Origin of the sequence: Streptosporangium sp. NPDC050284 (genome assembly GCF_044459525.1) — a bacterium.
In the GTDB taxonomy this organism is placed as follows: domain Bacteria; phylum Actinomycetota; class Actinomycetes; order Streptosporangiales; family Streptosporangiaceae; genus Streptosporangium.
On the sequence record NZ_JBITIZ010000003.1, the window covers coordinates 626,427 to 675,707 of the forward strand.

A 49,281-nucleotide genomic window follows, 5' to 3' on the forward strand; every position below is an offset into this window, starting at 1 on the left:
ACAACGTCATCGCCGACTGGCCCGGCGGCGACCCGAACGACATCCTCATGGTCGGCGCCCACCTCGACAGCGTGACCGCCGGACCCGGCATCAACGACAACGGCTCCGGCAGCGCCGCCATCCTGGAGACCGCCCTTGAGGTCTCCCGCCAGTCGCTGGCACCCACCAAGCACCTCCGCTTCGCCTGGTGGGGCGCGGAAGAGCTGGGCCTGCGCGGCTCCCAGTACTACGTGAACAACCTCTCGGCCACCGAGCGCGCCAAGATCAAGGGCTACTACAACTTCGACATGGTCGGCTCGCCCAACGCCGGTTACTTCATCTACGACGGCGACAACTCCGACGGCGTCGGCTCGGGCCCCGGCCCGGCGGGTTCCGCGCAGCTGGAGGCGACGCTCCAGGCGTACTTCACCTCGATCGGCGTCGCCACCCGGGGCACCGACTTCGACGGCCGCTCCGACTACGGGCCCTTCATCGCCGTCGGCATCCCCGCGGGCGGCACCTTCACCGGCGCCGAGGGCACCAAGTCCAGCGCCCAGGCCACCCTCTGGGGCGGTACGGCGGGGCAGGCGTTCGACCCCTGCTACCACCGGGCGTGCGACACGACGTCCAACATCAGCGACACCGCGCTGAACCGCAACGCCGACGCCATCGCCTACGCGGTGTGGACGACCGCGACCGCCGTACCTCCGACGGTCGTCTGGCAGGACACCTTCGAGACCTCGACCGGCTGGACGACCAACCCCTCGGGGACCGACACCGCCACCTCGGGCCAGTGGGAGCGAGGCGTCCCGCAGGCCACCAACTCCAGCGGCGCCAAGCAGCTCGGCACCACCGTGAGCGGCACCAACGACCTGGTCACCGGGAGGCTCGCGGGCGCCGCGGCCGGCGACTACGACATCGACGGAGGCGTCACCAGCGTCCGCTCCCCGGCCGTCACCCTGCCGTCGACCGGGACGCTCAAGCTCGCCTTCTCCTGGTATCTCGCGCACGGTTCCAACTCCTCAAGCGCCGACTACCTGCGCGTGAAGGTCGTCGGCTCCACCACTACCCAGGTGTTCCAGCAGCTCGGCGCGGCCTCCAACCGCAACGGCGCCTGGGGCACGGCCGACGTCGACATCTCCGCCTTCGCGGGGCAGAGCGTCCGGATCCTGGTCGAGGCCGCCGACGCCTCGGGTGCCTCCCTGGTGGAGGCCGGGGTGGACGACGTCAAGGTGACCCGCCAGTGAGCGGGGCGGTGACCCTGCGGCAGTAGACGAGACCGGGTGCGGCCCGCGCCTTCCCCCTCCACGGGCCGTCCGGATCACCCCCGGACGGCCCGCCACGCGGGCCGCACCCCTCTCGGGTCTCCTGGACGGTCTCTCGTGCCCCTCGAACAAACCGACCTCGAACAAACCGACCTCGAACAAACCGACCTCGAACGAACCGACGACGGACGACCCGGCATCGAACGAACCGGCGTCCCACTGACGGGAAACCCCGCGTCCCCGGGCGAACCCCCGTCAGTCCTGATCGTCGAGCCGGGGTTTCTCGTGCGCGGTGCCCTTGAGCTCGTGAAAGCCCGGAGTCCCTGCCACGAGCAGCGTCCCGTCCCACAGACGGCCCGCATGCTCCCCTCGGGGAATCCGGGAGATCACGGGACCGAAGAACACAACGCGCCCGCCATGGGTGTCGGGGCCGGTGGCGGCGACCACCGGGGTGCCGACGTGCTCGCCGATCAGGCCGATGCCCTCCGCGTGTGAGGCACGCACCGCCTCGTCGTAGGCCGTCGACATCCCGGCCTCGGCCAGTTCCGGCGGCAGGCCGGCGGCGGCGAGGGAGTCGTGCAGGGCACCGGCCCAGTCCTGCCCGCGAGCGCGCCCGACGGTCCACATCGCGGTGTACAGCCTTCCGAGCGCCTCCTGCCCGTACTCCTGTCGTACGGCCGCGCAGACGCGCACGGGGACCCAGAGGTATCCCTCCGTGTCACCCTCGGGGTCCTCGTCGCGGCCCTCGTTGAGCACCGCCAGGCTCATCACGTGCCAGCGCACCTCGACCGGCCGCACCCTCTCCACCTCCACCAGCCATCGGGAGGTGATCCAGGTGTACGGGCAGGAGGGGTCGAACCAGAAGTCCGCGATCGTCTTGATCGTCATTTCCAGCCCTCCGATCGTCGTCCTCGGGCCATACCCGAATACTGTGCCACCTTCGCCGAACGGCGCTCCCGAGCCAACTCGACGCGCCCTCGCACCGTAAAAATATGAACCGGGTTTGCTTTTGAACCGAGTTCGTGTTTATGGTTGCCGCATGGCAGGACTGCGGGAGCGGAAGAAGGAACAGACCCAACGGCGAATCGCCGCGGTGGCGCTGCGGCTGTTCGCAGAGCGAGGGTTCGACGCGGTGACCGTCAACGAGATCGCCGAGGCCGCCGAGGTGGCGAAGGTGACGCTGTTCAAATACTTCCCGACCAAGGAGTCACTCGTCCTGCAGGGCGTGGGCCAGGAGGACCTGGCGGGGATCGTCGCCGCGCGGCCACCCGGGCGGTCGCCGCTGGAGGCGCTGCGGGAGCACTACCGCGGATTCGCCACCGGGCCGGCGGAGGCCGTGGACAGGGACACGCTGATCGTCCAGATGCGGGTGATCTTCGCCAGCCCCACGCTCAGCAGCGGCGTGAACGACCTGCTCCACAGTCAGCGTGAGGCGCTGGCGCGGGTGCTCGCCGAAGAACGCGACGAGCTGACGGCCGCCCTGATGGCCGCCCAGATCACCGCTTCCGTGCTGACACTTCAGGAGAGGTTCTTCCGCCACCTGGTCTCCGGCGCCTCGCTGGACGAGGCGGGCAGCCGCCTCTGCGGGGACGTCGAACTCGCCTTCGATCTGCTGGAACACGGTCTCGATCAACCGGGAGAGTAATGCGCGCAAAAGGAATCAACTACGACACCGGGTTCCTCCCCGGTGCGGACCTGACCCGCAAGGTCTTCGACCCGGAAACCGTCCGGCACGACATACACGTCATCGCCAACGAGCTGCACTGCGACGCCGTACGAATCTCCGGTGGTGATCCCGCGCGGCTGAGCGTCGCCGCCGAGCACGCCGCCGCGGCGGGACTTGAGATCTGGTTCGCCCCCTTCCCCGTCGATCTCCCGCCCGAGGAGATGCTCTCGACCTTCGCCGACTGCGCGGAGCGTGCCGAGACCGTACGACGCGGCGGGGCCGAGGTGGTGTTCGTGACCGGCTGCGAGATCAGCGCGTTCGGCCCCGGGTTCATCCCCGGCGCCACGTACCGCGACCGCATGCGGACGATGGACGAGGCCGACGTGGAGTGGTGGTCCTCGCTCGGCCCCGTCATGGAACGGCTCAGCGGCTTCCTGGCCGAGAGCGTGAAGGTTGTCAGGCCCCGCTTCGGCGGCCGGGTCACCTACGCGGCGGCCCCGTGGGAGTTCGTCGACTGGGAACCGTTCGACATCGTCGGCGCCGACGCCTACCGGGCCGCCTACAACGCGGAAACCTTCAGGGAGGAGCTGCGCGGGAAGTTCAAGCACGGCAAGCCGGTCGCGGTGACCGAGTTCGGCACCTGCGCCTGGCGGGGCGCGAGCGAACGCGGCGGCATGGCCTGGCTGCCGCCCGAGGGCGCCGTACGGGACGAGGGCGAGCAGGTGCGCTACTTCACCGAGCTGATGGACATCTTCGAGGAGGAGGGGGTGGACACCGCGCTCTGGTTCACCTTCGCGGGCTTCGGCCGCGTCGGAGACGCGGACATCGCCTCCTACGGCGCGGTCAGGATGCTCGACCGGGAGCGCTGGGCGCCGAAGGAGGTGTTCCACACGATGGCGGCCAGATACGCCCGCGGCCGGGCCGTCTGACAGGAGTCGCTTCGAAAGCCGAAGACCGGGGCCACGATCGACCCGCCTCTCCGCTAGCCTCGCGTAGGTTACGCACGCGCAGGCACGGAAGGTGCTCCAAGTGATCAGCTGGTTCGAAGCGGTGGTCCTCGGGCTGGTTCAGGGATTGACGGAGTTTCTGCCGATCTCCTCCAGTGCCCACATCAGGGTCGTGTCGGCGTTCTTCGGCTGGCCGGACCCGGGAGCCGCGTTCACCGCGGTCGTCCAGCTCGGCACCGAGGCCGCGGTGCTGATCTACTTCCGCAAGGAGATCTGGGAGATCATCGTCACCTGGACACGCTCCCTGTGGACGCCCGACCTGCGCGGCCACCACGCCGCCAGGATGGGCTGGTACGTCATCGTCGGCACCATCCCGATCGTGGTGCTCGGCCTGCTCTTCAAGGACTCCATCGAGGGGGCCTTCCGCGACCTGCGGCTGATCGGCACGACGCTGATCGTCTTCGGCCTGGTCCTGTGGTTCGCCGACCACACCGCCCGCAACAAGCTCACCCTGCAGTCGCACCTCAGCTTCCCCCACGCCCTGGTCTACGGCTTCGCCCAGTCGCTCGCCCTCATCCCCGGCGTGTCGCGTTCCGGCGGCACGATCAGCGCCGGACTGCTGCTCGGCTACCGCCGCGAGGAGGCCGCGAAGTACTCCTTCCTGCTCGCCATCCCCGCCGTACTGGGCGCGGGCCTGCTGGAGCTGTTCAAGATCGGTGATGGCGAGTCGCCCGATTGGGGTCCCACGATCCTGTCCACCGTGATCTCGTTCATCGTGGGCTATCTGGCGGTCTCGTGGTTCCTGAAGTACATCAGCACCCACCGCTTCACCGGCTTCGTGATCTACAGGATCGCCCTCGGGGTCGTCATCATCGCCCTGGTGAGCTTCGGGATCCTCGACCCCTCGGCCTAGAGGCCCCGAAGGCGGCCCCGCGAGATCGCCTTCGGGGTCCCCTTGGCCTGCGGCTCGCTAGCACTCGCTGTCGGCGACGACCCAGTGACCGGGACCTGTCTGCTTGAGGCCGTGCGTGACGAGGACGTTCCACAGACCCATCGCGTCGTTGGACCCGTTGGCGTAGGTGTAGCCGCCTGATTGGTAGGCACGCCCCGCGACGGTGTGGGCGTAGTTGCTCGCCCTCACGCAGGTCTGGGGCACCGTCGGGGTCGGGGTCGGCGTGACGGTCGGGGTGGGGGGCGGCGTACCGCCACCCGTCAGGCCGAAGAACTGCGCGTCGTGATAGGCCGAGCAGACGGTGTCCAGGAAGTACGCCGCCGCGCTGCCGCACTGGTCGGCGCCGCTGCCGGGATCGATCGGCAGGCCGTGCCCCATGCCCGGGATCTCGTACAGGCGCACCGCGTCACTCCCGTACACCTTCAGGGAGGTACCGCCGGTGAGACTCCGCGTGGAGGTGGGGCTCTGCGAGACACCCCGCACGTTCGTCCACTGGTCGCGCAGCTGGGCGGCGTTCGCCGGGACGACGGTGTAGTCGGAGGACCCCTGCCAGATCGCGACGCGCGGGTACGGCCCCGAGTACCCCGCGTGGGCGTTGCGCACCAGGTCACCCCACTGTTGCGGGGTCTTGCCGACCGGACCGTACTGGCAGGTGGATGCCTGGATCAGGCTGGCGGCGCATCGGTAGGCGAGCCCCGCCCCGATCGAGCCGCCCGCGAAGACGTCCGGGTACGTGGCGAGCATCACCGCCGACATCGCGCCCCCCGCCGACAGCCCACTGACGTAGACGCGCGCCGGATCGGTCCCGTAGTTGGAGACCGCGTAGGCGACCATCGCGCGAATCGAGGCGGCCTCGCCCTGGCCCCGGGTGGTGTCACCGGTCTCGAACCAGTTGAAGCAACTTGACGCGTTGTTCGCGCTGCCGGTCTGCGGCAGTACGAGGGTGAATCCCGACTGGTCCGCGTACTTGCGCCATCCCGAGTTGGCGAAGTAGCCGCTCGCGTTCTGCGTGCAGCCGTGCAGCAGCACCACCAACGGGCGTCCGGCGGTCGACCCGTCGGGACGGTAGCTGAACATGGTGAGATTTCCAGGGTTGCTCCCGAACGAGCCGACCTGGACGAGCGACGCGGCCCGCGCGGGAGCCGTCGTCGCGGTCGCCGCGCCGAGTGACACGAGCAGCCCGAGCGACAGGGTGAGAAGGATGCGGAGAAGTCCCGCTGGAAAGGATGCGGCCATGACATGCTCCTTCGTGGCCTTGTGACCTGTGTCACCGGCCCTCACCAGCGCACGTTAAAACCGCCGTAACCCATTTGACATGTTCCCGAGACACACTCTTCGTCTCCGTGTTATGGAGCACGGCCTGCGGGCGAGGGCTTCCTCTCACCGCATCTCACGACGTCCCCGGTCCCGGACCGCCGACCTCCCGGCTCCAGAACTCTCCGAACTCCGGGACTTATCCGAACCCCGGGACCCAGGGACTTCAGGGCTTCGGGACTTCGGGACTCCCCGGGTTCCGGGTTGCGGGTGATCGGAGCGTCTGATCCGGTGGCGGACTCGGGGAGACTGGACGGGTGCGTTCCGACTGGTCCGGCCTGCCCGTACGCCACGCCCTGCCCGAGTTGCTCGCGGCGCTGGACGGGCGGGGCGTCGCCGTGCTCACCGCTCCTCCGGGCACAGGGAAGACCACGCTCGTCCCGCTCGCGCTCGCCGGGCTCCTCGACGGCTCGGAGCCGAAGCGGGTGATCGTGGCCGAGCCGAGGCGGATGGCGGTGCGGGCGGCGGCGAAGCGGATGGCGTGGCTGCTGGAGTCCGAGGTGGGTGCGGAGGTCGGGTTCTCGATACGCGGCGAGCGCAGAGCCGGTCCGAGGACGGTCGTCGAGGTCGTCACCACCGGAGTCCTGTTGCAGCGACTCCAGCGCGACCCCGACCTCGAAGGCGTGGACACGGTCCTGCTCGACGAGTGCCACGAGCGCCACCTGGACGCCGACACCGCGCTGGCGTTCCTCCTCGACGTCCGCGCCACACTCCGCCCCGACCTGCGGATCGTCGCCACCTCCGCCACCGCCGACGCCGCCCCCTGGGCACGCCTCCTCGGATCTCCCGGCACTCTCCCGCTTCCCGACATCGACGGATTCTCCTCATCCGCCGCCCCAGGCGCCCCCGGCACTTCCGGCGATCCCGGCACTTCCGACGATCCCGGCACTTCCGACGCCTCCGGCGATCCCGGCGATCCCGGCGATCCCGGCGATCCCGCGCCGATCGTGCACGCCTCCGGAACCATGCACCCGGTCACGCCCGTCTGGGCACCGCCCACCGGGACCGTCGCACCGCCCCACGGCATGCGGGTGGACCCGGCGTTCCTCGCCCACGTCGCGGCCGTCGTACGGCGCGCTCTGGCAGAGCACGAGGGGGACGTGCTCTGCTTCCTGCCTGGCGTCGGCGAGATCGGCCGGGTGGCCGCGATGCTCCCCGGCATCGACGTCCTCCAGGTGCACGGCCAGGCCCCGGTCCGGGTCCAGGACGCGGTCCTGTCCCCGGGGGACGGCAGAAGGGTGGTGCTCGCCACCTCGGTCGCCGAGTCCAGCCTCACCGTGCCGGGCGTGCGGATCGTGGTCGACTCCGGCCTGGCGAGGGAGCCCCGCACCGACCACGCCCGCGGTCTCGGTTCGCTCACCACCGTCCGCGCCTCCAGAGCCTCGGCCACCCAGCGGGCGGGGCGGGCGGGCCGCGAGGCGCCCGGCGTGGTCTATCGGTGCTGGTCGCGGGCCGAGCACGACCGGCTGCCCGAGCACGCGCGACCCGAGATCGCGCTCGCCGACCTGACCGGCTTCGCCCTCCAGGTCGCCTGCTGGGGCGACCCCACGGCCATCGGCCTCGCCCTGCTCGACCCGCCACCACCCGCCGCGATGGACGCCGCCCGCCGCACCCTGTACGCCCTGGGCGCGCTGGACTCCCCCGCCACCCCGCGGACACCGGGCACCCCTCCTGCCGGCCGGGTGACCGACCGGGGACGGCGGATGGCCGGGGTCGGGGTCCACCCGCGCCTGGCACGCGCCCTGATCGACGCGGGGACGGACACGGGGGCGGACATCGACGCCGGTCCCCGGGCCGCCGAGGTGGTGGCGCTGCTGTCGGAGCAGTTGCCCCGGGACGCGGGCGACGACCTGGTGGCGATCTGGCGCTCCGCGCGCCAGGGCGGTGACGGCTTCTCCGCCCGGTGGCGTCAGGAGGCGAGGCGCCTGGCCCGAGCCGTACCCGCCACCGACCGGCACCGGGGGCGGAAACCCGCCGACGCCGGTGCCACCCGGCCGGGAAAAGGTGATGCCGCGGGAAAACCCGCGAGAAGCGGCGGCACCAGGGCGGCCCGCGCCGACAGCGCCACATCCCCAAGCGCCACATCCAAAGGCGCCACATCCACGGGCGCTACGTTCACGGGCGTTCCGACGGCCGGGGGCGACGACGCCGTGGCCGGGATCGTCGTGGCGCTCGCCTACCCGGAGCGGGTGGCGCGGCGGCGCGGCGGGTCGTACCTGATGGCCTCGGGAACGGCCGCCGAACTGCCGCGCGGGTCACGGCTGGGGACGGCGGAGTGGCTCGCGGTAGCGGTCGCGGACCGGCCCGCCGGAGCGGCGTCGGCGAGGATCAGGCAGGCGGTGGTGATCGACGAGGAGATCGCCAGGCTCGCCGCGGCCTCCCTGTACGGCTCCGGCGAGGAGATCACCTGGCATGTGCCGCCGGGAGAGCGGCGCGGAGACGTGTCGGCGCGCCGGGTGGAACGGCTGGGCGCGATCGAGCTGTCCAGCGGCGCGCTCCGCGGCGCGGACGTGCGGCCCGCCGTCCTGGAGGGCCTGCGCTCCGAGGGCCTGTCGATCCTGCGCTGGACCCCCGAGGCCGTGGCCCTGCGCGAACGGCTCGCCTTCTGCCGCCGTACGCTCGGCGACCCCTGGCCCGCGACGGACGACGACGCGCTGATCGAGGCGGCCGATCGTTGGCTGGAGCCCGAGCTGTCGCGGGCCCGCCGCCGGTCCGACCTGGAGCGCCTCGACGTGGTCTCCGCCCTGCACCGCCTGGTCCCGTGGAACGCCCGGCTGGCGGAGACGGCCCCCGAACGGGTCGAGGTGCCGAGCGGGTCGCGGATCAGGATCGACTACTCGGGCGAGCAGCCGGTGCTCGCGGCCAAGCTGCAGGAGTTGTTCGGCTGGACCGAGACCCCGCGCGTCGCGGGAGTCCCGCTCGTGATCCACCTGCTCTCCCCCGCGGGCCGCCCGGCCGCCGTCACCGCCGACCTCGCCTCGTTCTGGCGCGAGGGCTACCGCGCGGTCCGCGCCGAGCTTCGCGGGCGCTACCCCAGGCACCCCTGGCCCGACGATCCCCTGTCGGCCGTCGCCACCCGCCGTACCAACCCCCGACGCTGACCTCGGGAACCCGGATACACCGGGCGAAATAACGCCGACGAGCCGGACAAGTCATCTGATTGAGATGTGGGACGCTTCCCCTTACCCATTCGCCGGACCACACTCGGTGCATGTCGTGGGTGGGAAGTTCCGCAGTGGAGATCGCGGATGCCGTGCGACGGGGGAAGGTCACGGCACCCGTGGTGGTCGCCGAACACCTCGAAGCCATCGCCGAGCGTGACGGGCGCCTCGGGGCGTTCCGCGTGGTCCTCACCGAACGGGCGCTGGCCGAGGCACGGGTCCTGCAGGAGCGGGAGGACCTCGCCGGGCTGCCGCTCGCCGGGGTGCCGATCGCGGTCAAGGACAACGTCGCGGTCGGGGGTGAGACGTCACGCAACGGTTCCGCGGCGACACCCGACGTGGCCGCGGACGAGGATCACCCCGTGGTCGCCAGGCTCAGGGCGGCGGGCGCGGTGGTCGTCGGCATCACCAACGTGCCCGAGCTGTGCCTGGCCGGGGTCTCCGACAGCGTGTACGGCGTCACGCGCAACCCGTGGGACCCGGGGCGCACCCCCGGCGGCTCCTCGGGAGGGAGCGCGGCAGCCGTGGCCGCGGGGATGGTCCCGCTCGCCCACGGCGCCGACGGGCTGGGCTCGCTGCGCATCCCGGCCGCCTGCTGCGGCCTGGTCTCGATCAAGCCTGGTCAGGGGGTGGTCCCACCGCCCGAGCACGACTGGTACCGGATGTCGGAGAACGGGCCGATGGCCACGACCGTCGCCGACCTCGCCCTCGCCCTCGCCGTCATGGCGGGTGACATGTCGCTGGCGACGCCCGATGAGAGCGAGGCCCTCGGCGTGGGCCGCGCCATCGACGACTACCCGGGCGGGCTCACCCTGTCGGATCCGCCACGGCTGCGGATAGCGGTCGCGCCGATGCCGCTGCCGCCGGGTTTCTCGGTGGACGCCGAGTTCCAGCGGGCGGTGACCGAGACGGCGGAGGTCCTGGGCGCGGCGGGGCACACCGTGGTGGACCACACCGAGCGGATGTCCCTGCGGGTCGCCGCCGCCGCCGTGGCCACCTGGTTCGCGTGCGCCGCCGGCGACGTCGAAGGGCTCGACCCGCGCGGGCTGGAGCGGCGCACCCGGTCCCTGGCGAGGGTCGGCCGACTGCTCGCCAGGGTCGGGGCGGACGGGGCGACGGGCCGCGACCGCTGGCGCGCCTACGGGGCGGACCAGTGGTTCGGCAACGCCGACGTGCTCGTCACCCCGACACTCGCCGCCGTACCGCCGCCCGCCGAGCGCTGGGGCCGCCGAGGGCTCCTCGCCAACGCCCGCGTCAACCTGACGTACGCGCCCGCCACGGCGGCGTGGAACATGGCCGGTTGGCCCGCCATGAGCGTCCCGTACGGCAGGCACTCCACCGGCACGCCGATCGGTGTCCAGCTCGTCGCGGCCCCCGGCGGCGAGGCGCAGCTCCTCGCCCTGGCCGGGCAGCTTGAGACCGCCCGGCCGTGGACCCGCCACGCCCCGCTCACCTGACGGCCGCGCGGATTCAGACTCCGGTGGGGTGCCAGACCGTCTTGGTCTCCAGGAAGGCCGTGAGGCGCCTGGTGCCGGGATCGGCGGACCAGTCGGTCGCGGCGGGGCGGAAGACGCGCTTGAGGTTCTCCGCCGCCGCCTCCTCGCACGCGACCGCGAGGCTCTCGTCGGCGACCCCGGTGAGGTCGAGGGCGTTCACGTCCATGTGCGCGGCCAGCCAGGGGGCGATCTCGGCGACCGAGCCGGTGAGAATGTTCACCACCCCGCCGGGCAGGTCCGAGGTGGCCAGCACCTCGGCCAGGGTGATCGAGGGCAGCGGGGCACGTTCGCTCGCGATCACGACGCAGGTGTTGCCCGTGACGATCACCGGGGCGATCACCGAGACGAGCCCCAGCAGCGGCTCGTCGGGGGCGACCACCGCGACCACGCCGGTCGGCTCGGGCGAGGAGACGTTGAAGTAGGGCCCCGCGACCGGGTTGGATGACCCGGCTATCGCGGCGATCTTGTCGGACCATCCCGCGTACCAGACCAGCCGGTCGACGGCCGCGTCCACGACCTCCCCGGCCTTCTTCGTCCCGGTCTCCGCCAGCTCGGCGACGAACTGGGCCCGACGGCCCTCCAGCATCTCGGCGACGCGGTAGAGGATCTGCCCCCGGTTGTACGCCGTCGCGCCCGACCAACCGCCGAACGCCTTGCGCGCGGCCGTCACCGCGTCGCGGGCGTCCTTGCGCGAGGCCTTGGACGCGTTGGCGAGGAAGTCGCCCCTTGAGGAGGCCACGGCGTAGGACCTTCCGCTCTCGGAGCGCGGGAACGCCCCGCCGATGTACAGCTTGTACGTCTTGCGCACGGCGAGCCGTGCGGGCCCGCCCTCGCCCGCACGGGAGGAAACCGTGCGCTCTCCCGCGGCGTCACCCGCGCGCTCCTCCGCGGCGTCCCCCGCCCGCTTGCCCGCCCGTGCCCGGCTCGGCCTCTCCGCCTTACTCATTTCCCAGCCCTCTCCACGTGCTCTCCTGCTGTGCCAGCCGGGCCGGCACGAAGATCTGACCGCAGCGGCTCACACCGCACCGGTGGGCGAACCAGCCACGCGGCTCCGGCCGTCCCGCGCGGGCGAAGCCGTGGCCCCGGGTGCCCTGGGCACGTCGGCGGCGACGCCTGCCCCGGTGATGCTCACACATCGAGATACGCCTCCAGCCCGTGCCGGCCACCCTCGCGTCCGTACCCGGACTCCTTGTAGCCGCCGAACGGCGAGGTGGGGTCGAAGCGGTTGAAGGTGTTGGACCAGACGACGCCGGCGCGCAGCCTGCTCGCCATCCACAGGATGCGCGAGCCCTTCTCCGTCCACACCCCCGCCGACAGGCCGAACGGGGTGTTGTTCGCCTTCTCCACCGCCTCCGCCGGGGTGCGGAAGGTCAGCACGGACAGAACGGGGCCGAAGACCTCCTCGCGGGCGATCCGGTGCGACTGCGCGACACCGGTGAAGATGGTCGGCGGGAACCAGAAGCCCTTGTCGGGCAGCGAGCAGGCCGGGGACCAGCGTTCCGCGCCCTCCGCCTCCCCGAGGTCGGACAGCTCGCGGATCTTGGCGAGCTGGGCCGCGGAGTTGATCGCGCCGATGTCGGTGTTCTTGTCCAGCGGGTCGCCCAGCCGCAGGGTGCCCAGCCGCCGCTTCAGCGCGTCGAGCAGCTCCGTCTCGATCGACTCCTGCACCAGCAGGCGGGAGCCCGCGCAGCAGACGTGGCCCTGGTTGAAGAAGATCCCGTTCACGATGCCCTCGACGGCCTGGTCGAGCGCGGCGTCCTCGAACACGATGTTCGCGGCCTTGCCTCCGAGCTCCAGCGTGACCTTCTTGCCGGTGCCCGCGACCGACCTCGCGATCTGACGGCCGACCTCGGTGGAGCCGGTGAAGGCCACCTTGTCGACGTCGGGATGGTTCACCAGGGCGGCGCCGGTCTCGCCCGCGCCGGTCACGATGTTGACCACGCCGGGCGGCAGGTCGGCCTGCGCGCAGATCTCCGCGAACAGCAGCGCGGTCAGCGGGGTGGTCTCCGCGGGCTTGAGGACGACGGTGTTGCCGCAGGCCAGCGCGGGGGCGATCTTCCACGCGAGCATGAGCAGCGGGAAGTTCCACGGGATGACCTGGCCGGCCACCCCGAGCGGGCGCGGGCCGGGACCGTACCCGGCGTAGTCGAGCTTGTCGGCCCAGCCCGCGTAGTAGAAGAAGTGGGCCGCGACGAGGGGCAGGTCCACGTCGCGGGACTCGCGGATCGGCTTGCCGTTGTCCAACGACTCCAGCACGGCCAGCTCGCGCGAGCGCTCCTGGATGATCCGCGCGATCCTGAACAGATACTTGGCCCGCTCGGAGCCGGGCATCGCCGACCAGACGCCGAACGCCTTGCGTGCGGCCTGGACCGCCCGGTCGACATCGGCCTCCGTGGCCCAGGCGACCTCCGCGAGGACCTCCTCGGAGGCCGGGTTGACGGTCTTGTTGCGGTTCTCGCCCTGGGAGTCGACCCACTCGCCGCCGATGAACAGGCCGTAGGACGGCCTGATGTCGACGACGCCACGCGACTCGGGCGCCGGTGCGTACTCAAACATGTGAACGCCTTAGTCGAGGGTGAAGTAGTCGGGACCCGCGTATCTGCCGGTGGTCATCTTCTGGCGCTGCATCAACAGGTCGTTGAGGACGCTGGAGGCGCCGAGCCGGAACCAGTCGGGGCTGAGCCAGCCGTCGCCGACGGTCTCGTTGACCAGGACGAGCATCTTGATCGCGTCCTTGGTGGTCTTGATGCCACCCGCGGGCTTCACCCCGACCTTGCGGCCGGTCACGGCCAGGAAGTCGCGGACCGCCTCCAGCATGATCAGCGTCACGGGGAGGGTCGCGGCGGGCTGGACCTTTCCCGTGGAGGTCTTGATGAAGTCGCCCCCGGCCAGCATGGCCAGCCAGGACGCGCGGCGCACGTTGTCGTACGTGGACAGCTCGCCGGTCTCCAGGATCACCTTCAGGTGGGCGGTGCCGCACGCGGCCTTGATCGCGACGATCTCCTCGAAGACCTTGAGGTAGTCGCCCGCGAGGAACGCGCCCCGGTCGATGACCATGTCGATCTCGTCGGCGCCGGCCGCCACCGCGAGGGTGGTGTCGGCGATCTTGACGTCGAGCGAGGAGCGCCCGCTGGGGAAGGCGGTCGCGACGCTGGCCACCTTGACGCCGGAGCCCTTCAGCGCCGCCACGGCCCCGGCGACCATGTCGGGATAGACGCACACCGCGGCCACCTTGGGCACGGAGGGGTCGGCCGGGTCGGGGTGGACGGCCTTGGCGCACATCGCGCGGACCTTACCCGGGGTGTCGGCCCCCTCCAGGGTCGTCAGGTCCACCATGCCGATGGCGAGGTCGATGGCCTGGGCCTTGGCGGTGGTCTTGATGGATCGGGTGCCGAGCATCGCGGCCCGCTGGTCGGCGCCCACGCGGTCGATGCCGGGCAGGCCGTGCAGGAAGCTTCGCAGCGTGACGTTGGACGTTGCCACGTCGTTGAGCGAGGTCGTCATAGTTGACACCTCTCCAGCATGCCTACTGGTGTGATTACTTCCAAACTGGACCCTGCCCAGCAGCCTTGTCGGTTTTCGTCAACTTCCGCCGACCGCCACGGGACACTGGAGATCGAGGACAGTCCACGAGGCGCGCGCTTCGTCCTCCGGTTGCCGCTGCTCCAGCCTGGCGTCACAGATTGAACCCTTCCGGTCACAGCACTAGGTAGTACCGGCACGGCCGGGGCCCCATCTAGGTAGTGCCGCGGCGAGAGGTGCCCGGGAGATAGGACATCCTCCCGATGTGGGACCGGGGGCCTTAGGACGAATCTTGAGTCTGTAAGGAAAGCGCGCCGCGAGGCGCCACACCAGGAAGGAACCCTCATGGGTCCCGAGTTCCACCTTGAGATGATCGCCCATCGGACCACCGAGCTCCGCGAGGAGGCCGACGACTACCGCCGCGCCCGCGAGGCGCAGGAGGACAGGAAGGCCCACTCCTCGGAGAAGCGCCGCGGGGGCCTCTTCAGCAAGATCATTCCGGCATGACCCCGTCCCGAGAGCCCGGCCGCTCCCACTCGCCCGGCCGGGCCTCCCTGCCTCCCTGACTTCCCGATTTCACCGAGCGAAAAATGAGGAGATCGCACCTTTAAGGCATGACATGCTGGCAGACATGGTGGGTCGGGCGGTGAGCCCCGTCTTCGTGGGGCGGGAGAGGGAACTCGCGGACCTGACCGAGGCGTTCGAGCAGGCCCGGAAGGGCGCGGCGGTGACCGTACTGCTCGGCGGCGAGGCGGGTGTCGGCAAGTCACGCCTGATCGGGTGTTTCGCGGAGCGGGCCACGGTCGACGGCGCCCACGTGCTCAACGGGGGCTGCGTGGAGCTGTCGACCGAGGGCCTCGCCTACGCACCGTTCACCGCGGCGATCCGCCAGTTCGTCCGCGAGTGCGGCGTCGAGAAGGTCGCGGCCCTGCTTCCCGAGGGAGGGGCACGCGACCTGGCCAGATTGCTCCCCGAGTTCGGTGAGCCGAGCGGCGACACCGAGAGCGACACCGCCCGCGCACGCCTCTTCGAACAGATCCTCACCCTGCTGGAACGGCTCGCGGAGCGCCACCCGGTCATCCTCCTCATCGAGGACGTCCACTGGGCCGACAGCTCCAGCCGCGACCTGATCGCCTTCCTCAGCCGGAACCTGCGCACCGCTCCCGTGCTGATGGTCCTCACCTACCGCTCCGACGAGCTCCACCGCCAGCACCCGCTCAGGCCGGTGCTCGCCGAACTCAGCCGGCTGGACGGGGTCCTCCGGCTGGACCTGCCCCGGCTCACCCAGTCGGAGGTGGCCGCCCAGATGGCCGGCATCCTCGGTACCGCACCCGAGTTCGCCCAGGTCGACAGGGTCTTCCAGCGCAGCGAGGGCATCCCGCTGTTCGTCGAGGCGCTGATGGAGTGCGGCGGCACCTGCACCTTTCCCGACTCCCTGCACGACCTGATCATCGGCTCCGTGGAGCGGCTCCCCGAGGAGACGCAGCGGGTGCTGCGCGTCGCCGCCGCCGGCGGCATCCGGGTGAGCCACGCCCTGCTCGTCGCGGTCAGCGAGCTGTCGGACGTCGAACTCGACGACGCGCTGCGCACCGCGATCGCGGCCAACGTGCTGCAGGTCGCCGACGGCCGCGCCTACGTCTTCCGGCACGCGCTGATCCGCGAGGCCGTACACGACGAGCTCCTGCCCGGCGAGCACGTACGGCTGCACGCCCGCTTCGCCGAGGAGATCGGCAGGGACCGCACGCTGGTGCCTCCCGGCCGGGCCGCCATCGAGATCGCCCACCACTGGCACGCCGCCCGCGACGACCTCTGGGCCCTCATCTCCGCATGGGAGGCGGCGGGCAAGGCCGCCAACACCTTCGCCTACAAGGAGATGATGCAGCTGCTGGAGCGGGTGCTGACGCTGTGGGGCAAGGTTCCCGACGCCGCCGAGCGCATCGGCGTGGACCACACCACCGTCCTGGAGCACGCCGCCGAGGCCGCGAGCGCGTGCGGAGAGGCCGACCGGGGCGGCAAGTTCGTCAAGGCCGCGCTGAACGAGCTCGACGAACGAACCGAGCCCGCGAGGGTGGCGAATCTGGTCGTCCGCAGATCACAGTTCAGGAAGGCCAAGCGGCGCCCCGGCGTGCTCGACGATCTTCGCTACGCCGAGCGGCTCGTCCCGAAACCGGGGCTGGAACGCGCCGAGGTGCTGTCCAAGCTGGGCTCGTACCTCATATTCAGCGGCGAGCTGGAGGAGGGGACGGCGCACACCGAGGAGGCGCTGCGGATCGCGCGTGAGCACGGCGAGGAGACCCTGGAGGCGGAGCTGCTGCTCAACCTCGCGCTGGGCCACTCGATCGCGGGGCGCCTCGACGTCACGATCGAACTCAACGAGACCGCGAAGGCGATCGGCGAGCGCGTCGAGTCCGGCCGCAGCGTCCTGCGCGCCATCGCCAACAACGTGGACGCGCTGAACAACATGGGCCGCTCCACCGAGGCGATCGAGCTCGCGCTCGAAGGGGAGCGGCTCGCGAGGAAGTACGGCCGCCACCGTGACCAGGGCACGTTCATCGCCAACAACCGGGCCGAGGCGCTGGAGGCGCTGGGCAGGTTCGACGAGGCCGCCCAGCTCGTCGAGCAGCTCCTCGGCGCGGACCCCACCCTGCGTACCCGCCACCACCTGCGGCGGATCCGCGGGGACGTGGCGATCGCCCGCGGCGAGACGGACGTGCTCAGAGCCGTCCTGGACGAGGTGAGCGCCTTCGGCAACGCCCCCGAGGAGTTCATGCAGGAGCTCACGGCCAACGCCCGGCTCATGATCGGCCTGCACCTGCTCAGCGGGGAGCCGCTGGCCGCGCTGGAGGTCGCCGAGCGGATCACCCTTGAGGCGCAGATCACCAGCAAGCCCATGCTGGGCTGGCGGGTGCTCGGCCTGCTCGGAGGGGTCTGCGAGACGGCCGAGGCGCTCGCGCCGGAACGGGTGGCGGCGCTGCACGCCCACGTCGAGAAGGCGAGGGAGGCGATGACCGTGGACAGTCCCGTCGCCGAGGCCTACCGGCTCGGTCTTCTCCGCGACCACGACGCCGCGGCCGCCGCCTGGGAACGGCTGGGACGTCCCTTCCTCCGGGCGAAGTCGCTGCTCCTCGGAGGGCGGACGACGGCCGGCGCCGGTGACCGCGACGGTGCCGCGTCCCGGCTGCGCGTGGCCCACCCGATCGCCGTCGCGCTCTCCGCCCGGCCGCTCGCCACCGAGATCGAGGCGCTCGCCCAGCGGATCGGGATCTCCCTCACCGAGCAGGCCGGAGACACCGGGCGGGTCAGAGGCTCCGAGCCGCCGCTCACCCCGCGCGAGCTGGAGGTGCTCCGGCTGGTCGCCCAGGGGAGGTCCAACCGCGAGGTCGCCACCGAGCTGTTCATCTCGGCGAAGACCGTGAGCGTCCATGTCTCCAACATCCTCGGCAAGCTGGGTGTCTCCACCCGTGGCGAGGCGGCCGCGGCCGCCCACCGCCTCGCCCTGATCGGCTGACCCCTCACCCGCCGCCTCTGACTCTTCACCCATAGCCTCGCCCCGATCCCCCTGCTCCACCACCGCCGAGCACACGCGACCGTACGGGCCCCGATCAGGTGAACAGCGGTTCGAGCAGCAGGATCACGCCGAAGACGGCGAAGGCCGCGGCGGCGCCGTACCGGATGATCTTCTCCGGGAGGTGCTTGCCGAGCATCCGGCCGACCACGATGGCGAGAGCGTCCGCGGCGACCATGCCCACCGTCGAGCCGATCCAGGTGCCGAACCAGCCGTACTGGGTGGCGAGGGTGATGGTCGCGAGCATCGTCTTGTCCCCCAACTCGGCGAGGAAGAAGGCGACGGTCACGGCGATGATCGCCGACCGGGTGGTGCGCTGCGCCTTCTGCGACTCCTCGTCGGTCAGCTCGTCCCCGCGCAGCGTCCACAACGCGAAGCCCAGGAAGGCGATGCCCGCGATGATCGTGATCGCCGTGGTGGGGAGAAAGTCGCCGACCAGCCCGCCCAGTGCGACGCTGAACAGGTGGACCACCGCGGTGGCCAGGGTGATTCCGGCGAGGACCGGCCACGGCTTGAACCGGGTGGCGAAGGTCATCGCCATGAGCTGACTCTTGTCGCCGAGTTCGGCGACGAAGATCACAGCAAGACTGATCCAGAACGCTTCCAACGAAGGTGCCCTTCCCGCGTACGCAGCCGGGCGGAAGGGGATGCCCGGGGAGTTTCGGGCACGTCTTCGGCCCGGCGGCATCCAGTTAATGCCTGCCAGGCCGAAGGTCTCGTCCGCCACGAAGCCGAGCCGAACCGGCCGGATCCGAGGCCCGCGCGACCGGGCGCCTCAGGCGCCAGCATGTCGATCACGCGATTGGGACTACTCCCCTTCGGGTCTTTCTAGTCAGACCATAGCAGCAGAAATCAGATGCCCATTCCCACCTCAGAGGGCCACGAGATCCGGGAGAACCCGAGAACGGCTCTGGGAACCTCAGCGGGATTTCGGGAACCGCGCCGAGAACCTGACAGAAGCTCAGGAGACTCCGAAGAGCCTCAGGGGGCGGAACTCGGGATCCCGGAGAGCCTCAGAGCCGGGTGCCGACCATCACGGGCTCGTTGACCAGGGTGACGCCGAACTTCTCCAGGACGCCGTCCCTCACCTCCCGGGCGAGGTCGAGGAGTTCCTCCGTCGAGGCCGTCAGCTCCGGATTCGTCATGGCAAGGGTGTGCTTGGTGGAGATGCGGGCCGGGCCGCGCTGGTAGCCCTTCGGGAACCCGGCGTTCTCGATCAACCACGCCGCCGGGACCTTGACCGCCCCGTCCGGCATGTCCCAGCGGGGAAACCCCGGCACCCGCGACTCAAGCTCGGCGGCCTGCGCCGCGGCGAGGACCGGGTTGGTGAAGAACGACCCCGCGCTGCGGGTGTCGGGGTCGGCGGCGTCCAGGACCATGCCCTTGCCCGCGCGCAGCTCCAGCACCGCCGCCCGAGCCTGGGCGAGCGGCACCCGCTCGCCCAGGGCGACGCCGAGCCGGGAGGCCAGCTCCCGGTAGGCGACCGGGCCGGACAGCGCGTCCCCGACCAGCTCGTAGGTGACCGCGAGCACGACGTATCGCCCCAGGTCATCCTTGAACGCGCTGTGCCGGTAGGCGAACCCGCACTCCCGCGCGGTCAGGTCCCGCACCTCGCGGGCCCGGCGGTCGTAGACGCGGACGGCGGTGATCGTCTGGGAGACGTCCTGCCCGTAGGCTCCGACGTTCTGGATCGGCGTGGACCCGACCAGCCCGGGGATGCCGGAAAGGCACTCCACACCCGACCGGCCCTCCCCCACCGCGCGCTCGACCAGGGCGTCCCAGTCCTCGCCCGCCTGCGCGGTGACCAAGTCCCCCTCGATCTCGACCCCCCGGGAGGCGACGCGCACGACCAGGCCGTCGAAGCCCGCGTCGGAGACGACCAGATTGCTGCCGCCCCCCAGCACGAGCACCGGCTCGCCCGCCCGGTCGGCCGCCGCCACCAGCTCGACGATCTCCTCGGGCGACCCCGCCTCCACGAACGCCCTGGCCGGTCCCCCCAGCCCCAGCGTCGTGTACGGCGCCAGCCGCACCCCCGCCACCCGCTCCGTCATGCGCTTCCCCACCCGCCACCCGGCCGAAATCCGCGACCAGCCTACGGGGAGCGCAGCAGCTTCAGCACCCGGTCATAGGTCCGGCGGGACTCCCTGTCGCGATATTCGGGGTCCGCGCCGTCTTCGCGGCGGTGCCGCTCCTGACGGACCGGAAGATCCTTTCCCAGGGCGACGAGCGTACCGGGCAGCCTGAGTGAGAACTCCAGGTCGGCGTTGCGGTAGTAGCGGGCGTCGGCGGGGAAACCTCCGGCGGCGAGCGCGGTGTCACGCCTGATCGCGAACAGGTGACCGAGCAGCCCCCGGACCTCGCCCGGCTCGGCCTCCAGCCACTCCTTGTCGTCCTCGCGAGGGTTCACGCCCTTCCACCCGGCCGCGGTCACATCGTCGTCCAGCGCCTTGACCAGCGGGGTGACGGCGTCGCCCTCCAGGATCACGGAGGTGTCCATCACGACGTGCACGTCCGAGGTGTCGAGACGCAACAGCTTGTCCCGGCTCTCACCCCATCCCGCGGAGCCTCCCCTCCAGTGCGGCGACTCGGCCACGTGCCAGGACTCCACCCTGCGGGGAAACTCCTCCGCCAGCTCCCCCAGGACCTCTCCCGCGCCGTCCAGGTTTCCCAGGTCGAGGGCGAGAATCCTCGCCTCCGTACGGGCGACCAGGGCGCGTACGCACTCGCGCAGCTCGTCGGGGTGGCCGTCGACGAGCAGCGCGACGGTCACCGTCGGCCGCGCCTCCTGCGGCTCCTCGGCGTTGGCCGGCGGAGCGATCGACTCGTCGAGCCGGGAGATCGACAGGCTGGCGTCCCACAGCAGCTGGGAGGAGACCATCCGCTCGGGATGGCCGCCGAGATCGTCGGTCCGGCCGACCAGTTCCGCCCCCTCGGGCCTCTGCTGGGGCGCCGCCTCGGTCTCGGCGATCCGCTCGGCGTCCAGGTCGCCGAGCCGGCCGGGGTGGTGTCCGGGATCGGCGGCCTCGGCGACCCGCCTCGGATCCGCGGAGTCTTCCCGCCCCGCGGCGTCCTTGACGTCCTCGGCGTCCCCGGCATCTCCGGCGCTACCCCGTCCCTCGGTCGTGGCGGCGTCCGGCTCCCCGGCCGAACCGTCCCGAGCCGCCCCTTCGGGCAGGGAACCCACCGTGGGCCACACCTCGAAGGAGGGAGAGGGGATGAGCTCGAAGCCGTCGGCGGTGTCCCGGACGAGCCAGCCCTCGCTTCTGATCTCGTCACGGAGCGCGTCGGCGGTGGCGTGGTCCCGCTCGGCTCGCGCCTTGGCCCGCCGCTCGGCGAGGCCGGTCACGTTAGGAGGTACTTCGCTCATGCTGGGGAGCTACCCCGCGACAGCAAGAAGATTCGGCCCCTGCCCAGGAGCATGCCGTGAACCACGGACCGAACCGTCACGAGCCGAACCGTCACGAGCCGAACCGTCACGAGCCGATGAGCCGCGTCCCGAACCGGCGCGGACCGCATCCGGTGAATCCCGGGCGGAGCCGCGCCGTGCCGTATGAGACCGGCCATGCCATGCAGGGCGAGACCGGCGCCCGTGACGGGGCGCCTACGACAGCTGGACCACCGCGCGGGCCTTGGAAAGGACCCGGGAGCCGTTGGACTTCGCGGTCAGGGCGACCACCACGCGCTTGTCCTCAAGTTTCTCCTCGATGAGCCCGCTCACCGTGATGACGGCACCCTGCTCGTCGTCGGGGACGACCACCATCGAGGAGAAGCGCACCCCGTAGTCGACGACCGCGCCGGGGTCGCCCGCCCAGTCGGTGACGAACCGGCCGCCCTGCGCCATGGTGAACATGCCGTGCGCGATGACGTCGGGGAGCCCGACGGTCTTGGCGAAGCGCTCGTTCCAGTGGATGGGGTTGAAGTCGCCCGAGGCCCCGGCGTACATCACCAGGCTGGCGCGGCGCACCGTGTATTCGGCGGGCGGGATCTGCTGCCCCGCCTCGACCTCGTCGTACTTGACCGTCGCGGCCATGTCAGCCCGCCCCTCCACGCTCGACGATGGTGTTGTAGGTCGTGCACACGGGCTCACCGTCGACGGTGCTGACGTCGCTCTTGACGGTGATCAGCTCGTTGCGGCCGACGCTGCGGATGTCGGTCACGGTGGAGACGCTCACCAGCTCGTCCCCGGCGTGGATCGGCCGCCGGTACTCGAAGCGCTGCTCGCCGTGGACCACCATGGCGAGGTTCAGGCCGAGCTCGGGGTCGGTCAGGATCGTCCCTCCGACCAGGCTGAACACGATGGGGAAGGTCGGCGGCGCGATCACGTCGGGGTGCCCGGCGGCCTGGGCCGCCTCCCTGTCCCGGTAGATCGGGTTGTCGTCCCCGATCGCCGTCGCGAACTCTTTGATCTTCACGCGACTGACCTCGTACGGCGAGGAGGGCGCGGACGCCCGCCCGACGAAGTCACGGTTCAGAGCCATCGTGCTCCTTTGCGGATACCGAACTGCTGGGGCCAACACCGGCGGGTTGCCGCGATGAGACCGGTCCGGAGACCGGAGTGGAACCGAGACACTAACAGAACAAGATTCCAAAGCATGCCCTCGGGGGCCGCCTGGACCCCGGGTGACCACCTGGAAGTGTGCCACCGGCAAACCTAGCCCGGCTCGCCCTCCCGCCGTCTCTCTTCCGTGGTCAACGCCCGTGCGAGAAAACTGTACGGATACGACAAACCGGCGCCTCGTTGGAGGACGCCGGTTTTCGTGGAGTGTGTGCGTGCCGATGAAGCACTCATCTCCCGCCTACGGCGGAAGGCTTCGCGCAGACTAGCGAGTCTCGCGGTGCGCCTGGTGCGTCTTGCAGTTGGGGCAGTACTTCTTCAGCTCAAGCCGATCCGGGTCGTTACGCCGGTTCTTCCGCGTGATGTAGTTGCGGTGCTTGCACTCCTGGCAGGCCAGCGTGATCTTCGGCCTAACGTCGGTGGCAGCCACTTGGGAGTGCCTTTCTACGTTCTGGACAGTGGACAACCCACGACAGGACTTCTCTGGTGGGAGAAGCCCCTGTGGGTAGTAGCGGAGGCCGGACTTGAACCGGCGACACAACGATTATGAGCCGTTTGCTCTGCCTGGCTGAGCTACTCCGCCTTGAGGCCGACGAAATCGACCGACCCCGCAAGGATACCCGACCCGCAGAGTGCCTGCGTACTTGTGCAGGTCAGGGCGATCTCTTCTGGGTTGCCCCAGTATGCCCGCTCGCGTGTCAGGAACCTTGAGTGTTTTCTGGCTCGCCTTTGCGCCTGCTTTAAGGCCAACCAAGCCGAAAGCCCTAACCGGAAGGTTAGGGCCTTTAGGCTGTTGAGCCCCTTTACGGAATCGAACCGTAGACCTTCTCCTTACCATGGAGACGCTCTGCCGACTGAGCTAAAGGGGCCTGTCCGTGTCGCTCTCGCTTGCGGACAGGTGTAACCATACACGGCTCCGCAGCGGGATGCGAAATCAATAGAGGTCCGTCCGGACCACCACACGCTCCCCGCGACGAACCCCGCCCGACCTTCGGCCCACCCCCTCGAATCCCGCCCGGGAACCCGGGGAAACGGGCGTGCCGGAAGGCCACGGTTCGCCACCAAGTGACTACCAAGTAGCCCATAAGAGGACCGTCGCATCGTGGTCGGGTAAGCAGCCCGCACCGACCGAGGAGCCCTCGACATGACCCCGGAACTTCTGGGATTCCAGATCACCCACCGCGCGATGCGCGGTGACGTCCGCCGCCTCGCCACGCTCGCCACCCAGCTGGCCGAGGGCCGGCAGTCGGCCGACCAGACCCGTGCCCGCGCCATCGCCGATTTCATCACGACACTGAACCGGGGCATCCACCACCACCACACGATGGAGGACAAGGTGCTCTGGCCCGTCCTCGAACGGTCCGCCGGAGCCGAGGTGGACCTGCGCGACCTGAGCGACGACCACGCCGACCTCGACCCGCTGCTGGCCGAGATCGAGGGCCAGGCCGCCGCGTTCGCCTCGACCGGCGACGCCTCCGCGCTCGCCAAGTCCCTCACCCGGCTCGCCGACATGCTCGACGAGCACATCACGGAGGAGGAGCGGCTGCTCTTCCCGATCATCAGGAAGTACGTGTCCGTCGCAGACTGGCACCGGGTCGAGACGGAGGTCCGCAAGGGCGGGAACGTCAGGATCGACCTGCCGAGGATGGAGCAGTACGCCGAGCCCGACGAGATGGCCCGGCTGCGCAAGCTCGCAGGTCCCCCGCTGACGGTGATGCTCTCCCTGTTCCGGCGGGGCCACCGGCGGCGGCAGCGGCTGATCTTCGGCCCTCTCGCCGTCTCCTGATCCGGATCCTCACCCCGGATCCTCACCGCACCTCCTCGTCCCGGCCCCTCGGCGCGTCTCCTTGATCCGGATTCTCACCGCCCAAGCGCCTCGGCGGCCCTGCGCGCCCAGTGCGGTGATCCGACCCTCTCCGCGACGGCCACCGCCCGCTCGTGGTGTGCGGTCGCGTCCCGGCCGAGAAAGACGGCCAGGTCGCCCAGGATCTGGGCGACCGGCCCGAGGGTGATCGATCCCGAGTGCATCCCGGCCGGCTCACCGTCCCAGGGCAGCAGGACCTCGTAGCAGTGCTCGGCCGCCCGCCGGTCGCCCAGCGCGATCGCGTTCTCCCCGCGCAGGCCCTGCCAGAGGAGCCAGTAGTAGTCCAGGCGGGGCTCCTGGTCGGGCTGCCAGTACGTCCGCGCCTCTGCGACGCGCCCTTCGGCGGCCAGTGCCCTGACCAGGATGTCCGACATCCCCTCGGGAACGAGCGCATGCAGCGCCAGCAGCTCGGGGATGTCCTGCGGCAGGCCGCCCGCCAGCCGCGCCGCGAACCGGCCGATGGGCCCGATGATGTGGGCGTTCGCCCCTCCGGCGGCCATCATGCGGTCGGCGATGGCCAGGTAGGACCGCTCCGCGCCCTCGAAGTCACCCTTGATCAGCAGGATCAGCGTGTCGAGCATGGACAGCACACCCAGCGCGAGACCGAGCTGGCCGGTGGTGGAGTGCTCCAGGGCGCGGTCCGCGTGGTGCCTGGCGGCCGCGAGGTCGCAGCGGCCCAGGCTGACCATGAACAGGGCGTGGTGTCCCTGCATCGCGTACCCGGGCAGTCCCGCGCGGTCGCCGAGCTCGACCAGCTCACGGGCCACGACCTCCAGCTCGTCGCGGCGGTCGGGGGTCAGCAGCACGAAGTAACGGGCGTTGAGCGCCAGGCAGACGAGGTCCGTACGCCCCAGTCGTCTGGCGATCTCGACCGCCTCGGCGCTGTAGGCCCGGCAGCGCTCGTCGTCGTGCCCCTCCAGCTCGAAGACGAGCGTGGCCAGCAGCCGGCAGCGGGTCTCGTCGTCGGCGCCGTCCAGCGCCTCCACCAGCGCGTCGACGAGCGGCTGGTCCACGTGGCGGCCCGGCTGGATCGACCAGGTCACCGGCGCGTCGTACGCGGTCAACGCCCGGTTCAGACCGCCGCCCAGCCGCCGCGCGAGGGCGACGGCCCGCTCGCGGTTCTCCCTGGCGGCCAGTACGTCGCCCTCGTGCGCCTGTACGGCCACCAGCGAGCAGAGCAGGTCGAGCCGGAGCGCGTCGTCGTCGACGTGCTCCAGCGCTCCCCGGTAGAACGCCCCCGCCTCCCGATAGGAGTGCATCCCCCTCGCCTGCTCGGCCGCCGCCCTGGCGTAGGGCACCGCCCGCCCCGCCGAGGCCGGGGTGGCCGCGGCGAGCGCGTGGTGGCCCAGCGCGGTGACCTCCCCCGGTCTGACCCGCTCCAGCGCGCCGACGACCCTGCCGTGCAGCCGGGTACGGCGCAGTACGGGCGTGTCCTCGTAGAGGGTCTCCCTGACGAGCACGTGGGCGAAGCGCACCCGTCCGGGGGCGGGCTCGGTCAGCAGCCCGGTCACCACGCCCGCCTCCAGCGCTTCGAGGGCGGCGTCCTCCTCGGCGCCCTCCAGGGTGAGCAGCACGTCGACGTCGACGTCCCTCCCGACGACGGCCGCGTCCCGCAGGATCCGCTGGGCCGTCGCGGGCAACCTGGCGATCCTGCGACGGATCAGGTCGCGCACGCCCGGGGGCAGCGCGCGGGCGGCCGAGGTACCGTCCGTGGTGATCAGCCGCGCGGTCTCGCAGACGAACAGCGGGTTGCCGCCGGTCCGCTCGGCCACGGTCCGCGCGGTCACCGCGTCCACCTCCCGCCCCGAGCGCTCGCGCAGCAGCAGTGCCACGTCCTCGTCGCCGAGCCCGCCCAGGTCGATCCTGTGGGTGTCACGCCCGGCCAGGGCCGCCCAGGTCGCCCCCAGGTGCTCGACGGCCTCGGTGGGCCGGTAGGTCGCGACGATCAAGATGTCCGCCTCCGCGCCCCCCGTGGCGAGGTGGCGCAGAAGCTGGAGCGTCTCGCTGTCGGCCCGGTGCACGTCCTCCATGACCACCAGCAGCCGGGTGCCGCGCCCGACGGCCCGGGAGAGGTAGTCCCCCACCGCACGAGCCAGCAGGAACGGTCCCGCGGGCGGGGCGTCGTCGTCCAGCAGCGGTGCCAGCCGGACCGCCAGATCACTCTCCGGCGGCCGTTCCGCGGCCAGGGCGCGCAGCACCTCGCTCCACGCCCACGCGGGTGGCGCCCCACCGTCGGTCTCCGGGCACTGCCCGGTCGCGGTCAGCCAGCCGCGCTCCGCGAGCCGCCGGGCGAACGCGGTGGCCAGGGTGCTCTTACCCGCTCCCGGATCGCCGCCCAGCCACACCGTGCGCACCCCGCCCCCTCGCGCGACCGTTTCCAACGCCGCCAGTTCCTCGGTACGGCCCACAAGACTGGAAACGGGGTCGTCGAGGTCGTCGAGGGCGCCGAGGGCACGGTCTTCTCCCCCGTCACGGCCCCTGTCGTGCTCCTGGCCCCTGTCCCCGTCCCGGCCTCGGTCGAACTCCCGATCCCGGTCGTGGTTCGGGTCGCGATCATGCCCCGCCAGGTCCGGCCCCGGCCGTCCCCGACCCCCCTGACCCGGCCCCCTCACCCCGTTCCCCGCGGCATCCGAGAGCGGCGTCCGTACGCGGACGGGCGCCTTCGTCCGGTTCAGGGAGTCGGCGTGGGCCAGGATGTCGGCCTCCACCGCGCGCAGCGCGGGGCCCGGGTCGATTCCCAGCTCGTCGGCGAGGGTCTCGCGTGCCCTCCTGATCGCGCCCAGGGCGTCGGCCTGCCGCCCTGCCCGGTAGTAGGCGAGGGCGAGCAGCCGTACCGCGTTCTCCCTGAGCGGGTGGGCGCGGACGTGCCGCTCAAGCTCGACCTCCGCGTTGCGACCGAGCGCCAGCAGCGCCTCCGCCCTGTGCTCCACGGCGACGAGCCGCAGCTCTTCGAGCCGCGCGGCCTCGGGCTCCGCCCACTCGTCGCCGACGAACTCCCCGTACGCGGGTCCCTGCCAGAACCCGAGCGCCCGGTCCACCGTCTCCAGTGCCCGTGCCCCGTCCCCCTCGGCGAGCGCGGCCCCGGCGGCCTCGACCAGGCGGGGGAAGAGCCAGGCGTCCACCTGATCGGGATCCAGCCGCAGGCGGTAGCCCGGTACGGCGCTGACCAGCACCGTGGCGGGCGTGCGCGGCAGCCGTCCGGGTTCGAGCACCCGCCGCAGGTTGGACACGTAGACCTGGAGCGCGGCCAGCGCCTTCGGCGGCGGTTGCCCGCGCCACAGGTCATCGATGAAACGATCGGTGGAGACCACGTGCCCGCCCGCCGCGACGAGCCTGGCCACCACGGCCCGCTGCCGGGAGGTGCCGAGGTCCACCGTACGGCCGTTGATCTCCGCCTGGAGCGGACCAAGAACACGCAACATAACAAAAGGCAGGGTATGCGCCCTTCGGCTGCTTTTGGCAAGCCCCGAGCCCTTCCTCGCCTTGGACGAACACCGAACACTCAGCCTTCTGACGAACACCGGGGAGCACGATGTCGCAGGACCGCCGCAGGGACACGATCCGGGCGCTCGACGAGAGCGACCGGCCACACCTGTACTGGCACGGGGTGGACGGCGACGGCCACGTGTGGCTGTTCGAGACCGTCATCGACAGCGGCGGGGAGTACTGGCCCGTGAGACACGCCGAGCTTGGCTCGGACGGCATCGCCCGCACATACTCATGGCGCCACATCGAGGACGAGCACGGCTTCCTGGCCGAAGGGCCGATCTATCCCGGCGACTTCGGCCTGAACGCCCTGACCTCCCAGGAGTTCGACACCCTGTGGGCCGCGATCGGCGGATGAGATCCCCCGCGGTGACGGTCGCGCCTCCCGGCTCACCCGGTCGGAGCCGCCGCCGAGGTCTTGGCCAGAAGCCCCCTCACCCGCGGCACGACCTCCTCGCCGTAGAGGCGGATCGTGTTCATCAGCTTCTCGTGCGCGAGCGTCCCCGAGCTGTACTTGAGCTCGAAACGGTTGACGCCGAGCGTGCTCACGGTCTTCGCGATCTTCGCGGCCACCGTCTCGGGCGATCCGACGTAGAGCGAGCCCTCATCGGCCTCCGTCTCGAAACCGTCCCGGGTCGTGGGACCCCAGCCGCGCTCACGGCCGATGCGGTCGTGCAGCGCCCGATAGTGCGGCCAGAGTTCTTCGCGGGCCTGCCGGTCGGTCTCGGCGATGTGGCCCGGCGAGTGCACACCGACCGGCAACCGCTCAACCTCCAACTGGGCGAGGGCGCGGTGGTACAGGTCGACGTACGGCGCGAAACGCGCCGGCGCACCGCCGATGATCGCGAGCATGAGCGGCATCCGGTAACTCGCCGCGCGCACCACGGACTGGGGGCTGCCGCCGACGCCGATCCAGGTGCGCAGCCGGCCGGACTCCGTCTTCGGATACACGTGCTGGTCCTTCAGCCCGGCACGGAGCCGGCCCTGCCACGTGACGGGGCCCTCCTCCAGGAGATGGGAGAGCAGGTCGAGCTTCTCCTCGAACAACTCCTCGTACTGGGCCAGGTCGAAACCGAACAGCGGAAACGACTCCGTGAACGAGCCACGGCCGAGAATGATCTCCGCGCGGCCCTGGGACACCGCGTCCAGGGTCGCGAACTTCTCGAAGACCCGTACCGGGTCATCCGAGCTGAGCACGGTCACCGCGGTGCCGAGGCGGATGCGTTCGGTGCGACCGGCGATCGTCGCCAGCACGATCTCCGGCGCCGAGATCGCGAAGTCGTCCCGGTGGTGCTCCCCGACGCCGATGGCGTCGATCCCCACGCTGTCGGCGAGCACCGCCTCCTCGACGACGTTGCGGATCACCTGCGCGTACGGCAGCCGGCTTCCGTCCGCGTCGGCGGTGACGTCCCCGAACGTGTCGATCGCGAACTCAAGCGGTGCGACCATGATCCCTCTTTCCCAACGGTTTCCCAACCACCTCTCAACAGCCTCTCAAGGCTCTCACCGGCACGGGCAGTAGACGAAACCACGGCACCGGGGTGAGAATTCCGGCACGCCCGCCCTGCCCCTGACCTGGCACTTCGCACTCCGGCGCCGTGGCGGGAACTTTCTTTCGCCGAATGTCGGCCAGAATGTCGAGAACACGGTCGCCTGCTTCTACCTGTGGGTGAGAGCGTCGAGGAGGACGCTCGAACGTGAGGAGCGATGGCATGAAGTACATGATGTTGATGCAGTTCAGCGGGCAGATGCAGGACGCGGTGCCGCCGATCGACACCTGGCCCGTCGAAGACGTACAGGCCCACATCCAGTTCATGCACGACACGAACAGGAAGCTCGTCGAGGCCGGGGAGTTCGTGGACGCCCAGGGGCTCGCGGCCCCCGACCAGGCCAAGATCGTACGGGCCGGGGAGGGCGGCGCGGCCGTCATCACGGACGGCCCGTTCCCCGAGACGAAGGAGTTCCTGGTCGGTTACTGGATCGTCGACTGCGAAAGCCCCGAGCGGGCGATCGACCTCGCCGCCTACGTCTCGGCGGCCCCCGGCCCCGGCGGCAAGCCGCTGAACATGCCGATAGAGCTGCGCCAGGTGATGTCGGCCCCTCCCTCCGAGGAGCTGTGACCGCTGGACAGCCCGGTCCCCGAAGGACTGTGACCACCGGACAGCCCGGCCTCCAAGGGGTTGTGACCGTTGGATAGCCCTGCCGTCGACGACCTGCTGCGCCCGCTGGTGCCGCAGGTCGTCGGCGTGCTCACCCGGCGGTTCGGAGACTTCGCCGCCGCCGAGGACGCGGTCCAGGAGGCGCTGATCGACGCCGCGGCCCAGTGGCCGGACGAGGGCGTCCCCGCCAACCCGCGCGGATGGCTCATCCAGGTCGCGTACCGCCGGATGACCGAGCAGGTACGCAACGAGCAGGCGCGGCGCCGCCGGGAGGAGCTGGTCGCCACCCGGGAGTCCTCCGACCGGCGGACCGCTCCGTCGGCGGACGACGCGTACGAGACGGACCGGGACGACACGCTCACCACCCTGTTCCTGTGCTGCCACCCGGCGCTCACCCCGGCGTCGGCGATCGCCCTCACCCTGCGGTCCGTGGGCGGCCTGACCACGGCCGAGATCGCCAGGGCGTTCATGGTGCCCGAGTCGACCATGGCGCAGCGGATCAGCCGGGCCAAGCAGCGCATCAAGGCCTCGGGGATCCCGTTCCGCATGCCGGCTTCCCAGGAAAGGGCGCGACGGCTCGGCTCGGTGCTGCACGTGCTCTACCTCGTCTTCAACGAGGGCTACGCCAGCAGCGCCGGCCCCGACCTGCAGCGCGTTGAGCTGTCGCGCGAGGCGATCCGGCTCACCAGGATGGCCCACGACCTGCTCCCCGACGACTGCGAGGTGGCCGGGCTCCTCGCGCTGATGCTGCTCACCGACGCCCGGCGTCCCGCCCGTACCGACCCCGGCGGCACCCCGATCCCTCTCGCGGAGCAGGACAGGAGCCTGTGGAACGGCGCCGCCGTCGCCGAGGGCGTCGCGCTCATCACCGCCACCCTGGCCAGGGGCGCGGTCGGCCCCTACCAGCTCCAGGCGGCGATCGCCGCGGTCCACGACGAGGCGGCGACGGCCGAGGAGACCGACTGGCCGCAGATCCTGGCACTGTACGGCCTGCTGGAACGCATGTCCGACAACCCCATGGTCTCCCTCAACCGCGCGGTCGCCGCCGCCATGGCGCACGGCCCAGAAATCGGCCTCGACATGCTCAGGACACTCGGCGCCGACGACCGCCTGGCCGACCACCACCGCTTCTACACGGCACGGGCCCACCTCCTGGAGATGGCCGGTGACCGGCGGGCGGCCCTCGACGACTACCGCGCGGCGGCGAGTCGCACCACGAGCGCCCCGGAACGCGACTACCTCACCACCCGCGCCGCCAGACTCACCACCCCGGAGCAGCCCATGACGTGAGACCGGGGGTCACAGCGCCCCGGGAGGACCCGGGAGGACGATTTCGAAGAAGCCCTGCGCTCTGTACGTGGCGAGCTTCCTGGCCTTGCCGGTCCTGACGTTCACCGCGTAGGCGGTCATGGTCCTGTACGGCGGGTCGATCACCGCAGGCTCGTCGTCCGGCACCTCGGACAGCGGCCTGCACCGTACGGACCCGGTTAGAACCGTGACCTCCTCTGCGCTGAGCCAGGTGCGCAGCGAGATCTGGGAGACATCGGAGGGCAGGCCGCTGATCACGGTCTTCTTCCGCTTCTTGCCGGTGAGCGTGTCCATCAGAGTGAGGTCGCCATGACGGCATGGCTTCTCGACGGTACCGCGGTTCTCGATCACCGCGACGGTCTTCCCGTCGGGGGCGAGCGGGCTGAAGATGTAGTCCACCGGCAGGATGACCAATGTGGAGTCGCCCTTCGAAGAGCTCGGCCACAGGTTCGAGATCGTCCGTAGCTGTGATCTGGGCGAGTACTCCGCGAGCGTGATGGTGGCGCCGTCCCCTGACAGGCCGATGGGGACCCAGCGGTTCGGCAACTCGCGGACGACGCCGTCACGCATATCGATGAGCAGCGCGGGATCCTTGAACTCCGGGGCCTTGCTGAACGCCACGAACCGCCCGTCATCCGACAGCATCAAACGCGAGATGGTTCCCAGCCAGGCCGTCGGCACCTTGCTCGCAGCCGTCGTCTTCTGGCCCGAGGCCAGATCGCGGACCTGGAAGGTGCCTTCCTCGGCGCTGTAGTAGGCGATCTTCCGACCGTCCCGGCTGATCGCCAGAGGGCTGTCGCGCAGGCCGGTGCGGCCGGGGGCGAGGCTGGGCAGCGCCTCCTGCACGTGGTAGGTCTTGCCGCTCCGGGTGACCACCCGCCAGCCTCCGTCCCGGCAATCCGACGGCTTCTTCCCGGTGGCCGGTTCGCAGAAGGTCTTGTACGCGTGGCTCAGTGGTCCCACCCCCCGCGCGGGCAGGTCACCCTTGGAGGCGATCTCCTGTGGCTCGTCAGGCAGCAGCCGGATGGTGGCCGTCGTACCGAGAGCGATGCCCACGACCGTGGCCGCCGCGAGGAGCGAGATCACCGTACGCCGCCTGCGCTCACGCATCGCGATCGTGCGTTCTGCCAGGTCCACCTGTGGAGACTCTTCGGCCAGGTCGACGAGCACGTTCCGCAGCCAGGTCATCGGTAGGCCTCCTCGGTTTCCAGGTCGGCGAGCTTGGGCGCCAGGTCGGGCGCGAGTTCGCGTAAGCGGGCCAGCGCGTAGTGGGCCTGACTCTTCACCGTTCCGATCGAGCAGTTCAGCAGTTCGGCTGTCTCACGTTCGGTCCTGTCCTCGTAGTAGCGCAGTACGATCACCGCCCGCTGCCGGGGTGGCAGCCGCATGAGAGCCTGACGCATGACGAGCCGCACGATGGTGGAGTCCTCGCCCGAGTAGGGCCGGTCAGGTGGGTCGGCGGTCGGGAACTCGCTCCTGACCGGGCGCCGCCGCCACGAGATGTACTGGTTCAGCAGCGCCTTACGCGCGTACGCGTCGGGGCGTTCGACGCGCGACAGCCTGGACCAGCGTCCGAGCACCTTGAGCAGGACACTCTGCAGCAGGTCCTCGGCCTGGTGGGCGTCTCCCGTGAGCAGGTAGGCGGTACGCATCAGCGCCTGCTGATGGTCGGCGACGAACCCGCGGAAGCTGTCATTGCGGTCCAAGGCGACTCCTCTCAACCGTTACCGACGCCGGTGACACGTCGAAAGGTTCGGTCCCGCCTGGATGTGGCTTCGGGTCGCCTCCGAGCGTGTCGCCGTGGTCATGACGGTCTGAAATGGCTGAGGTGCCCCGGAGGTTGACGTCTGGGCCGCCGCCCGCCCCGATCTCGCCGTCTCGCTGCTGCGCTACGGCCCTCACCGGGATCCCCGTTGCCGTCGCGATCACGGGATCGGGGAATGCGCTCCGCGGGGACGGCGGTATCGAGCCGCTGACCTATGACGTAGCCGGGCGCCCGGGTTTCTAGGGCCGCACCGAAGACTCGGCTCCCCCGCCGACCTCCCGCGCGACATGCTCCAGCCGGTCTCGGTAGCCCTCCCACCATCCCTGGTCACCCAGTGCCATGGCATCGCTGTTCTTACTCAGTCCGACGGCTCCGTCGATGATCTCCCGGACGATGTCGGCGTGTCCGGCGTGGCGGTTCGTCTCGGCGATCATGTGTATCAGGATCCGGTGCAGTGTCACCTGACTCCGGTCATCCGGCCACCACGGCACCCGGCCGATCGCGTCCAGCGTCAGTGCCTCGATCGTCGCGTCCGCGTGCGTCCACACGCGGTGATACAGCCCGACGATCTCTTCGCGCGATTCATCGGCGGTCGCCCACATGTCCGCGTTGGGTTCGGCTCCGTCTTCGAACCAGGGAAGTGGCTCCACGGACGGCCGTCCGAAAGTCTCGCCGAAGTATCCGAGCTCAACGCTGGCCACATGTTTGACCAGTCCCAGCAGGTTCGTACCGGTCGGCGTCAGCGGGCGGCGGATGTCGTACTCCGAGAGCCCGTCGAGCTTCCACAGCAGGGCTTCTCGGGCGGTCCGCAGGTAGCGGTGGAGGTCCGACTTCATCCCCGATTCCGTCATAGCGGACATCCTTCCACTCCGGCGCTGACAGCAGCCCGGGGCGCCCCGACATTTCCGGACAGGCCCCTGTCACCTCGCCGTCCTGGGCCACGCCGTACCTGTGCGCCCCGCTCTCCCCGTCGACCGGGGCTCCGCCGCCCGTACGTCAGGGACGGGTCAGCCTGACGGAGAGAAAAGACGGCGTCCGGTGCAGTTTGTCGTAGGTGGCCTCGTCGATCTCTCGCAAGCCGGGTACCGGGCGCGGCTCGACGAGCCGTTCCAGGACGAATCCGGCGGCCAGCAGCTCACTCAGGAACGTCTCCAGCGGCATGCGCTGGTAGCGGATGGAGAACGAGCTTCCTTTGAGGGGAAGCTCGACCCAGTCGTCGGCGTAGTACGAGCCGCCGAAGTGGCGCCAGTCGGCCGTCGGATGGGTCGTCGAGACCAGCAGCCATCCGCCGGGCCGCAGCACGCGGCGCAACTCACCCAGCAGCTGCGCGCGACGAGTGATGTGGTGGAAAACCAGCGCGCACACGGCGCCGTCGAACGACGCGTCGTCGGCGAAGCCCAGCGGCTCCTCCAGGTCGTGCAGCCGCAGCTCGGCCCGCTCGCCCACCCGTGCCCGCGCGTGCTCCAGCAGCGTGGCGCTGCCGTCGACACCGACCACCTCGGCGCCCCGCGCCAGCAGGTCGGCGGCGTAGTGCCCGCCTCCGCAGCCGACGTCGAGGACCCTCGCACCGGCGACGTCACCCGCGAGTTCCAGCATCGCGGGCCGATCGGTGTAGGCGTTGTATGGGCTGATGTCGGCGTGCCCGGCGAAGTAGTCACCGAGCGCGTCGTGGTACGCGGTCTGCTGAGGCATCGACACATCATGGCGACGACGGCCGTTCATCCGCGAACGAATTTCCATCGTCGTGGCGGTGATCCGGGCGACACGAAGTCGGCGTCGACAGCCCTCGTCCCCAAGCTCACATCCCATCTATAGTAACCTGTAAAAACGCTATAACAGTTATTCGCATTCGGAGGTACGCACCAGGAAAGGCTCACGTACGTCAAGCCTTCAACACCAGTCGGAGGATTCGAGATGACCACCCGTAGCGATCGGAAAGCGTCCGGCCCCCTCACCGTCAAAGAGCTGTCCAAGAAGACCTGGAGCGATTTCGAGACGGTTCTCGGGAGCAACGGAGGTGCCCGCGGGTGCTGGTGCATGCACTGGCGGCTGTCCATCGCGGAGTGGACAGAAGGAAAGGGCGAGGGGAACAAGAAGGCGATGAGTCGTCTCGCCCAGGGTGACCCGGCCCCCGGTGTGGTCGTCTACGAAAACGACACGCCGGTGGCATGGTGCTCGCTCGGGCCGCGTTCGTCGTTCCCGCGACTGGAGCGCTCGCCGCTCCTCGCGAGCGTCGACGACGAGCCGGTCTGCGCGATCGCGTGCGTCTACGTGCAGAAGAAGCATCGTGGCTCCGGGCTGCTGCCGGCCGTTCTGGATGCCGTCTGCGACTACGCGGCCTCCGCGGGTTACGAGGTCGCCGAGGGCTATCCGGTCGAGCCTCGCGAAGGGAGGCGCGCGGGTGCGGACACGGCGATGACGGGAATAGCGAGCGCCTTCCTCGACGCCGGATTCTCCGAGGTGGCCCGCCCCCGCGACGATCGGCCGATCATGCGGCGGAAGCTGGGGTGACGCCCCGCATGATCGGTCGACCGGTGAATCCCTCTCCTGCGTCCAGCGGAGCAGGACGCACGCCCGCGTCACGACCTACCGGCACGTCACCGCCCTCTGCCACCGGCCGGTAGGACGGTGGCACGCGCTCGCGTCACGACACCGGCACGTCACCGCTCCCCGGCCCTACCCGCAGGTGAGGCGGTGGCGCGCGAGTTCGTCGTAGAACGGTTGGTGATACTCGGCGACGCGGCGCAGGTGCTCGTTGGTGTCGGGCGTCTCACGCCGCTCGGGCGCCTTGGCCACGAGCCCGCTGCTCTCGGCCACCTCCGCGTGCCACCGGTTCGTGCGCTGCCAGTTCGCCTGCTGACCGAGGTCCCAGCACATCGCCTCGGGCATGAACTCCAGCCCGACCCGCTCGCAGTACGCCCGGACCGTCGCCTCCGGACTGGCCACCAGGTCGTCGCCGTCGATCACCAGGGGGATCTCACCGGTCGCCGACCGCACGGCGTCGAAGATGGCGTACAGGTATTCGAATCCGTACTCCTCCAGGGTGGCCTCGGGGTTGATGGCGTAGTGCGAGGAGATCGCGCTCCGCGGTTCCCTGATCATGAAGGTGTTGATCACGTCGCCGAACAGGCGCTCGTCCTCGAACAGCGGGGTGTAGGTGTAGTCGGAGGTGTCCTTGGCGAACACCCGCCGCCCCTCGGCGTTCACCTCGAGCATCGCGTCGAGCAGCTCGATCGCCGACGTGGCGCGCCTGCCCGCGAACTCGAAGTGGCCGTCCGACTGGAGGTACGAGAACGGCTCGTGGGCCACTTCAAGGTCGCCGCGTTCGAGCATGATGCGCAGGAACGCCGTGGACCGGGATCGAGGCACGGCCCACAACACGATGGGCTTCGACGCGGCGCTCATTGCGACCACGCGGTGGGCCGGCGGTCCCAGCGGTGTTCACGCAACCGCGCCATCAGTTCCTCACCCAGGGGTTCGGCGTCGCCGGCGGCGATGTTGGCCCGTACGTGGGCGGGCTTGCGCATGCCGGGGATGACGGTGGTGACGTCGGGGTTCTGCAGGATGAAGCGCAGGGCGAGCTCGGGCATGGTCATGCCCTCGGGCACGATCCGCGCCAGCCGTTCGGCGCGCTCCACACTCGCGGCGAGGTTCTCCGGTACGAAGTAGGTGTTGCGCCAGTCGCCTTCCGGCCAGCGGGTGTCGCGGGTGAGGGTGCCGGTGAGCGTGCCCTCGTCGAAGGGCACCCGCGCGATCACCGCCACGTCCAGCTCACGGCATGCCGGGAAGAGTTCGTCTTCCGGGGCCTGATCGAAGATGTTGTAGATGACCTGTACCGCGTCGATCAGCCCGGTCTTCAGGGTCTCCAGTACGTTCCAGGGTTCCCAGCGGTTGACGCTGATGCCGACGCCTTTGATCAGCCCGCGTTCCTTCATCTCGATGACGGCTTCCTGCCAGGCCGCGTCGTGTGCCCAGGCGTCCTCCCAGACATGGAACTGGAACAGGTCGACGGACGGGGTGCCCAGCCCTTCGAGGCTGCGGTGCAGACACTCCCAGAGATAATCCGGTGGATACACGTCGGACAGCTTGGAGTCCCGGGTGGACGGCCACTCGCGATTCTTCGGCGGGGGCTTGGTCGCGATGCGGAGGCGGCGCTCCGGGTGCCTCCTCACCAACTCCCCGAGCATCCTCTCGCTTTCCCCGCGGCCGTAGATCCAGGCGGTGTCGAAGAAGTCGCACCCGAGCCGCACGGCCTCGTCCAACGCGGTGTCGCCCGTCTCGCCGTCGGCACCGGTCCATCCGCCCTCACCTCCGGCTATGCCCCACATTCCGTAGCCGACGTCGCCGACCATCCAGCCCAGTCGACCGAATCGACGCTCACGCATCGCCTCCTCCTTTCATCCAGACGGCTCGTTCAGACAGCTCGTTCAGACAGCTCGTTCAGATGGCTCGTTCAGACGGCTCGTTCAGACGGCGACCACCTCGCTCCAGCGGTTGCCGCCCGAGCCGAACCGTGTCTGCTGCACCACGTGACCGGCCGCCTTCATCCGCTCGACCCTGACGACGCCGCGGTGGACGGAGAGGGTCACGCTGCCGCCGAGCTCGCCGACGAGCCGGTCGATCGCGTCCCGCGCCGCGTACGCGGCGGGGTCGAGCCACCGTGCCTCGTACAGCGCGGCGCCCAGAACGCCCGCCAGCCGGTCGTAGAGTTCGCGGCCGGCCGCGTCGAGGCCGGCCTGCAGGACGCGGGTCCACGCGCGTTCGAGCAACTCCAGGCCGGGCGCCTCGTAGACGCCCCGGCAGACCGTGCCGATGATGCGCCGTTCGACCACGTCACGAAGCCAGACGCCGTGCCGTGACCCGATCTCGTTGGCCCGCGTCATCCACTGGACCGGGTCGGGTCCGCTGCCGTCGACGTCGACGACGCGTCCTTCGTGGAAGACGACGGTGACGGTCTCGGGCTCGGCGGAGGTCTCCCCCGGCCACCGGCTCCACCGCGGCCGAAGGCGGGTGACCGGCGTTTCCAGGTCTTCCAGCTCGGCCGACTCGTGCGAGATGCCGGCGAGGTTGGCGTCGGTGGACCGGTCGGCTCCGCTGCCATGGTCGAGGTGCAGCCCGTGCTCGGTGACCGCCGCGAGCATCGCGTCGCGATCGGGGAACCTCTCCAGCGCCCGCGGGCTCGTCCACGGCTCGACGACGGACATCTCCGGGGCGACCTGGGTGCCGTAGCGCGCGAACCGGCGCTGGTCGTTGCCGCCGCCGACACAGCCGTGGACGAACGTCCGGAATCCGTCCGCCCGCATCCTCGGCAGGACCTCGTTGACGAGCACGAAGCGGGACGCGCCGGTCGTATTCCAGTAGCCGCCGTCGTGACGGGCGCTGTAGCGCAGCAGGTCCGACGCCATGGAGGCCATCGGTGATCGTAAATCCATAACGACGACCTCGTCCCCGAAACTTCGCAGAGAAGAAACGAGTGCGTCCATATTCGTGATATCTGATTGACCGATATCGGCGAGATAGTGCCTCGTCGGCGTGGATATCTCGCGAAGCCAGACTCCGACGGCGAGGGACGAGAGCCCTCCCGATTGGAATAATCCGACCCGCGTGTTGCCGCTGACCTGCTCCACAGCCTCCTCCTTTATCCCGCCGGGCGAGATGCGACGCAATGATCAATAAGCTGACCTCATCCACACTACCCATGCACGACAATCCTTCACTCTTCACGGGTTGACGAACTCGGCGTCGACTCCCGGCGGCGCCTAAGCGATCTTTACGGACGTCCTTACAGGCCATTCAGCCAAGTCGCCCAAGGCCACCGCGAGGTGCTCCGGATTGCCCGTCGCCATTCATCGACCACGATGTCGCATTGATCATTCTTTGGTTCTCCGCTGGTCATCGTCAATTTTCGAGCGAATCCGACAGAAAACCGCGATTGAGGGATTAGCGGGCATCGGGTCGGGTACGGACGGGCATGCCTTTCACACCCCCTCTGGACGACGACTTCCTGTCACACCGGCGCCGGAGCCTTTTGTTCCGCATTCCGGGTGGTCGGACCGCGCATCCGGAATCAGCATTTGTGTCGTCACCGATTCGGATGGGATGCGAAGCCGCCACGACGAAGGGGGCTCGGATGCCCGTCGCCGCTCCACGTTGACCATGCGTTCATCTCCCCAGTTCACAGCCGCTTCAGGTCGGCCACAGCGACGTCCGAGCTTGCGAATCCGGAGCAGGTGTCCCACTATGGAAGTAACCCGTAAATTAGTTAAAGACGGTTACTTAATATTTTGTGCAGCACCCAGATCACCTGGCGTTGGGAGGAAACGCGTGGTCACCGCACGCACGGGCCGTCATGAAACGAATGCCTGTCGCCTTCGCATATCCGATCGAGATTCGGGCAGTCGCCGGACGCTACAGAAAAACGCGGCGAACACCCCTTCGCCACCCTTGTGACGCTCGCCGAGAATCGGCCCCGGCCACCTGAAGCCCACCTATCTGAATAGTGACCGATCTGCCTGACAAAGGACCTGTTGCCAGCCGAGACCATGGAAGCACGATGTCAAGCCATCAGCAGACGCACTTGATTGAAGATGCCCGAACCGCCGTTCACTTATCATTGGGGCCGCAGCATGCGTTCCCCCGGCAAAGCACAGTTCTCGACCTGTTCCACGAGCATCGGGAGAACACACCGGACCGTCCCGCAATTCGCTATCGGGACATGACGATGAGCTACGCCGCCCTCGACGCCGCGGCCAACACAACGGCCAATCGACTGATCGGCAACGGCGTACTGACACGACATTTGATACCCGTGCTGATAGCGGAAGGACGCGAATTCCCGGCCGCGCTCCTCGGGGTGATGAAAACAGGCTCGGCGTTCGTTCCGCTGGATCCCTCCTGGCCGATGGACCGGCTCAGGGCGATCATCGCCGAACTCTCGCCACCCGCCGTCCTGGTGTCGCCGACGACGGTGGAGACGATCACCGAACTGCAATTATCCATTCCGACGGTAATTGTCGACTGCTCGAAACCACCGCGTGATCCGGCCGACCTGGAACCGCCGCCCGCCGACCGTGCACCCGGGCCGGAAGACCTGATCTACGGGTTCTACACCTCCGGCTCGACGGGCATGCCCAAGTGCGCGCTCAACCACCACCGCGGCCTGGTCAACAGGTTGACCGCGATGTCGCGCCGGTTCGGTGACGGTGCCGGCCACGTGACGCTGCAGAACAGCCGGTCCACGTTCGACTCCTCGATGTGGCAGGTGTTGTGGCCGCTGACATCGGGTGGGCAGGTCGTGCTGCCGGACCGCGACGGGATCCTCGACCTTGAGGAGACCGCGGTGACCATCGGCCGCTACGGCGTCACGATGACCGACTTCGTCCCCTCCGTGCTCACGGCGTTCGTCTCCCTGCTGGAGGCGCGCGAGGATCTGCGCGCCGCGACGTCGAGCCTGCGCCGCATGCTGATCGGCGGGGAGACGGCCGGCCCCGCCGTGGTGCACCGGCTGCGCGCGCTGCTGCCCGACCTCAAGGTCACCAACACGTTCGGGCCGACGGAGTGTTCGATCGGGTCGGTGTTCCACGACGTCACGGACGCCGACGTCGACCGGATCCCGCTCGGGCGCCCCATCGACAACACCGCCGCGATCGTCCTCGACGAGGATCTCAGGCCCCTCCCCAAGAACACCCCCGGCGAGCTGTACCTCGGCGGCGAGTGTGTCGGAGCGGGCTACCTCAACGATCCCGAGCGCACCGCGCGGGTGCTCGTGGCCAACCCGTTCCCGGAGATCCCCGGCGAAAGGCTGTACCGGACGGGCGACCTGGCGCGGGTCGGCGAGGACGGGCTGCTGCACTTCAACGGCCGGCTCGACGAGCAGGTCAAGATCGGTGGGGTACGGGTGGAACTCGGCGACGTCTCATCGGCCCTCGCCGGCCATCCGCTCGTCGGCGACGCGATGGCGGTCGTGCTCGGCGAGGCCCCCGAGGCCGCCCTGGTCGGTTGCGTCACGCCACGGTCGCCGGACGAGACACCCTCCGCGGAGCGACTTCGCGCGTACGCGGCGGAGAAACTACCGGCCGAGCAGGTCCCGCACCAGATCGTGGTGCTCGACGCGCTCCCGCTCAACCGCAACGGCAAGGCGGACCGCAAGGCGCTGGCCGCGCTCATCGTGGCCGAGACGGCACGGCAGGAAGGCCCGGCCGAGCGGATCGAGCCGCCGGCCAGCCCGATGGAGGAGCTGCTCTGTTCGGCATGGCGCGAGGTGCTTGAACGGGAACAGGTCTCGGTGGTCGTCCCCTTCTCCGACTACGGGGGCACCTCGCTGAGCGCCTACCGGCTCACCACCGCCGTCAGTGAGCGGCTGGGCAGGCCGGTGCGGCCCAGGGACCTGCTCGTCGAGTCGACCGTGCGCGCACAGGCCGCGCGGCTGGCCGAGGGCGTCGACGACGACAGCGCCGAACTCGCCTACATCAAGCACGACCTGACGTGGCGTCCGCCCCGGACACTGTTGCTCACCGGCGCGACCGGGTTCATCGGGGCGCACATCTTCGCCGAGTTGCTGACGCGCTCCGACGTCGAGCTGATCTGCCTGGTACGCAGCTCCGACCCCTCGGAAGGCGCCCGGCGGCTGACCGAGGCCCTCGACCGGTACGGGCTCACCTCCGCCTGGCAGCAGCTACCGGCGGCGATCAGAGCCGGACGGGTCGAGGTCGTCCCCGGCGACCTGGGCAGCGAGCTGCTCGGCCTGCCGCAGTGGCGCTTCGACGCGATCGCGTCGGCCGTGTCCGGTGTCGTCAACGCCGCGGGCGCGGTGAACTTCCTGTTCGGCTATCTGGACCACCGCCCGGCCAATGTGCTCGGCGTGCAGGAGCTCATCAAACTCGCGTCGAGCGGTGCCCGCCTGCACACCCTGTCCACCCTGAGCATCTTCGCCCCCACCGAGCAGGCCACTTCGCGCTTCACCGAGGACCAGATCCCGGTGCTGGACCAGGTCGCCGCAGACGGCTACAACAGATCGAAGTACGTCGCGGAGAACCTGCTCGCCGACGCGCACCGCCAGGGCGTCAGCTCGGTGGTGTACCGCCTCGGTGAGGTCTGGCCGCACCGGACGACAGGCGTGGCCAACCCCGATTCACTCGCACACAACCTGTTGTACGCGTGCGCGCGCACCGGATGCGTGTTCCCCACGGAGGCCGAGACCGACGTGACGCCGGTGGACGTGGTCGGCCGGTTCGTGGCGGGCGCCGCGATCGGCGACATCGAGGTGCCCGACGGCGCGATGCACGTGCTGTGGCCGACGAGGCTGCGCTTCGCCGACGCGTTCGACGTGCTCACCGCCCGATGCGGGCTCGACCGGGTCGGCTACGCGCAGTTCCGCGACCGCCTGGAGGCGATCGCCGAGCCCGACGAGCGGCTCGCCGGGCTGCACCTGCTGTTGCCGCCCGCGGCCACCGGCCGTGACGCGGCGCCGGTCGAGTTCGACCGGATGTTCACCGACTGCTCCCGGCACTTCGACACCTGGCGGTTCGACCGGCACGCGGCCTCGCTCGCGCGGCCGACGGTGGACGGGCTCGGGACGCTCGATCGCTACCTCACTCAACTAACCGACATTTCCGCCTTCGTACCTCAAGAAAGGTAGGCGTTGTGGAAGAGAAGTTCGCCGTGGTGATCAACCACGAGGAGCAGTACTCGATCTGGCCCGCCGGCCGGGAGATCCCGCCCGGCTGGCGCGAGGCCGGGGTCGAGGGCGACAAGGGCGAGTGCCTGGAACACATCGCGCGGGTGTGGACCGACCTGCGACCGCTGAGCGTGCGACGGTGAAGAAGGAGAAGGAGATCATGGCAAACCCGGAAGAGCGTAACGTCGCCGACATCAGACGCGCCCTGCTGGAGAGGAAGGTCCGCCAGCGTGTGGCGGAGAAGGCCGAACGGGAACGGATCGTCGCCGTCCCGCGCACCGACAAGATGGCGATCGCCGAGCAGCAGCGATTCCTGTGGTTCCTGCACCAGATGGTCGCGGGCGCACCGGTCTACAACGTGCCGTTCGCGATGCGCCTGCGCGGGCCGCTCGACGTGGCCGCCCTCTCCGAGGCGCTGCGCGGGATCGTCGCGCGGCACGAGAGCCTGCGCACCCGGTTCGGCGACGAGCACGGCGTGCCGTTCCAGGTGGTCGATCCGCCGCCGGAGACGTGGGACCTGCCGGTCACCGACGGGACCGAGGAGTCCGTTCAGGAGTGGATCGACGCTCAGGTGCGCGAGGAGTTCGACCTGCGCAACAAGCCGCCGTACCGGTTCGCCGTGCTGCGCCTGGGCCCCGAGGACCACGTGCTGTCCATCGTCTGGCATCACATCGTCATCGACGGATGGTCCTCGCGCCAGTTCGCCGAGGAGCTGACCGCCCGCTACACCGATCCGAGCGGCTCGCAGTTCCCCGAGCTGAGCCTCCAGCCCGCCGACTTCGCGGCCTGGCAGCGGCTCTGGCTGCTCAGCGAGGAGCCGGCCAAGCAGATCGACTCCTGGCGTTCCGCCCTGGACGGGATGGAACCGCTGGAGTGGCGCGGCGACCGGGAGCGTCCGTCGGCGCCCACCGGGGCCGGCCGCATCTACGAGGGCCGCCTGCCCGACGATCTCGCGCGAGGGATCCGCGACCTGGCCCAGGCCGAGAACGTCTCCCTGCTCGCCCTCACGATGGCCGGATACCAGGTCGTGATCAACCGCTACACCGGCCAGGAGGACATCGCGCTCGGATCGGTCTTCTCCGGACGGACCCGCTCGGAGACCGAACCCATGATGGGGTTCTTCGCCAACACGGTGGCGGTCCGCGGGAACCTCGGGGGCAATCCGGTGTTCCGCGAGTTGGTGCACACCACCAACGACACCGTCCTGGACGCGATGGCCCGCCAGGACATGCCGTTCGGCCGGATGATCGAGGAGCTCGGCCCGGAGCGGATCCCGGGACGGAATCCGCTGGTCGCGCACCTGTTCACGCTGCTGCCCGAGTCGATGATCGCGCGCTGGAGCCTGCCCGGCGTGGACGTCGAGATGCTGACCCCGCAACCGGAGACGACCAGGTTCGACCTCACGTTCCAGATCAACGACCTGCCTGACGGCGGATTGGGCGTGTGGATCGAATACTCCTCCGAGCTGTTCGACCACGAGCGGGTCGAGCGCCTGGTGGAACACTTCACGACGATCATGAACGACGCGCTGTCCAGGCCGGACGCCCGGATCGACTCGCTGGACATCATGCCCAACAGCGAGTACCTGCGCGTGCTCACCGAATGGAACCCCGAGCCCGGCGAGCGCGACGAGCGCCTGCTGCACGAACTGGTCGCGGCGCGCGTGGCCGAGGCGCCCGACGCGGTCGCGATGCGTTTCGCCGGAGAGGACCTCACCTACGCGCAGCTGGACGAGCGCTCCAACCGGCTGGCGCACGCGCTCGTCGAGGAGTTCAAGGTGGCGCCGGGGAGCGTGGTCGGGGTGCTGCTCGACCGCGGCTTCGACCTGCCGGCCGCCGAGCTCGGCGTGCTCAAGGCGGGCGGGGCGTGGCTGCCGCTCGACCCGCAGTATCCGCCGGAGCGGCTCGCCTACCAGCTCGGCGACGCCGATGTGGTCGCGGTCGTGACGACCTCGGATCTCGTGGACCTGCTGCCCTCGAACGTGGGGCGGATCCTGCTGGACACCGACGCGCTCGACGGACGAGAGGTCTCGCCGCCTTCTGTGCACGTGGCGCAGGAGGACACCGCCTACGTCATCTACACCTCGGGCTCGACCGGCACCCCCAAGGGAGTGATGGTCCCCCACCGGGCGGTCGCGAACTTCTGCACCACCTTCCAGCGGATGTTCTCGGTGACGCCGGACGACCGGATCCTGCAGTTCTCCAACCCCGCCTTCGACGTGAGCGTGTCGGACGTCTTCTCGACGCTCACCGCCGGCGCGACCATCGTGGGCGCGCCGCGCTCCGAGCTGCTCGACCCCGAAACGCTGCAGGCGCTGCTCGCCCGCGAGCGGGTGACGATGGTGGACATCCCTCCGGCCGTGCTCGGGCTGCTCGATCCGTCCGCCCTGGACGACCTGCGGGTGTGCTTCATCGGCATGGAGCCGTTCGGCCCCGACCTGGTCAACAGGTGGCGCAAGCCGGGGCGCGAGTTCCACAACGGATACGGCCCGACGGAGGTCACCGTGACGTGCGTGGACTACCTGTGCCCGCCGGAGCCTCTGGACGGACCGCCGCCGATCGGCCGGGCGATGGCCAACCAGCGCGCCTACGTCCTGGACAGGGGGCTGCGGCCCGTGCCGGTCGGCGTTCCCGGGGAGCTCTACATGGCGGGCGCCGGTCTCGCCGTCGGCTACCTCGGTCGGCCGGACCAGACCGCCGAGAAGTTCCTGCCCGACCCGTTCGCCGCCACGCCGGGCGAGCGCATGTACGCCACCGGTGACCTGGCGCGCTGGAACGGCGAAGGCAACCTGGAGTTCCTGGGCCGGGTCGACCGTCAGGTGAAGCTGCGCGGGCTGCGCGTGGAGCTCGGCGAGATCGAGCACGCCATCGAGAGCTTCGACGGCGTGCGGCAGTGCGTCGTGACCGTGCGCGACGCGGGCACCACGTCGGCGTGGCTCGCCGCCTACGTGGTCGGCGAGTTCGAGCCGGACGCGCTGCGCGAACACCTGGCCGGGCGGCTGCCCCTGCACATGGTGCCCACCGACTACGTGCGGCTGGACCGGCTCCCGCTCACCTCCACGGGAAAGGTGGACCAGACGAAGCTGCCCGACCCTCGCCCCGAGGGAGAGTCGGGACAGGTCGAGCTGACCACCGAGACGCAGCGCCGGCTCGCCGATATCTGGCAGAGCCTGCTGAGCCTCGACCCCGGGAGCGTCGGCGCTCAGGACAACTTCTTCGTCCTCGGCGGCAACTCGCTGCAGGTCACCCAGATGATCTCGCGGGTGCGCGACGCCTTCCAGGTGACGCTCGACCCGCGACGGCTGTTCAGCTACCCGCTGCTCAGCCAGTTCGCCGCCCAGGTCGACGACGCGCAGCGCGCGCTGCTCGGCGACGACGAGGTGGCGCAGCTGGAGGCCCAGGTCGCCGATCTGTCCGAGGAGGAACTCGACCGGCTGCTGAAAGAGTCGAGCTGATGGGCGGTTCGCGTCCCTCCACCCTGGAGGAGAAACGAGACGCGCTGCTGCGACTCCGACTCCGGCGCAAACGGGAGGAGGCCCTCTCTCTGCGGAGGGCCCCCTCCGCCCCGGCGGAGGAGCGGCCGCCGCCCACGTCTCCGCTGGTGCCGCTCAGTCACGGGGGCACGAAACCACCGCTGTTCCTCGTACACGCGGCGGGCGGATCGGTGGCGCCCTACGTCGCACTCGCCGCGCTGCTGGGCGACGACCGGCCCGTCTACGCGCTGGAGGACCCGGGACTGCACGGCGGCGTGACCAAGGGACGGCGGCTGTCCGAGCTCGCGGCCACCTACCTCGCCGCAGTCCGCGAGGTCCGGCCCGACGGGCCGCTGCACCTGGGCGGCTGGTCGGTCGGCGGAGCGGTGGCGCTCGACATGGCGCGCCAGGACGGCGACGTCGCCGTGACGTTCGCGCTCGACACCGCTCTCCCCGACGAACCGTCCCATCCTTGCGACGACGAGCTGCGGGCGTGGTTCGCCGCCGACGTCGCGGAGATGGGCGCGGAACCGGACGCCACCGAGATGGCCGAACGGTTCCCGGTGTTCGCCGCGAACGTACGCGGGCTCCTGACGTTCCGTCCTTCGCGGGTGGACGGCCGGGTGGTGCTGCTGTGCGCCGAGGACGCCGACCCGGACAAGCTCGACAGATGGCGTGCCTACGCCGACGAGATCCAGGTGGTGCGGGGCGACCACTACACCATGCTCCAACCAGCACACGTCGAGACCCTGGCGGACGTGATGCGCGACAGATTAAGCGAGGTGAGTGTCCGATGATGCCGGCCTTCACGCCAGAGCAGGACGGCTTCCGGCAAGAGGTCTGCGGGCTGTTGTGCGAGGAAGCGGTGAGCGCGGAGATCGCACAGTCCCGGCGGATGCCGTACGGGCAGGAGAGCGGCCTGCTCGACGTGCATCGGCGACTGGGCAAGCTCGGCTGGCTCGCGATCAACTGGCCCGAACGTTACGGCGGATCGGACGCCACGATCGTGGAGAAGGCGATCCTCACCGAGGAGATGATCCGCCACGGCGTCCCCGAGAACGTGCACTCGCTCGGCATCGACATCGTCGGGAACGCCATTCACCTGTTCGGCACGCCGGAGCAGAAGGAGCGGTTCCTGCCGGGCCTCGCACGCGGCGAGATCACGGCCAACGTGCTGTTCAGCGAGCCCGATGTCGGATCCGACCTCGCGTCGCTGACCACGCGCGCCGAGCCGGACGGCGACGGCTGGCGCCTGCACGGGCGGAAGATCTACAACATGAAGGCGCAGCACAGTGAGTTCGCGCTGTGCGCGGCCCGCACGTCGACCGGCCCGGTGAACTTCTCGGGGATCACGCTCTTCCTGGTACCGCTGCAGAGCCTGGGCACGGTCATCGAGCCGGTGTGGAACCTGTCCGAGGAGCGGTTCGACCTGGTGACGCTCAACGGAATCCGGATCGGGCGCGAGGACGTGCTCGGCGAGGTCGACGACGGGTGGCAGGTGCTGGGCAAGGTGCTCCCGCTGGAGCGCACCGGGCTGGACCACTCGGCCAAGGCCGAGCGCACGCTGTCCGCGCTGCGCGAGCACGCGCCGCCCGGCTGCGAGGAGCGGCTGGTCCAGCTCGAAACCCGGGTGCGCGCGGCCCGCCTGCTGGCGTGGCGGTGCATAACCAACCTGCACGAGGGACGGCCCGACGAGGTGCACTCGGCGATCGCCAAGTGGTACACGTCGGAGACGGCCAAGGAGGTGTCGCTGGCGGCGGTCGAGCTGCTCGGACCACGGGCGCTGCTGGACGCACGCGACCCCGAGGCCCTCGCCGAGGGCGTCTTCGACGCCGCGTTCCGCGAGGCTCCGGGACTCACGCTCGCCCAGGGCTCCTCGGAGATCATGCTCTACTTCGTCGCCACATCGAAATTGGGGTTGCCGTCATGACCACAGTGGAGACCACGGCGTTCACCGACTTCTTCGACGGGGATCTGGCTCCGCTGGTGCGGCGGATGACCGATCGGCCTCGCCCTGCGGGTGGGGAGACCGACGACGAGAGCCGCGAAACCCGCGCGATGGTGTGGGAAGGACTGGTCGGGCTCGGCGCGCTGCACACCTCTGACACCGTACGGCTCGCCGAGCTACTCGGATCGGTGCTTTACCAGGGGCCGCTGCTCGACACGCTCACCGCGCGAGAGCTGTTCCCCGACGACATCGGCGAAGAACCGGTGGCGCTCGCGGTCGCGGCCGAGCCATGGTCCGACCAGGACGGTGCGATCTCCGCGAGGCGGGCCTTCGTCGGGTTCGCGGCGGAGGTCGACCACTTCGTCGTGGGCGAGGTCGGCGCGGGTGGAGCCGGCGTGAACGGAGCCGACGTGAACGGAGCAGGCGTCGGCCGAGCCGACGCGGGTGGAGCCGACGCGGGCCGCGCCGGCATGAACGGAGCCGGCGCGGGCCGATCCGGCACCACCGGACCGCGCCTCGCGCTCGTGCGTGCCGACCATCCGTCCATCACGATGCGGCGCTACGAGGAGACGAGCCGGGGCGAGACGTACCAGGTCGAGTTCGAGGGCACGCCCGCGGTCGCCCGGACCGACTCCTCCACCGCGTGGGAGACGGCGCTCGCCAACGCGCGGGTGCGCCAGGCGGCGTATCTGGTGGGCCTCGCCCAGGCGGCGCTCGACCACGCCGTCGACCACGCCAGGACACGCCGCCAGTTCGGCCAGCCGATCGGCAAGTTCCAGGCCCTGGCCTTCCGGCTCAGCGAGCTGTCGATGCACATCGACGCGACGCGCCTGCTGGTGCACGACCGCGACGCGGCCGCGCACGCGGCGGCCAACCTCGCGGCGGCCTCGGACCTGGCCCGTACGGTCACGACGCGGACCATGCAGATCCACGGTGCCGCGGGCATGCGGTCCGACAACGACGCGCAGCTGTACTACAGGTGGGCGGCGGCCGAATCGGTACGGCTCGGCACACCGTCCCGGTTGCGGCGCGAAAGCCAGGAAACACGATGACGGAGGCCGCGGCGGCCGGGGGGGGGGGGGGGCCCCCCCCCGCCCCCCCCCCCCCCCCCCCCCCCCCCCCCCCGCCCCCCCCCCCCCCCGCCCCCCCCCCCCCCCCCCCCCCCCCCCCCCCCCCCCCCC

39 protein-coding genes and 2 tRNA genes (1 of these 41 cut by a window edge) are annotated in these 49,281 nt (G+C 70.2%); 19 read left to right on the top strand and 22 right to left on the bottom strand.

Annotated features, from left to right (window positions below):
- On the top strand, nucleotides 1–1,226 hold the 3' portion of the coding sequence (locus ACIBH4_RS10540; RefSeq protein ID WP_399171851.1) for a M28 family peptidase. Its footprint begins 280 nt before the window's first position; the window shows 1,226 of its 1,506 coding nt (coding positions 281–1,506); the start codon falls outside the window, past its left edge; its stop codon occupies nucleotides 1,224–1,226.
- A gap of 273 nt (nucleotides 1,227–1,499) precedes the next feature.
- On the opposite strand, the gene ACIBH4_RS10545 is transcribed toward ACIBH4_RS10540, so the two are convergent.
- On the bottom strand, nucleotides 1,500–2,132 hold the full coding sequence (locus ACIBH4_RS10545) for a disulfide bond formation protein DsbA (protein ID WP_362503747.1): 633 nt from the start codon (nucleotides 2,130–2,132) through the stop codon (nucleotides 1,500–1,502).
- A gap of 151 nt (nucleotides 2,133–2,283) precedes the next feature.
- On the opposite strand from ACIBH4_RS10545, the gene ACIBH4_RS10550 reads away from it, so the two are divergent.
- From ACIBH4_RS10550 to ACIBH4_RS10560, 3 genes are all read left to right on the top strand, one after another.
- Nucleotides 2,284–2,889: a TetR family transcriptional regulator gene (locus tag ACIBH4_RS10550; protein WP_362503750.1), complete on the top strand. Its 606-nt coding sequence runs from the start codon at nucleotides 2,284–2,286 to the stop codon at nucleotides 2,887–2,889.
- A complete protein-coding gene (locus ACIBH4_RS10555) occupies nucleotides 2,889–3,839 on the top strand; it encodes a hypothetical protein (RefSeq protein ID WP_362503753.1) in 951 nt (316 codons plus the stop codon). Before ACIBH4_RS10550 ends, ACIBH4_RS10555 begins: the two co-directional genes overlap by 1 nt.
- 100 nt (nucleotides 3,840–3,939) lie before the next feature.
- A complete protein-coding gene (locus ACIBH4_RS10560; RefSeq protein WP_362764935.1) occupies nucleotides 3,940–4,770 on the top strand; it encodes an undecaprenyl-diphosphate phosphatase in 831 nt (276 codons plus the stop codon).
- 57 nt (nucleotides 4,771–4,827) lie between these two features.
- On the opposite strand, the gene ACIBH4_RS10565 is transcribed toward ACIBH4_RS10560, so the two are convergent.
- Nucleotides 4,828–6,045, bottom strand: a complete 1,218-nt coding sequence (locus ACIBH4_RS10565; RefSeq protein WP_362503759.1) for a PHB depolymerase family esterase — start codon at nucleotides 6,043–6,045, stop codon at nucleotides 4,828–4,830.
- A gap of 335 nt (nucleotides 6,046–6,380) precedes the next feature.
- On the opposite strand from ACIBH4_RS10565, the gene ACIBH4_RS10570 reads away from it, so the two are divergent.
- Nucleotides 6,381–9,224 carry an ATP-dependent helicase C-terminal domain-containing protein gene (locus tag ACIBH4_RS10570; RefSeq protein ID WP_362764932.1) on the top strand — a complete coding sequence of 948 codons (2,844 nt, stop codon included), beginning with the start codon at nucleotides 6,381–6,383 and terminating at the stop codon, nucleotides 9,222–9,224.
- Between the two features lie 110 nt (nucleotides 9,225–9,334).
- The gene (locus ACIBH4_RS10575) at nucleotides 9,335–10,741 is read left to right on the top strand and encodes an amidase (RefSeq protein ID WP_362503764.1); all 1,407 of its coding nucleotides are present in this window, start codon (nucleotides 9,335–9,337) and stop codon (nucleotides 10,739–10,741) included.
- 13 nt (nucleotides 10,742–10,754) lie between these two features.
- Here the strand turns inward: ACIBH4_RS10575 and ACIBH4_RS10580 are convergent, their stop codons facing one another.
- From ACIBH4_RS10580 to deoC, 3 genes are all read right to left on the bottom strand, one after another.
- The gene (locus tag ACIBH4_RS10580) at nucleotides 10,755–11,726 is read right to left on the bottom strand and encodes an aldehyde dehydrogenase family protein (RefSeq protein ID WP_362503767.1); all 972 of its coding nucleotides are present in this window, start codon (nucleotides 11,724–11,726) and stop codon (nucleotides 10,755–10,757) included.
- A gap of 182 nt (nucleotides 11,727–11,908) precedes the next feature.
- Nucleotides 11,909–13,336 carry an aldehyde dehydrogenase family protein gene (locus tag ACIBH4_RS10585; RefSeq protein WP_350942885.1) on the bottom strand — a complete coding sequence of 476 codons (1,428 nt, stop codon included), beginning with the start codon at nucleotides 13,334–13,336 and terminating at the stop codon, nucleotides 11,909–11,911.
- A 9-nt stretch (nucleotides 13,337–13,345) separates the two neighbouring features.
- A complete protein-coding gene (deoC, locus tag ACIBH4_RS10590; RefSeq protein WP_362503771.1) occupies nucleotides 13,346–14,284 on the bottom strand; it encodes a deoxyribose-phosphate aldolase in 939 nt (312 codons plus the stop codon).
- Nucleotides 14,285–14,647: 363 nt separating this feature from the next.
- Here deoC and ACIBH4_RS10595 point away from each other — a divergent pair, with 363 nt between their 5' ends.
- Both ACIBH4_RS10595 and ACIBH4_RS10600 read left to right on the top strand, forming a co-directional pair.
- On the top strand, nucleotides 14,648–14,809 hold the full coding sequence (locus ACIBH4_RS10595) for a hypothetical protein (RefSeq protein ID WP_362503774.1): 162 nt from the start codon (nucleotides 14,648–14,650) through the stop codon (nucleotides 14,807–14,809).
- A gap of 112 nt (nucleotides 14,810–14,921) precedes the next feature.
- On the top strand, nucleotides 14,922–17,810 hold the full coding sequence (locus ACIBH4_RS10600) for an AAA family ATPase (RefSeq protein ID WP_362503776.1): 2,889 nt from the start codon (nucleotides 14,922–14,924) through the stop codon (nucleotides 17,808–17,810).
- A 94-nt stretch (nucleotides 17,811–17,904) separates the two neighbouring features.
- Here ACIBH4_RS10600 and ACIBH4_RS10605 read toward each other — a convergent pair whose 3' ends face one another.
- The 8 genes from ACIBH4_RS10605 to ACIBH4_RS10640 all read right to left on the bottom strand — a co-directional run bounded on the left by ACIBH4_RS10605 (nucleotide 17,905) and on the right by ACIBH4_RS10640 (nucleotide 23,291).
- Nucleotides 17,905–18,474, bottom strand: a complete 570-nt coding sequence (locus ACIBH4_RS10605) for a TMEM165/GDT1 family protein (protein ID WP_362503779.1) — start codon at nucleotides 18,472–18,474, stop codon at nucleotides 17,905–17,907.
- A 406-nt stretch (nucleotides 18,475–18,880) separates the two neighbouring features.
- The gene (locus ACIBH4_RS10610; RefSeq protein WP_362764927.1) at nucleotides 18,881–19,918 is read right to left on the bottom strand and encodes a UDP-N-acetylmuramate dehydrogenase; all 1,038 of its coding nucleotides are present in this window, start codon (nucleotides 19,916–19,918) and stop codon (nucleotides 18,881–18,883) included.
- A 41-nt stretch (nucleotides 19,919–19,959) separates the two neighbouring features.
- Nucleotides 19,960–21,234 (bottom strand): glycosyltransferase family A protein, encoded by a 1,275-nt coding sequence (locus tag ACIBH4_RS10615; RefSeq protein ID WP_362764924.1) that lies wholly within the window; start codon nucleotides 21,232–21,234, stop codon nucleotides 19,960–19,962.
- Nucleotides 21,235–21,468: 234 nt separating this feature from the next.
- The gene (locus tag ACIBH4_RS10620; RefSeq protein ID WP_362764963.1) at nucleotides 21,469–21,897 is read right to left on the bottom strand and encodes a MaoC family dehydratase; all 429 of its coding nucleotides are present in this window, start codon (nucleotides 21,895–21,897) and stop codon (nucleotides 21,469–21,471) included.
- 1 nt (nucleotide 21,898) lies between these two features.
- Nucleotides 21,899–22,345: a MaoC family dehydratase N-terminal domain-containing protein gene (locus ACIBH4_RS10625; RefSeq protein ID WP_350942876.1), complete on the bottom strand. Its 447-nt coding sequence runs from the start codon at nucleotides 22,343–22,345 to the stop codon at nucleotides 21,899–21,901.
- A 342-nt stretch (nucleotides 22,346–22,687) separates the two neighbouring features.
- The gene (rpmG, locus tag ACIBH4_RS10630; RefSeq protein ID WP_030921771.1) at nucleotides 22,688–22,852 is read right to left on the bottom strand and encodes a 50S ribosomal protein L33; all 165 of its coding nucleotides are present in this window, start codon (nucleotides 22,850–22,852) and stop codon (nucleotides 22,688–22,690) included.
- Between the two features lie 79 nt (nucleotides 22,853–22,931).
- Nucleotides 22,932–23,005, bottom strand: a tRNA-Met gene (locus ACIBH4_RS10635).
- Between the two features lie 213 nt (nucleotides 23,006–23,218).
- A tRNA-Thr gene (locus ACIBH4_RS10640) sits at nucleotides 23,219–23,291 on the bottom strand.
- A 275-nt stretch (nucleotides 23,292–23,566) separates the two neighbouring features.
- Here ACIBH4_RS10640 and ACIBH4_RS10645 point away from each other — a divergent pair.
- On the top strand, nucleotides 23,567–24,208 hold the full coding sequence (locus ACIBH4_RS10645) for a hemerythrin domain-containing protein (protein WP_362503790.1): 642 nt from the start codon (nucleotides 23,567–23,569) through the stop codon (nucleotides 24,206–24,208).
- 74 nt (nucleotides 24,209–24,282) lie between these two features.
- On the opposite strand, the gene ACIBH4_RS10650 is transcribed toward ACIBH4_RS10645, so the two are convergent.
- The gene (locus ACIBH4_RS10650) at nucleotides 24,283–27,708 is read right to left on the bottom strand and encodes a BTAD domain-containing putative transcriptional regulator (RefSeq protein WP_362764921.1); all 3,426 of its coding nucleotides are present in this window, start codon (nucleotides 27,706–27,708) and stop codon (nucleotides 24,283–24,285) included.
- Between the two features lie 110 nt (nucleotides 27,709–27,818).
- Here ACIBH4_RS10650 and ACIBH4_RS10655 point away from each other — a divergent pair, with 110 nt between their 5' ends.
- Nucleotides 27,819–28,130: a hypothetical protein gene (locus tag ACIBH4_RS10655; protein ID WP_362503796.1), complete on the top strand. Its 312-nt coding sequence runs from the start codon at nucleotides 27,819–27,821 to the stop codon at nucleotides 28,128–28,130.
- A 32-nt stretch (nucleotides 28,131–28,162) separates the two neighbouring features.
- Here ACIBH4_RS10655 and ACIBH4_RS10660 read toward each other — a convergent pair whose 3' ends face one another.
- Complete coding sequence (locus ACIBH4_RS10660) at nucleotides 28,163–29,221, bottom strand: LLM class flavin-dependent oxidoreductase (protein WP_362503799.1); 1,059 nt, start codon at nucleotides 29,219–29,221, stop codon at nucleotides 28,163–28,165.
- A gap of 263 nt (nucleotides 29,222–29,484) precedes the next feature.
- On the opposite strand from ACIBH4_RS10660, the gene ACIBH4_RS10665 reads away from it, so the two are divergent.
- Both ACIBH4_RS10665 and ACIBH4_RS10670 read left to right on the top strand, forming a co-directional pair.
- Nucleotides 29,485–29,892, top strand: a complete 408-nt coding sequence (locus tag ACIBH4_RS10665; RefSeq protein ID WP_362503802.1) for a YciI family protein — start codon at nucleotides 29,485–29,487, stop codon at nucleotides 29,890–29,892.
- A 69-nt stretch (nucleotides 29,893–29,961) separates the two neighbouring features.
- The gene (locus tag ACIBH4_RS10670; protein ID WP_362764918.1) at nucleotides 29,962–31,221 is read left to right on the top strand and encodes a sigma-70 family RNA polymerase sigma factor; all 1,260 of its coding nucleotides are present in this window, start codon (nucleotides 29,962–29,964) and stop codon (nucleotides 31,219–31,221) included.
- A gap of 9 nt (nucleotides 31,222–31,230) precedes the next feature.
- Here ACIBH4_RS10670 and ACIBH4_RS10675 read toward each other — a convergent pair whose 3' ends face one another.
- The 4 genes from ACIBH4_RS10675 to ACIBH4_RS10690 all read right to left on the bottom strand — a co-directional run bounded on the left by ACIBH4_RS10675 (nucleotide 31,231) and on the right by ACIBH4_RS10690 (nucleotide 34,696).
- The gene (locus ACIBH4_RS10675) at nucleotides 31,231–32,427 is read right to left on the bottom strand and encodes a hypothetical protein (RefSeq protein ID WP_362503808.1); all 1,197 of its coding nucleotides are present in this window, start codon (nucleotides 32,425–32,427) and stop codon (nucleotides 31,231–31,233) included.
- Nucleotides 32,424–32,945: a SigE family RNA polymerase sigma factor gene (locus ACIBH4_RS10680; RefSeq protein ID WP_362503811.1), complete on the bottom strand. Its 522-nt coding sequence runs from the start codon at nucleotides 32,943–32,945 to the stop codon at nucleotides 32,424–32,426. The genes ACIBH4_RS10675 and ACIBH4_RS10680 overlap by 4 nt, the downstream gene beginning before the upstream one ends.
- Nucleotides 32,946–33,243: 298 nt before the next feature.
- A complete protein-coding gene (locus ACIBH4_RS10685; protein WP_362764915.1) occupies nucleotides 33,244–33,840 on the bottom strand; it encodes a DinB family protein in 597 nt (198 codons plus the stop codon).
- A 160-nt stretch (nucleotides 33,841–34,000) separates the two neighbouring features.
- Complete coding sequence (locus ACIBH4_RS10690; RefSeq protein ID WP_362503817.1) at nucleotides 34,001–34,696, bottom strand: class I SAM-dependent methyltransferase; 696 nt, start codon at nucleotides 34,694–34,696, stop codon at nucleotides 34,001–34,003.
- A gap of 222 nt (nucleotides 34,697–34,918) precedes the next feature.
- Between ACIBH4_RS10690 and ACIBH4_RS10695 the strand changes: the two genes are divergently transcribed.
- A complete protein-coding gene (locus tag ACIBH4_RS10695; RefSeq protein WP_362503820.1) occupies nucleotides 34,919–35,515 on the top strand; it encodes a GNAT family N-acetyltransferase in 597 nt (198 codons plus the stop codon).
- Nucleotides 35,516–35,680: 165 nt separating this feature from the next.
- Here the strand turns inward: ACIBH4_RS10695 and ACIBH4_RS10700 are convergent, their stop codons facing one another.
- The 3 genes from ACIBH4_RS10700 to ACIBH4_RS10710 all read right to left on the bottom strand — a co-directional run bounded on the left by ACIBH4_RS10700 (nucleotide 35,681) and on the right by ACIBH4_RS10710 (nucleotide 38,631).
- A complete protein-coding gene (locus tag ACIBH4_RS10700) occupies nucleotides 35,681–36,409 on the bottom strand; it encodes a sulfotransferase family protein (protein ID WP_362764913.1) in 729 nt (242 codons plus the stop codon).
- A complete protein-coding gene (locus ACIBH4_RS10705; RefSeq protein ID WP_362503826.1) occupies nucleotides 36,406–37,389 on the bottom strand; it encodes an aldo/keto reductase in 984 nt (327 codons plus the stop codon). The genes ACIBH4_RS10700 and ACIBH4_RS10705 overlap by 4 nt, the downstream gene beginning before the upstream one ends.
- 81 nt (nucleotides 37,390–37,470) lie before the next feature.
- Nucleotides 37,471–38,631: an argininosuccinate synthase domain-containing protein gene (locus ACIBH4_RS10710; RefSeq protein ID WP_362503829.1), complete on the bottom strand. Its 1,161-nt coding sequence runs from the start codon at nucleotides 38,629–38,631 to the stop codon at nucleotides 37,471–37,473.
- A gap of 926 nt (nucleotides 38,632–39,557) precedes the next feature.
- Here ACIBH4_RS10710 and ACIBH4_RS10715 point away from each other — a divergent pair.
- Genes ACIBH4_RS10715 through ACIBH4_RS10740 form a run of 6 tightly spaced genes read left to right on the top strand, consistent with a single transcriptional unit; the run spans nucleotide 39,558 to nucleotide 49,152 of the window.
- The gene (locus tag ACIBH4_RS10715; RefSeq protein WP_362503832.1) at nucleotides 39,558–42,641 is read left to right on the top strand and encodes an amino acid adenylation domain-containing protein; all 3,084 of its coding nucleotides are present in this window, start codon (nucleotides 39,558–39,560) and stop codon (nucleotides 42,639–42,641) included.
- Nucleotides 42,642–42,646: 5 nt separating this feature from the next.
- Nucleotides 42,647–42,823: an MbtH family protein gene (locus tag ACIBH4_RS10720; protein WP_350942859.1), complete on the top strand. Its 177-nt coding sequence runs from the start codon at nucleotides 42,647–42,649 to the stop codon at nucleotides 42,821–42,823.
- A gap of 17 nt (nucleotides 42,824–42,840) precedes the next feature.
- Nucleotides 42,841–46,134: an amino acid adenylation domain-containing protein gene (locus ACIBH4_RS10725; RefSeq protein WP_362764910.1), complete on the top strand. Its 3,294-nt coding sequence runs from the start codon at nucleotides 42,841–42,843 to the stop codon at nucleotides 46,132–46,134.
- On the top strand, nucleotides 46,134–46,949 hold the full coding sequence (locus ACIBH4_RS10730) for an alpha/beta fold hydrolase (RefSeq protein ID WP_362503838.1): 816 nt from the start codon (nucleotides 46,134–46,136) through the stop codon (nucleotides 46,947–46,949). Before ACIBH4_RS10725 ends, ACIBH4_RS10730 begins: the two co-directional genes overlap by 1 nt.
- Entirely contained in the window at nucleotides 46,946–48,082 is a 1,137-nt protein-coding gene (locus ACIBH4_RS10735; protein WP_362764907.1) for an acyl-CoA dehydrogenase family protein, read from the top strand. Before ACIBH4_RS10730 ends, ACIBH4_RS10735 begins: the two co-directional genes overlap by 4 nt.
- Nucleotides 48,079–49,152, top strand: a complete 1,074-nt coding sequence (locus tag ACIBH4_RS10740) for an acyl-CoA dehydrogenase family protein (RefSeq protein ID WP_362503844.1) — start codon at nucleotides 48,079–48,081, stop codon at nucleotides 49,150–49,152. The genes ACIBH4_RS10735 and ACIBH4_RS10740 overlap by 4 nt, the downstream gene beginning before the upstream one ends.
- Nucleotides 49,153–49,281: the final 129 nt, after the last annotated feature.

What these genes read in the sequence shown, in the direction of transcription:
- ACIBH4_RS10545 (WP_362503747.1), bottom strand. Translation starts at nt 2,132, where the DNA reads ATGACGATCAAGACGATCGCGGACTTCTGGTTCGACCCCTCCTGCCCG.
- ACIBH4_RS10550 (WP_362503750.1), top strand. Translation starts at nt 2,284, where the DNA reads ATGGCAGGACTGCGGGAGCGGAAGAAGGAACAGACCCAACGGCGAATC.
- ACIBH4_RS10555 (WP_362503753.1), top strand. Translation starts at nt 2,889, where the DNA reads ATGCGCGCAAAAGGAATCAACTACGACACCGGGTTCCTCCCCGGTGCG.
- ACIBH4_RS10565 (WP_362503759.1), bottom strand. Translation starts at nt 6,045, where the DNA reads ATGGCCGCATCCTTTCCAGCGGGACTTCTCCGCATCCTTCTCACCCTG.
- ACIBH4_RS10575 (WP_362503764.1), top strand. Translation starts at nt 9,335, where the DNA reads ATGTCGTGGGTGGGAAGTTCCGCAGTGGAGATCGCGGATGCCGTGCGA.
- ACIBH4_RS10580 (WP_362503767.1), bottom strand. Translation starts at nt 11,726, where the DNA reads ATGAGTAAGGCGGAGAGGCCGAGCCGGGCACGGGCGGGCAAGCGGGCG.
- ACIBH4_RS10585 (WP_350942885.1), bottom strand. Translation starts at nt 13,336, where the DNA reads ATGTTTGAGTACGCACCGGCGCCCGAGTCGCGTGGCGTCGTCGACATC.
- deoC (WP_362503771.1), bottom strand. Translation starts at nt 14,284, where the DNA reads ATGACGACCTCGCTCAACGACGTGGCAACGTCCAACGTCACGCTGCGA.
- ACIBH4_RS10595 (WP_362503774.1), top strand. Translation starts at nt 14,648, where the DNA reads ATGGGTCCCGAGTTCCACCTTGAGATGATCGCCCATCGGACCACCGAG.
- ACIBH4_RS10600 (WP_362503776.1), top strand. Translation starts at nt 14,922, where the DNA reads ATGCTGGCAGACATGGTGGGTCGGGCGGTGAGCCCCGTCTTCGTGGGG.
- ACIBH4_RS10610 (WP_362764927.1), bottom strand. Translation starts at nt 19,918, where the DNA reads ATGACGGAGCGGGTGGCGGGGGTGCGGCTGGCGCCGTACACGACGCTG.
- ACIBH4_RS10615 (WP_362764924.1), bottom strand. Translation starts at nt 21,234, where the DNA reads ATGAGCGAAGTACCTCCTAACGTGACCGGCCTCGCCGAGCGGCGGGCC.
- ACIBH4_RS10620 (WP_362764963.1), bottom strand. Translation starts at nt 21,897, where the DNA reads ATGGCCGCGACGGTCAAGTACGACGAGGTCGAGGCGGGGCAGCAGATC.
- ACIBH4_RS10625 (WP_350942876.1), bottom strand. Translation starts at nt 22,345, where the DNA reads ATGGCTCTGAACCGTGACTTCGTCGGGCGGGCGTCCGCGCCCTCCTCG.
- ACIBH4_RS10645 (WP_362503790.1), top strand. Translation starts at nt 23,567, where the DNA reads ATGACCCCGGAACTTCTGGGATTCCAGATCACCCACCGCGCGATGCGC.
- ACIBH4_RS10650 (WP_362764921.1), bottom strand. Translation starts at nt 27,708, where the DNA reads ATGTTGCGTGTTCTTGGTCCGCTCCAGGCGGAGATCAACGGCCGTACG.
- ACIBH4_RS10655 (WP_362503796.1), top strand. Translation starts at nt 27,819, where the DNA reads ATGTCGCAGGACCGCCGCAGGGACACGATCCGGGCGCTCGACGAGAGC.
- ACIBH4_RS10660 (WP_362503799.1), bottom strand. Translation starts at nt 29,221, where the DNA reads ATGGTCGCACCGCTTGAGTTCGCGATCGACACGTTCGGGGACGTCACC.
- ACIBH4_RS10665 (WP_362503802.1), top strand. Translation starts at nt 29,485, where the DNA reads ATGAAGTACATGATGTTGATGCAGTTCAGCGGGCAGATGCAGGACGCG.
- ACIBH4_RS10675 (WP_362503808.1), bottom strand. Translation starts at nt 32,427, where the DNA reads ATGACCTGGCTGCGGAACGTGCTCGTCGACCTGGCCGAAGAGTCTCCA.
- ACIBH4_RS10685 (WP_362764915.1), bottom strand. Translation starts at nt 33,840, where the DNA reads ATGAAGTCGGACCTCCACCGCTACCTGCGGACCGCCCGAGAAGCCCTG.
- ACIBH4_RS10690 (WP_362503817.1), bottom strand. Translation starts at nt 34,696, where the DNA reads ATGCCTCAGCAGACCGCGTACCACGACGCGCTCGGTGACTACTTCGCC.
- ACIBH4_RS10695 (WP_362503820.1), top strand. Translation starts at nt 34,919, where the DNA reads ATGACCACCCGTAGCGATCGGAAAGCGTCCGGCCCCCTCACCGTCAAA.
- ACIBH4_RS10700 (WP_362764913.1), bottom strand. Translation starts at nt 36,409, where the DNA reads ATGAGCGCCGCGTCGAAGCCCATCGTGTTGTGGGCCGTGCCTCGATCC.
- ACIBH4_RS10705 (WP_362503826.1), bottom strand. Translation starts at nt 37,389, where the DNA reads ATGCGTGAGCGTCGATTCGGTCGACTGGGCTGGATGGTCGGCGACGTC.
- ACIBH4_RS10715 (WP_362503832.1), top strand. Translation starts at nt 39,558, where the DNA reads ATGTCAAGCCATCAGCAGACGCACTTGATTGAAGATGCCCGAACCGCC.
- ACIBH4_RS10725 (WP_362764910.1), top strand. Translation starts at nt 42,841, where the DNA reads ATGGCAAACCCGGAAGAGCGTAACGTCGCCGACATCAGACGCGCCCTG.
- ACIBH4_RS10730 (WP_362503838.1), top strand. Translation starts at nt 46,134, where the DNA reads ATGGGCGGTTCGCGTCCCTCCACCCTGGAGGAGAAACGAGACGCGCTG.
- ACIBH4_RS10735 (WP_362764907.1), top strand. Translation starts at nt 46,946, where the DNA reads ATGATGCCGGCCTTCACGCCAGAGCAGGACGGCTTCCGGCAAGAGGTC.
- ACIBH4_RS10740 (WP_362503844.1), top strand. Translation starts at nt 48,079, where the DNA reads ATGACCACAGTGGAGACCACGGCGTTCACCGACTTCTTCGACGGGGAT.